This window comes from Pseudaminobacter soli (ex Li et al. 2025), assembly GCF_029892515.1.
Taxonomy (GTDB): domain Bacteria; phylum Pseudomonadota; class Alphaproteobacteria; order Rhizobiales; family Rhizobiaceae; genus Pseudaminobacter; species Pseudaminobacter soli_A.
Genome location: NZ_JARXVF010000002.1, coordinates 744,180 through 798,334 on the forward strand (window position 1 = coordinate 744,180; position 54,155 = coordinate 798,334).

Sequence of the window (54,155 nt, forward strand, 5' to 3'; positions counted from 1 at the left end):
GCGCCGTCGACGAAATCGAGGATGTCGGTGCCGAGGGCCTTGGTCTTGGGGTCGAGCATGCGGTCGAAGGTATAGACGACGTCATCGGACGTCAGTTCCTCGCCATTGTGGAAAAGCACGCCCTTGCGCAGATGGAACGTATAGGTTTTGCCGTCTTCCGAGACATCCCAGCTTTCCGCAAGGCCGGGCACGAGCCTGGATTCGCCGGGGCCGCTCGTTTCGGCCTCGACGAGCCGGTCGAAAACATTCAGCGGCAGCGTATAGAAATCGGTGGTCTTCTGGACGTCGACCGACTTCGGGTCCTCCTGATATGCGATCCGCAGCACATGATCGGCCGCGAGCGTGGGCGAGGCCAGAGCAAGCGTGACCAGCCCCGTCGCCATCAAAAATTTTACTCTATTAAACACGTATCTTTCCCTCCACTTTTTGGTTCTCCAGCCAAATCGGCGCACAGGAACCATCGTTCCGCGCTCCCCCGGCTGTTCCGTTGCTGGACTATCGTCTGATTTACCTTGCGCCGACCGTCATCGGCGTGCAGACCGCCCCGTCTGAGGCCCGTTCAGCCATTCCTTGACCCGCCCGCGCCGGAACCTGCCATGCCCCCGCTTGCTCGAGCTTCAACATCTCGCCGATATCTTGTCTGCGGCGGATCGTCCTGAACAGGCTGCCCTCAACAAGTACCTCGGCCACGAGATCGCGTGAATTGTACGTCGACGCCATCGACGCGCCATATGCGCCGGCGCAATCGAAAGCGAGCAGATCACCCGCGCGTAGTTCGCCTAGCCCTTCGTATGACCCGAACTTGTCGGAGCTTTCGCAGATCGGGCCCACGAGGCTGTAGGCGGGAACCGCCACCGCGGTCCGCGGCTCGTGAAGGGGGAGAACAGGATGGTGCGCGTCATAGAGCGCTGGACGCATCAGATCGTTCATCCCGACGTCCAGGATCCCCATTGTTCCACCAGCTATGTCCTTCAGGTAAAGCAACTCCGTCACCAGCAATCCTGCCCGGCCAACCAGCCATCGGCCCGGCTCCACGGTCAGTTCGCAGCCAAGGTAGCCAACCGTCTCCGCGATGATCTTGGCGTACTCGGCGATGTCCGGACCAACGGTGTCGTCGGAAGCGATCCCAATCCCGCCGCCGAGATCCAGGCGCGGCACGACCAGTCCCCTGCCGCGCATTGACGTCACAAGGTCGGCCATCGCCGAAAAGGCGCGTCGGTACGGCGCCATATCGTGGATTTGCGATCCGATGTGGACCGCGATCCCGAGCGCCTCCAGTTCCGGCATCGCCGCAACCTCGGCATAAAGGTCGGCCACGTCGCCGATCGGGATTCCGAACTTGCTTTCCTTCGTCGCGGTCGTGATCTTGGCGTGCGTCTTCGCGTCGACGTCGGGATTGACACGCAATGCGACGGGCGCGCGCTTGCCAAGGGCGCGGGCGATCTCGGCGACCACCGCTACTTCAGCCGCCGACTCGACGTTGATCTGGTGGATGCCGACGTCGAGCGCGCGGGCGATCTCGGCACGGGTCTTCCCGACACCGGAGAAGATTATCTTCGATGCCGGCACGCCAGCAGCCAGCGCGCGCTCTAGTTCACCGCCAGAAACGATGTCCATCCCGCAACCGAGTTCGGAAAGCAGGCGAAGGACAGCGATGTTGCCGTTGGCCTTGACTGCGAAACAGATCGACACCTCGCTGGGACTGAGGGCGGCCGCAAGGCACTGGTAGGCGGATCGAATGGCATCGGCGGAATAGCAGTAGAACGGTGTCTGCACAGCCGTCGCGACATCGCTCAGAGGCACGTCCTCGACATGCAGGTCGCCAGATCGATATGCAAGCCACTCCCGGTCGTTCCCCTGGCGACTCGCTGTTTCCGCATACTTAGTCATTGGTCCATCACACGTTTATTCGGATCAGCACATCCTGAGGCCCGGATGATTCCAGAGCTTGTGATGCTTGGGAAATATTTGATAAGGCGGTCTTATTCAGATTTGATATGTAATGTGGCGCCTCAGCCAAGCCTTTCCTGGCATTTCCAGATCGCGCGAAACAGCAAGAAAGATACACAACGATGCGGCTCAATCAGCGACAGCTGGAAATTTTCAATGCCATCATGATCAATAAGAGCATGACCGCGGCGGCGGCGGCGCTGGGGACATCGCAGCCGACAATCAGCCGCGAACTACGGGATATGGAGCTGCGGATCGGATTCGAACTCTTCGTGCGTTTCGGCAAACGTCTGACGCCGACAAACCAGGCGCTGCTCCTGCATGAAGTCGTGCGCCGCTCCTTCGTCGGCATGGAGGAAATCAGTCGGGCCGCGTCGGCGATTCGGACGCACAACGCCGCGAACTGCCGGGTCGCGACCATCCCAGCCTATGCAGAGGCCATCCTCCCACGCGTGGCGCAGCGCCTGATGAAACAGCGCCCCGCAGTTCATTTGTCCCTTCATTCACTGGAGGAATTATCGCTGCAGCGCGAAATGGCGACGACAGTGTTCGACCTAGGGCTGACCGAGGGACGGTTCGAGTATCAGGCGGTGATCTCGCAGCGCATCGAGGTTGGCGATCTGGTTTGCGTCTTGCCGATCAGCCATCCACTTTCGCCGAAGAGGATCCTCGAACCGGCGGATTTTGACGGTGTGCCATTCGTTTATTTTTCACAGGGTGACCCGTACAGAAGAAAACTGGATGACATTTTCTTCGAGGCGGGCGTATCGCGCAGCTACGCGGTCGAAACGACGACGGCGGCAAGCGTCTGTTCGATGGTTTCAGCAGGGCTGGGCGTGTCAATCATCAATCCGCTGACCGCTGCGAACTATCTGGGCAAGGGCGTGCTTCTTAGAAGGTTCAGCGTCGCCGTGCCGTATACACTTGCTGTCTGGCGCCCTGCCCGAAAATCTGGCTCAACAGTCGCGGAAAAATTCACATCGGTTCTGCGAGAGGTTGCCGATGAGATGCGGGCGACATTGCGGTCTGCGATGGACAAGGGGTAGGTGACCGTCCCTTCCCATGCTTATCCACGTATCTTCCCGAGAACGGACGAACGGCTTCTGGCCCCAAAGCCGCCATTGACGCCATGATCCGAAGGGCCTAGATGCCACATAACTGCAGAAGGAGATTTATGCGCAGAGGCTTCGATTGAACCGCGTGTAGCGGTATCGCTCGGCATCATGAAGGTGCTGATCCTCTTTGCATGACTTATTTCTGCGGAGTTCTCATGAAGAACCAGAATGTGGTGATCCGGCCCTTTGATGCGGCGACGGACATCGAAAAACTGTCGGGCATCTGGCTCGACGCTTCCCTTGTGGCTCATCCTTTCATCGGCGCGCGGCGGCTCATCGAACAGCGGCAGTTGATTGAGGAGAAATACCTGCCCAATGCCGAGACCTGGGTCGCCTGCCGCATGGGTGAACCTGTTGGCTTCATCAGCTTGCTGGACACGTTCATCGGGGCGATTTTTGTTGCCCCGGACCAGCAAGGGCAGGGAATCGGGCGCAAGCTGATTGCCCACGCAATGGTCCGGAAGGGCGAGCTTTCACTGGAGGTCTACACCCAGAACGAACAGGCCGTCCGGTTCTACACGGCGCTTGGTTTTAACGAGGTGTCGCGCAGGTCGACTGATGATGAAGGCTTTCCGTTCGAGAATGCACATTTGCGATTGAACGGCTGAAGAAGCGACCGGGCAGCGCCATTTCGCTGTCCGGTCACGCACCTGGCTATGGCCGCTTTTCCCCGCCGGGCTGTCCTTGCACAAACGAACAGGAGATGAGGGTTATCCGCGGAAAGGGCTATAGAGGGACATGCCCTCTATAGTGGTGTTTCAAACAGCTTCTCGCTCGTCGGCGATTGACCAGTTGTAGATGCAACGATCTAGTCCAATGGCGATTTCGAGAACTTTGACAGTAAGCTCACGGATGCCTGACTTTCCGGTCATCGGGATGGTCGCCGGAAAGTCCGTCCGACGCGAAATGGACGCGATCTCCATCCACTTGTCACCATTGTCGACTTCCACATCCATGGTAACTTCGGAATAGGACGGAAGCCTATCTGAAGGAACGATACGCGTGGGAAGCCGGGTCACCGCCGCAAGCGTACACCGAACAGGTTCCAACACCGCACTGTGGTAGTCATTCGCGGTGTCAGCGGCAAACGCACATTGGAATTCCATCTGCCAGAATTCCTTCAGGCGTATATGCTTGGTCGCTTGGTCTTGCTCGCGCCGGAATGACTTACCAGCCTGCCAGACACAGAGAGGTAGTCGTACTTTGGCATGCGAAGTTAGCAAGTGGTGCATGTAGACATAGGTTGATGGCGTGGTCTCGGGTCGCAACACAAGCTCGTGGTCGTGATCTGACAAACGCTGCTGCACGAAGACATCTTCGGGTCCATAGGCGTCGGAAATAAGGTTCCGTGGAGTTAGAAGGGGTGCCTCAACGCGACGTATGTCCCAAGCGGAGTTCATCGCTTTCAGAGCCACGGCAACTTCGGCCGCAATGTGGGTGATAGCGCTTTCGCGCAGACGGATTTCGCGCTCGGTCCAGTGGACGAGCCCATTGGCATCGTAAAGGGAAAGCATGCTGCTCTCTTCTGATAAAAGGTGGAGATATGGCTGAAGCTTTACGTCTCCGGCAAGCGGAGACGGCGCACGCCGAGCCCCCGCGTCTAGCCGAAGACGCCCATACCTCGACGGCCAGCAAAACCAACTACGGTGGCCGGGAAAATCAGAGCAGCAATGTTCGCAGTCTGGAACATGATCGCATTCTTACGCAGCCACTATGAAGTTGGCAAGACAGTGCTCCAATTTCGCGATTGTCTGGCTCAGACACGGTTACTCATGACCGCAATGGGCGCGAAGCGGTCAGCTCGGCGGTGAATTCGCCTGCCCTCGTTCGGCTGCGCGCTAAAGGTCCTGTTTCGACCAAGATAGGCCGTTTGTCGTGTGTCCGCTTCAGCCAAAGTTGTTCCAAAAGCGGACCGACAGCTTCCGGCCCGAAGGCGGCATTTCGAGATCGGCTCGATAGACAACTTCCGGCACATCACCGCCCTACTGTATGCACTGGTTCTCGCCAGACGCGCAGCAACTAATCCGCAGTAGCCTCGGCATCGGTATCGAGGATTGATATCGAAGTCGCAGAGCGGCAACCCAATGTCATTTGCGGCGGATGATAGGCTTGGTGTTCTGCGTCCGAATGGCGAAGGCCGAAAAATGGGCAACGTCGGCTTCGCTCGGCTCCTGCCCAGTGAAGCTGCGCAGATAGGCGGCAAGGTGACCGAGCCGAGTCTCCAACTGCTCCTTCACATCGAGCGTGTAGTAACCGATCTGCATGTAATAGAGCACGCGGGCGCGGATGAAGGCGTCCTCTTCGTCGTAGCCATGGCGCAGATACATATCGCGGATGGCGCCGAGCCTCTCGTCGTCGGCGGCATCGATGACGTCGCGCACGTCGGCCGACCGCCGGGCCCATTCGCGCACGGCGAAGTCGAAGCGCGGATCGAACAGGCTTTCGTCGGCCCAGCATTCGAAGACGTTCGCGACTGCGCGCACGATGCTGTCTGCGGGCCTTGCTGCGCGCTCGACGATCGCCTTGGTGTTGGTGTCGCGCCAGTGTTCCAGCAGCCGGTCCAGCAGATCCTGGCGGCTTTCGAAATAGTGATAGAAGCTCGAGCGCGACACGCCGAGCCGCTCGCCCAGCGGGAGGATGCGCACGCTTTCCACGCCATCGGCGATCAGCACTTCCAGCGCAAGATTGATCCAGTCCCAGCGCGTCACCTTGACGTTGCCTGGAGCGAGCTCTTCCTGTGGCATCAACTTGATCATCATTGACGAATGACACAGCGCGCACCTCTTCGCAAGGAGCACTGGACATGTTTGTCCAATCATTGTACAGACATGTCCAATGACTCTATCTGGGGAGGCGGGGTTGAAGTCGCATTACCGAGCCGTCGTGATCGGAGGTGGCGTCGTCGGCGCCTCGGTGCTTTATCACCTCACCAAATTCGGCTGGGCGGACGTCGCGCTGATCGAACGTGCGGAACTCACCGCCGGCTCCACTTGGCACGCCGCAGCCGGCTTCCATGCGCTGAACGCCGACCCGAACGTGGCGGCGCTGCAAGACTACACCATCAACCTCTATCGCGAGATCGAGACCGAGTCCGGCCAGGATGTTGGCCTGCACATGACGGGCGGCGTCAACATCGCCAGCGACCCCAGCCGGTGGGAGTGGCTGAAATCGGCCTGGGCCACTTTCCAATCGGTCGGCATCGAGACGGCACGCCTGGTGACGCCCGAGGAAATCAACGAGATATGCCCGATTGTCGACCTGAAGGGGGTGCTGGGCGGCCTCTACGATTCGAACGAGGGCCATCTCGATCCTTATGGGACGACCCATGCCTATGCGGGAGCCGCGCGCAAGCGCGGCGCCGACGTCATTCTGCGTAATCGCGTGGTCGAGCTGAGGCCGAGACCGGACGGAAGCTGGGATGTCGTCACCGAAAACGGCACGATCGTCGCCGAGCACGTCGTCAACGCGGGCGGTTTGTGGGCGAAGCAGATCGGCCGGATGGTTGGCATCGACCTGCCGGTTACGCCGATGGAACACCATTACGTGGTGACCGACGATATTCCCGAGGTTGCCGCGCTCGATCGCGAGATCGGCGTGTCGGTCGACCTCGACGGGTTCTCTTATTTACGGCAGGAGCGCAGCGGCCTTTTGATCGGCGTCTACGAACAGGACGCACGGCATTGGAACATGGACGGCGCGCCATGGGATTACGGCATCGAGTTGATACCGGAAGACATCGAGCGCATCGCACCAGAACTTGCTCGGGCCTATGAGCGCTATCCCTGCCTGACGAAGGCCGGCATCCGTAAATGGGTCAACGGCGCCTTCACCTTCACGCCGGATGGCAACCCGATCGTTGGGCCGGTGCGTGGCCTCCGCAACTACTGGGTGGCCTGTGGGGTGATGGCCGGCTTCAGCCAGGGCGGCGGCGTCGGCAAGTCGCTCGCCGAATGGATGATCCACGGCGAGCCGCAGGCCGACGTCTTCGGCATGGACATTGCCCGCTACGGCGCCTTCGCCGCCAACCGTGAATATCTCAAGCAGACAACGCACCAATTTTATTCGCGTCGCTTCGTCATGACCTTCCCGAACGAACGCCTGCCGGCAGGCAGACCGCTGAAGCGGCCCGGCGCCTATGAGCGCATGACGGCCGCCGGCTGCCAGTGGATGGGATCGTGGGGGCTGGAGCTGCCCGCTTATTTCGCGCCCGCTGGCTTCGTGGAGACACCGACGCTCAAGCGCTCCAATGCCTTCGACATCGTTGGCGCTGAGGCCCGCGCCGTGCGCCAGACAGCGGGCCTAACCGACACGACCGGCTTCGCGCGTTACGAGGTCACCGGGCCGGGCGCCGCGCGCTGGTTGGATCGGCTTCTAGCTGGCAGGCTGCCGCAACCGGGCCGCGCCCGGCTGGCGCCTATGCTTGGCCATGACGGGCGGCTCAAAGGCGACCTTACCGTCATCAACTGGGGCGACGGCAGCTACTGGCTGATGGGCTCCTATTATCTGCGCGAATTTCACCTGCGCTGGTTCGAGGACCATGCCGCGCCTGACGCGGCCGTGCGCGACATTTCCGACGCGGTGGCCGGATTCCTGGTCACCGGCCCGAAGGCACGCGACATCCTCGCCGCCACCACGCATGGCGACGTTTCCTCCCGGGCGCTGCCCTTCATGGGTTGCACGGAGCTCGACGTCGGCACGGTGCGGGCGAAGGTTGCACGGCTTTCCATCGCTGGCGAACTCGGCTTCGAGATCAATTGCGAGGCGGCCGAACATGCGACCCTGCACGATACGCTGTTGGCCGCCGGCCAGGAAGCGGGGCTCATCCAGGTGGGTTACTACGCACTGAACGCGCTGCGCCTCGAAAAAAGCTTCGGCATTTGGTCGCGCGAGTTCACGCAGGGCTACACGGCCGGCATGACCGGGCTGGACCGCTGGATCGCCTTTGACAAAGGCGACTTCATCGGCCGCAACGCGGCGCTCGAGGAGCGCGAGCGGGGCGGATCAAAGACCGTTCTCGTTACGCTGGAGGTCGACGCGACGGACGCTGACGCCAGCGGCTTCGAGCCGGTTTGGCACGAAGGAAGCCGAGTGGGTTTCATCACGTCCGGCGGCTACGGATACACCGTGGGCAAGAGCCTTGCACTCGCGCTCGTCGAAAAGGAATTCGCGTTGGAAGGCACTGCGCTGTCGGCACACATCGTTGGAGTGGAGCGCCCGGTGAGGGTGATCGCTGCCTCGCCCTACGATCCCCGCGGCCTGGCGATGCGAGCATAGGAGGTGGTCTAATGGTCGTAGGCGTTGAAAGGGAAAGTCGTCGCGGGCGCCGGACCCGCGCCGAGGCCGGTGCAGCGAGTGTGCGTCGGCCCGACTATCGCACTCTGCGCAATCCGTTCCTGCCGCAGCCGGTCTTTTCCGACGATCAGGTCGCGGCGATCCATGATACGGCGCTGCGTGTGCTGGAGGAACTTGGCATCAAGGTATTGCTGCCTGAGGCGCGCGAACTCTACAGGCAGGCCGGCGCCCTCGTGGATGAAGATACGCAGATGGTGCGCATCGGCCGCGAAATCACCACCACCGCGCTTGCCTCCGCTCCAAAATCGATCCTGGCGCTTGCAGGCGACCGTTCGCGGGATATCGCATTGGAATTGGGCACGCTGACCTTCCTGCCCGGATGCGGCGCGCCCAACGTCACCGATCTCGACCGCGGCCGCCGACCCGGCAACCTGGCCGACTTCGAAGACCTGATACGTCTTGTCCAGAGCTTCGATGTTCTGCACCTTCTCGGCCCTTGCATCGAGCCGCAGGACGTCGACAACCACCTACGTCATTACGCGGTGAACCGGGCGCAGCTCACGCTCTCCGACAAGTTCCCCTTCGTCTTCGCGCGCGGCACCCAGCAGGTGGAGGACGGCTTCGAAATGGTGCGCCTTGCGCGCGGCCTGTCGCAGGACGAGTTCCGCGCCGGGGTTCATTGCTACACGGTCATCAACACCAACTCGCCACGCCAGCTCGACATCCCGATGGCGCAGGGCATCATTGACTTCGCCAGGGCCGGGCAGGCCTCGATCATCACGCCCTTCTGTCTGGCCGGCGCCATGGCGCCGATCACGGTTGCGGGCGCACTGACCCTGCAACATGCCGAGGCGCTAGCGGGGATCGCGCTCGCGCAGATCAGCAGGCCCGGCGCGCCTGTGGTCTATGGGAGCTTCTCCTCAAATGTCGACATGAAGTCGGGCGCTCCCGCCTTCGGCACGCCCGAGCACGTCAAGGCGACGTTGGGGGCTGGGCAACTTGCTCGCTTCATCGGCCTGCCCTGGCGCTCCGGCGGCGGCAGTGCGGCCAATATCTCCGACGTGCAAGCCGCGCACGAAACGCAATTTGCGCTGTGGGGCACCGTGCTTGCCGGCGCCACGGTCTGCATCCATGCGGCCGGCTGGCTGGAGGGTGGCCTCAGCATCTCCTTCGAGAAGCTGATCACCGATATCGAGGCGCTGCAGACCGCGGCGGAGCTGTGCGCGCCCACGCCGGGCGATGCTGACGCCATTGGCCTTGACGCCATCGCTGAGGTGCAGCCGGGTGGCCACTTCTTTTCGGCCCAGCACACGATGGAGCGCTACCGCACTGCATTCTACGAGCCGCTGGTGGCCGATCTTTCGAACTTCGGCACATGGACGGAAAACGGCTCGCGCACGGCGACCGAGCGCGCAAACGGTGTCTGGAAACGGGTGTTGGCCGACTTCCAGCCGCCGCCATCTGCCACCGCCTGCACCGAGGTGCTGGACGAGTTCATTGCGCGCCGCACCCGACAGGGCGGCGCCATGCCCGTCTCCTGACGGGGGAACCGGTAAACAAGAACGGGCCAAAATGGCCAATGGGAGGATGAAATGGAATTCTTGACGCGTAATGGCAAGCAAGTTCCCGAAAGCGTGCGGCGCATGGCGACCGAGGCCGGCAAAGGCCGCATGGACCGCCGCGAGTTCCTGGCGCTGGCCAGCGCCTTCGGCCTTTCCACCGCCGCCGCTTACGGCATGATCGGGTTGGCCGCGCCAACGGCAGTGGCCGCGGCGGAGCCGAAGAGGGGCGGAGTGGTCAAGGTGGCCATGCTGGTCAAGGAGATGAAGGACATACGCTGCCTCGACTGGGGTGAGATGGGCAACCTCGCCCGCCAGGTGCTGGAGCCGCTGGTGCGCTACACCAAGGATTTCACCTTCCAACCCATGCTGCTGGAAGGCTGGGACGTGAACGACGACGCCACCGAATATGTGCTGCATCTGCGCAAGGGCGTGAAATGGAACAACGGCGACGACTTCAATGCCGACGACGTCGTCTTTAACCTCGCCCGCTGGTGTGACAAGGCGGCGGAGGGCAACTCGATGGCTGCACGCATGGCCTCGCTCATCGATCCGGCCACCGGCAAGGCCCGCGAGGGTGCGATCGTGAAAGTCGACGACCATATCGTGAAGCTGAAGCTCGCGGCCTCCGACATTTCCATCATTCCCGCCTTCTCCGACTATCCGGCGCTCATCGTGCATCGCGATTTCGAAAAGAACGGCGCGGATTTCGTGAAGCACCCCGTGGGCACTGGCCCCTTCGAGCTTGTCTCCTACGAAACCGCGACGCGCGCGGTCTACAAGCGCCGCGAGAGCGGCGGCGCGTGGTGGGGCGGCGAGGCTTATCTCGATGGTCTCGAGTTCATCGACTACGGCAATGATGCCAATGCGATGATCAGCGCCTTCGAGGCGGGCGAGGTGCAGGCCAACTACGAGACCACCGGCGACTACGTGCCGATCCTCGACGGCATGGGCCTTAGCCGAAACGAGATCCTGACAGCGGGCACGATCACCGCCCGCATGAACGTCGCCAACAAGCCTTACGATGATCAACGGGTGCGTAATGCCGTGCAATTGGCGGTAGACAACGCGACCGTGCTCAAGCTCGGCTACAACGGCCTCGGCGAAGTGGCAGAGAACCACCATGTGTGCAGCATCCATCCGGAATACGCCGCGCTGCCCGCCGTGGGGCGCGACATCAACAAGGCCAAGGCGCTGATGGCGGAGGCCGGCCAGATGGATTTCGAGCATGAGATCATAACCGTGGACGAAGACTGGCAGAAGAACACCGGCGACGCCATCGCCGCCCAGATGCGCGAAGTCGGCTTCAAGGTGAAGCGCACCGTTCTGCCCGGCTCGACCTTCTGGAACGACTGGACGAAATATCCCTTCTCACTCACCGTCTGGTCAATGCGGCCGCTCGCCGTGCAGGTGCTGGCGCTGGCCTACCGCTCGGGCGAGGCGTGGAACGAGTCCGCCTTCTCCAGCAAGGAGTTCGACGAGAAGTTGTCGCTGGCCATGGCCACACCTGATGTCGAGAAGCGCCGCGTCATCATGAAGGATGTCGAAAAGACCCTGCAGGAATCCGGCGTTCTGGTGCAGGCCTATTGGCGCAAGATCTTCAACCACACGGCGCCTGCGGTGAAGAACTACTTTGCCCACCCCATGCAGGAAACGCTGTTCGAGCAGGTGTGGCTCGAAGCTTAGGATGAGGACCTATACATCGGATTGGAATTGTTAGATTCCCTCGCGTCAATTAAAGGATCGTCGGTCAAGAGTCGGATGCGGCATGGACAGCACTCGAGCCGCATCTGCTGATCCACGTCCGCAATGAAGTCGGTCCGGAACAGATCCGCGACAGCAATACCAGTCTCATGCTCCTTCGAGCCCGAAGTTCCTCCCCCAGCGACGGATCTTTCGTAGGAGACCACGATGCCACGCATCGGCGGCATTTCCTCGATCAGGCGTAGGCTCAGCGGAAACCGCTTATAAAGCCACACCGCATGGGCAATGAACTGTGGCGGGAAGCGGTAGCGCTTGTTGCCGACGGACTTCTGACGCTTCGTTTATGTGACAAGCCCCGCGCAGGCAAAGCCGGCTTGCAAAACCGCTCGCCAAAGCCAGCTGCGTCGTCCGATGCTCCGCGCCGGCAAGGTCGGATCTTGGAAGGTCGAGCTTTGTGCTGATCGTCTCAAGCAGCAACGTATCCTCTGCCGCCGCAACAAGTGCGGCGATGGCGAGGAGATCGACCGCGATGCCCGCGAGATGCCGATCACTTGCAGCATCGGCGAAGTGCTTCAGCATCGCACGGATCAGGTCCTTCTTAGTCGCGAAGTGATGGAGCAGCCCGCCCTTACTGACGCCGGCCCGTCGGGCAATGGCATCCAGGGTGACTTTGCCGAAGCCATTTTCCAACGCAACGTATATGGCAGCGTCGAACAGGCGCTCCTTCGGTTCGAGGCGTCGGGCGGAAGACGCAGGCTCCATCGCCGTCCGGCTGGGATCTATCATTCCGCTGGTGCCTGAACTGTTTCGGACGGTTCTGCGCTTGCGTGCGCTTGCGGCTCTCCGCGCCCGAACATCTTCATGATAAAGACGAAGAAGACCGGCACGAAGAAGATGGCAAGGATGGTAGCCGAGATCATGCCGCCCAGCACGCCGGTGCCGATGGCGTTCTGGCTGGCGGCACTTGCACCGGTGGCGATGGCCAACGGTACAACACCCAGACTGAAGGCCAGCGACGTCATGATGATGGGCCGGAAGCGGAGTTTGGCCGCCTCGACCGTCGCATCGATGAGCGACATCCCTTCCTTGCGCAGGTCCTTGGCGAATTCGATGATCAGAATCGCGTTCTTGGCGGAAAGCCCGATGATGGCGATCAGGCCGACCTTGAAGTAGACGTCGTTCGGCATGCCCATGAACATCACAGCGAGCACCGAACCGAGAACGCCCAGCGGCACAACGAGGATCACGGACACCGGTATCGACCAACTCTCGTAGAGCGCCGCCAAAAGCAGGAACACAAACAGAATGCTGAGCACGATCAAGGCGGGTGCCTGCGAGCCGGACTGGATTTCCTGGAGCGATTGCCCTGTCCATTCATACCCGAAGCCGGATGGCAATTCATCCGCCAGGCGCTCCATTTCCTTGATCGCAGCTCCCGATGAGAAGCCGGGAGCTGCCTGGCCGGTGATACGCACCGATGGGTAACCGTTGTAGCCGACGACCTGCGCGGCTCCCTTTTGCCACTCGATAGTGGCGAAGGAGGACAGTGGAACCATTCCGCCGCGGGCGTTTCGCACATTGAGGTTCAGCAGGTCATCGGTCTGCATCCGGCGCCCGACATCGGATTGCACTGTCACACGTTGCATCCTGCCGGCATTCGGGAAATCGTTGACATAGGCAGAGCCCAGATTGGCCGAGATCGTCGAATTGATGTCGGCAAAGGTAACACCGAACGCATTCGCCTTTTCGCGGTCAATCAGGAGATTGACCTGGGCGGCGTCGGGCATGCCTTCGACGCGAACACCGGTGATGACCTTGCTCTTTGCGGCAGCTGCGACGAGTTGGTCGCGTGCGGCAGCAAGCGCTGCCTGCCCTTTGCCCGATCTGTCCTGGAGACGGAAGGTAAAGCCGTTGGATGTACCTAGGCCCTGGATCGGCGGTGGCGACAGCGCGAAGGAGATCGCATCCTTCATCTGAAACAGCTTGCGGTTGGCCCGGTCGCTGATGGCTGCGGCCGAGTTCTGCTTGTCACGTTCACTCCAGTCGTCAAGGGTAACGAATGCCAGACCGGCATTCTGGCCCGCCCCGGAAAAGCTGTATCCGTTGATCACGATCATGCGGTCGACTGCTTCCTCTCCCATGAAAATCGACTCGACATTCTCGGCAATGGCCCGGGTGCGATTGCTGCTGGATTCCGGCGGTCCCTGAATATCAACGATCAGGTAGCCCTGGTCTTCATTGGGCAGGAAGGCCGTCGGGAGTTGAGTAAAGGCCCAGCCAAGACCAACCACCAAAGCCAGGTAGATGACCATGAAGCGGCCCGTCCGCTTGACGACCCATCCAACGCTGGACGTATAGGTCCGGGTCGTCCGATCGAAGTTGCGGTTGAACCAGCCGAAAAAGCCCTTCCTTTCGTGATGACCCGCGCCGATCGGCTTCAGGAAGCTGGCGCATAGCGCGGGTGTCAGCGACAGCGCCAGGAACCCGGAGAACAAGATCGACACGACCATCGTCAGGCTGAACTGCCGGTAGATGACGCCAACGGCGCCCGGGAAGAACGCCATGGGCACAAAAACGGCGGTCAGAACCAACGTGATGCCGATGATAGCGCCGGAGATCTGCTTCATGGCCTTGCCCGTCGCTTCCTTCGGCGACAAGCCTTCTTCTGCCATGATGCGCTCGACATTCTCGACCACCACGATGGCATCGTCGACAAGGATGCCGATCGCCAGCACCATCGCGAACATCGTCAGGACGTTGATCGAGAACCCGGTAGCCATCATGACGGCGCAGGTGCCTAGAAGCGCTACCGGAACGACCAGTGTCGGGATGACCGTGTAGCGGAAGTTCTGCAGGAACAGGAACATCACGGCGAAAACGAGCACCATCGCTTCAAAAAGCGTATGGATGACCTTTTCGATCGACACCTTGACAAACGGCGACGTGTCGTAGGGGATGGCGTATTCCAGGCCTTCGGGGAAAAAGCGGGACAGTTTCTCCATCTGCGCGCGGACGGCTTCGGATGTCGCCAATGCGTTGCCCGTGGGCGACAGCTGCACCGCGACCGCGGCGCTGGGCTGGCCATTCAGCCTGGTGGAGAAGTTGTAGTTTTCCGCGCCGACCTCGATGCGCGCCACGTCCGACAGTCGGACCGACGAGCCATCGGGATTGGCGCGCAGCACGATCGATCCGAATTCTTCGGCGGATGTAAGCTGTCCCTTCACCAGCACGGTGGCCGAGATCTGCTGTGTGATCGGGTTGGGATCCCCACCGATGCGGCCGGCTGCAACCTGCGCGTTCTGCGACCGGATCGCATTGTTGATATCGTCCGCTGTGAGTTTCAGGCCGACCATCTTGTCAGGATCGATCCAGATGCGCATGGCGCGAGGCGTCGCGAACAGCTGTGCGCGGCCAACACCGTCGATACGCCGGATTTCACTGAGCACGTTGCGGTTCAGATAGTCGCCGAGACCGACGACATCGAGCGAGCCGTCCGTCGACGTGAGCGCTACCATCATCAGGAAGCCGCTTCTGGCCTCCTCAACCCGGATGCCGACCTGCTTAACGACCTGTGGCAGGCGCGGCTCGACGCGTCGGACTGCGTTCTGCACGTCGAGGGAAGCCTGCCCGCTGTCGGTTCCAGGGGCAAAGGTCGCCGTGATGGTGGCCATGCCGAAGGAATCGGACGTCGATTCGAAATAAAGGAGCCCCGCGACGCCGTTGAGCTCTTCCTCGATGGGCCTGGTAACGCTTTGATAGATGTCTTCGGGTGAAGCACCGGCATAGGTCGCGTTGATGGAGACCTGCGGTGGGGCCACGTTCGGATATTGAGCGACTGGCAGGAACGGAATGGCGATGACGCCGGCGAGCATGACGAAAATCGCCACGACCCACGCGAAAATGGGCCGGTCAATGAAAAACTGGGGCATTATGATATTCCTTAGCCGGCCTTGGGCTTGCTTCCGGGACCCACAAAATCGCTGCCGGTCGCTGACGAGGCATCCTTCGGCTTCCACGTTTGGGCAGCTACCGCAGCACCTGGCCTGACCTTCTGGAAGCCTTCAACTATGACCTTGTCGCCTGCCTTGAGGCCGTCCTCCACCGTCCAACGGTCGCCAACCGCGCGACCGACCCGAACCGTCCGGAGCTCGGCCAGGTTCTTGTCGTTGACCACATAGACTTGTGCACGCCCGCCCACGTCACGCTGGATCGCCTGCTGCGGGATCGCGATGGCATTTTCCTGGATGCCCTGCTCGATAAGCACGCGGACAAACATGCCAGGCAGCAGGTTCCCATCAGGATTGGGGAACTCGCCGCGAAGCGTCACCTGTCCGGTGGTCGCGTCTACCGCCGCTTCAAGGAACAGGAGTTTGCCGGGGTGCTCATACGCACTGCCGTCATCCAGTCGAAGCATCACCCGGGCCCCGCCCGCCTCGGCATTCGTCAATGCGCCGTTTTCGAGTGCCCGCCTAAGCTGGAGAATCTCGTTCGCAGACTGAGTGAAATCGGCATAGACCGGATCGATCTGCTGTATGGTGGCAAGGCTTTCGGGACCATTAGCACTAACGAGCGCGCCCTCCGTGACATTGGCACGGCCGATGCGCCCGGAGATGGGCGCCTTGATCTCAGCGTAGTCCAGATTGAGTTGCGCCGTCGCAAGGCCTGCGGTCGCAATCGCCACATCGGCGTCCGCCTGCGCGAGTGCTGCAACCGCGTTGTCGAGTTGCTGGCCGCTGGAAACGTTGCGTTCGCGTAGTTCTCTCTGGCGCTCGGCCTGTTGGCGCGCCTGAAGCTGGACGGCTTGCGCGCGCTGCAGCGTCGCCTCCGCGCTCGCTACCTGCGCGCGAAACAAGGCCGGGTCGATACGGTAGAGCACGTCTCCTTCCTTCACCAGGCTCCCCTGTTCGAATACGCGTTCGAGCACGATGCCCGAGACGCGCGGTCGCACCTCGGCGATGCGTATCGGGGCAATGCGCCCCGGCAGCTCGTCCAGAATGGGAAGGGCTTCCGGAACCACCTCGATGGTGCTCACTGCCGATGGCGGGGGAGCGGCTGGAGGTGCCTTTGCGGATTCTTTGGAATCGCATCCAGAAATGAGAGCGAAAAGAGCGATAGCCACTGTAAGCTTCAGTGGCAAAACGGGCATACGCATAAGTAAATCCGGGAAAAATTGAGGATTGCCGGAACGGCTATCGATGAGGTGGCCTGGCGGCTGTGGGTGATGATCAACCGCCAGTCGGCGCGCCGGTGGCTTCGGAGTGGAAATGCTCTGCATCGACCAGCCAGCGGATGTCGCGCAGAATGTCTGCGCGTTCAGCATCCGACCAGGGATGCAGGTTGTGCAGTTCGAGTCTCTTGAGACCCTCGAGAGCCAGAAACGCGAGAATGGCACCGCGAGGATTTTCCGCCGTTTCCGTGACCGAGGCGATCATCCGCGTATAGACCGCTTCGATGATACCTCGCGCTTCGGCATCCTGGGCAAGAGCAGCGACCATATTGACCGCAACGGCGCGGACATGGTCGCGATGTCGTTCGGCTGCGGCTGAAATAAGACCGTTTATCGCGGCGCTCGGAGCCGAACCAAGCGGCGCTGTCAACGCCAGGATCCGGGCCTCTTCGCTTTCCATACGCCGCCGGATGACGGCGTTGATGAGTTGTTGCTTGGATTTGTAGTCGTAGATCACGCTGGCTTTGCTGATCCCGGCCTCGACCCCGACTGCATCAAGTGTCAGATGCGCGGCGCCGTCGCGGACAACCACGCGCTCGGCCGCATCTAGAATGTCGCTCTGCTCAATTACCCTTGGACGGGCCATACCTTAACGCCTGCTCTGCCTATAATTAATTTCCGACTGGTTGGTTATTGTAGTTGCAGCGCAGCAAGAAGTTCAATTCACCAAATCGTGTGCCGTGTTCCGACTAGGCCTTCTTCGCTGTAACCCCCGGTCTCGAGTAGGTTTTCGTTCAAGGGAAAATCGGCTCGAAGTCCAACCTGTCAGAGATAGCTCACAAGCTGGTGATTGCATTGCTCGCCTTATGCCTGATGGTGCTGCCCGTCGCGGCACGGCAGCCTGCGGGCAATCTCGCCAACGCCACAGTCATGACCGAGGGCGGTCAGAAGGCTGTAGGCGTCGGTGCCGCCCGCGCCAACGCGCTCAGCGACGCGCTTGCGGATCGCGTCGCTGTCCGGGAGCAGATTGTCGAGGACGTTGATGACGGGCGCGCCGATATAGCGGTCTTCGCGCAAAGGGAGCGAGAGCGACACCGGGAAGGTGTTTTCCCAGCCGAGCCAGTCCTTTGCGTACTGGAAGTCGATCGCGCCGGTGGATGCGCGGCGCAGAACGCCGACGAGGCGGCCGTTCAGAAAAACGTTGAGGGGCACATGTGCCCGGCGACGCGCCATCAGAACAGGTCCTCAATGTCGCCAGCGCTCGCCTTGCTGCGGACGCGGACGACGAGTTCCAGGTCAAGGGCCGATAGCGCCGCCATCAGCGTACGCAGTTGTACTGCGGGCTCCCCGGCCTCAAGGCGGGAGACGGTGCCTTGGCGCAAATGGATATGGTCGCCAAGGGCGCCTTGTGTCAGGCCGGCGTTCTTGCGGGCGCGGCGTAGGATGGCCCCGAGCTGTTTTTCGTTGCGGGCGATCTGGTCAGTCATGGGAGCCTCCATGACCAATATACGCGTTCGCGTATAACGCGTCGATATACGCGTTCGCGCATGAAACTGAGAAATACGAGGATGCGTATAAAGCAATCGTATACGTGATCGCGTATCAAAACTAGGTGTCGACAGGGTGGTGGAGTCACCTCAATCGACTGGCGGAGCTGCATTCATGAGGTCGTGATTTCGCCTCAGGCCGCCATGGCGGGGGCAAGAAGTTCGTGATGTCCGGCATCTGTCAGCTTATTGAGATGGAGATGGAAGAGGTTTGCGAGACTGGCGCTTCATGGCCCATCTGGAGCAAGCGGCCGCCGAAGGCGCAGCTGGCCCGCTTTGCACCTGTCGATTTTGGATTTTACGTATTCTGACAGTACTTTAGGAGCCGTTGATCGTAGTGTTTGGCGCACTTGATCGCAGTCTAGGCTGACATAGCGTGCTGTAGCGTAATGTTTGGTTGTGGGGGCTCGCAACCACCGATGCCGACATTCGTTACAGACAACCGTTTGATGTGTGGCAGCTGCTAGTTTGCGCTCGAATGCAGAGCACCAATCAGGCGAGAATCTGGTCAGAATCCGATTTTTGCGGGGATTGGTGCCCGATTCCGAACAGTTACGGAACCGAAAGCTTCGGATCGGTCGTGGCCGGAGAATCCACCGGCAACGCCGAGCTTGAGTGCCGGGCAAGATTGGACAGACCGATCAAGCAAGCTGGGGTGCGGGCACCGCCTGCGATTCATAAAGTTCAACCTTGATCAGTTCTTGATGCTCAAGATCCCATAAATGGCAGATCGCAGAGCTGGAGAACTGGTGGCGAACTTGGCCATGTGCCACCAGTTGCTTTCCATTGCGTCCCAACGGATAGTCGATGACGATAGTGAATGGGGATCAGATCTGTTCCCCATGAACTGGGGTGCCAATTCTATCCAGCGCCACAAGGGATGCCGGTCCGCCCAAATAGGTTGTTTGCGTGGCGTGAGCCTCAACAGCTGGGCGGCTTCGCAAAGCCGAATACCCCTGGCGATGATCCGGGGTTTGCGACTATCCCACGGATAAGAGCCGTCACCCTGCCATCAATCAGGGTTTGGGAACGACTGTGGCGAGCTTGCGGAACGGCGACAGGATTTCCAGCTTGCTGGCGACGCCGAACGGCACCCGCACGATCGAGCCCGGCTTGATCCTGACCGGCTCGAAATCGCCCTGGGTGTAGAGCGCATCACCCTCGCAGACGACAAAGGTTTCCTCGAGTTGGCGGCCCGGATAGCTGTAGACGCCGGGCTCTGCCTTCCAGACAGCCACGATGGTGCCGTTCTCGCCCTCGTCCTTCCAGATTGGCCGGCGCCAGGAACCGGCATCACGGCCTTCGGCCGGCATGCCAGGGATGAGGTCGATGTCGTCGGAAATGTCGTAGATCGGCAGGGTCATGCTGTTTCTCCTGTGGTGTTGAAGGCAAGGTTCGGGCGGCGCGTCGCGAATGTTCTGGCCAGACCTCAGGCGTGGGGCGGCAAATCCGCGCCGGCAAGCCTAGTGCGGATCCAGTCGGCCACGCGGTAGTAGCGCAGCGTCAGCGGCGGGCCGAAGTTCATGTAGAACGGGGCGGCCGTCAGCGGCTCGAGCTTGAGCGACAGGTCCTTTTCCGGCACGCCCCGCGCCCATTCGGACAGGATGCCGCCGAGCATGCTGCCGGTGGGCACGCCGCGCCCGGACAGGCCGGTGAGCGCCACAACGCCCGGCGCCAGGCCATAGAGGCGAGGCACCGTGCGGTACTGCATGTCGAGCTCGCCGTACCAGAAATATTCCCAGCGGATTTCCTGGCGGATCTGCGGATGCAGCCACTTCAGCCGGTCGCTCATGAGCCGGTGCGTGTAGTCCATGTTGCGTCCGCGCCGGCCCATGGGGAACATGGAGGCGACGATGCGGCCCTCGGCATTGTACTTATAGACATAGATATCGCCGCGCCCGTCATGGATCGTGGTGTTTTTGGGCAGGACCGTGCGGCGCTCGTCTTCCGTCAGCGGCTGGGTGGCGGCCACGAACACCTTGTGGATCTTGAACGTCTGGTCGAGCTTCGGCCAGCCGCCGACCGTGTAAGCTCCAGTCGCGAAGATCACCTTGTCGGCAACCACCGCGCCCTTGTCGGTCGCCACGGCCCAGGCGCCGCCTTCCGGCTTGCACGACACGACCGGGGACCTGGTGTGCACCGTGCCACCTTCCTGCATTACGGCGCGGGCGAGGCCGCGGGCATAGCCGAGCGGGTTGAGGTGGCCGGCCTCGGCGTGGAACCAGCCGCCATGGAAGCGCGGGCTGCCGGCGATCTTCTCCACCTCGTCGCGGTCGAGCAGCCGCGTCTTCGCACCGACCGCATTGTAGGCGCGGACCTTTTCTTCAAGGCCGCGCAGGGCGTTCTTGTGGGGTGCGGCCTGGACATAGCCGTTCTGCTGCCATTCGCACTGGATCTGGTAGCGTTGGATCATGTCGCCGACACGGTCGTTGGCGCGGGTCTGGCGAGCAATCAGCCGCTCGGCCCACGGCTCGCCCAGCATGCGGCGCAGTTCCGGCAGGCTGTAATGGGTGAAGGTGGGCGTGCAGTGGCCGGCATTGCGCCCCGAGCCGCCATAGCCAATCTCCTCGCGCTCCAGCAGCACCACGCGCGTGCCGTCGCGGGCAAGCTCGAGCGCCGTGGTCAGCCCGGTGTAGCCGCCGCCCACGATGCAGACATCGGCGCGCACCCGGCCCTCGAGCGGGGTGGTTTCCGGGGCGGGTGCGGCGGTCGCGTACCATAGAGAGACCTCGAAGGGAGAGAATTTCGTCATGGCCCCCTCCCCTTCAGTTGAGATCGCTTCGGGCGTCGAGCGCGTCGCGCAGGCCGTCGCCGATGAAGTTGAAGCTGGTGACCGCCACGGTGATGGCGATGCCGGGCACGATGGCGAGCCACGGGGCGCTGTCGAGATATTGTTGCGCGCCGTTCAGCATGTTGCCCCAGCTCGGCAGCGGCGGCTGGATGCCGTAGCCGAGGAAGCTGACATAAGCCTCAAGGAGAATGGCGCGGGCGACCGTCAGGGTGGCGGCCACGATGATCGGGCCCATGGCGTTGGGCAGCAGTTCGCGGAACATGATCCAGCGGTTGGTCAGGCCCAGCATGCGCGCCGCCAGCACGAAATCCCGCTCGCGCAGTGACCGAACCTCGGCTTCGACCAAACGGGCGATCTCCATCCAGCTCGTCACCGCAATGATGACGGTGATCATGAACGGGCTCGGCTTGATGAAGGCAGCGAGCGCCAAAAGCAGGAAGATGCTGGGGAAGGACAGGAAGGCGTCGACGAAGCGCATCAGCACCGCGCCGACGCGACCGCCATAGTAGCCCGCCGTGACGCCGATGACCGTGCCGATGACGGTGCTGAGCAGCATGGCAAAGAAACCGACCAGGAGCGAGATGCGGCCGGCGTTGAACAATCGTGCGGCGATGTCGCGGCCGAGCGGGTCGGTGCCGAAGATATGGTAGCCGGTGAATGGCGGGGCGAAGCGGGCCCTCAGGTCGATATAGAGCTCGTCATAGGGCAAAAGATGGGGCCCGAACACGCAGGCCAAAGTGAGCAGCAGGATCATCGCCACGCCGAGCATGGCGAGCCGGTGGCGGGCGAAGCGCCGGACCGTGCGGCTGCGCCACCAGCGGGCGGGCGAGGCGGAAGCAAGCGTTGCTGAGGTCATGGCGTTTTCCTAACCGAGCCGGATTCGAGGATCGACGAAAGCGACGAGGAGGTCGGCAATCAGGCTGCCGATCAGCACGAGGATGGCGGAGAACATCAAAAGCCCCATCACCACCGGGTAGTCGTTGTAGCCGAGGCTATCGAGGAACAGGCGCCCCATGCCCGGCCAGGTGAAGACGGTTTCGGTGACCAGCGCGCCGCCGAGGATGGTGGGAAGTTGCAGGCCCGCAAGCGTGATCATGGGCAGCAGCGCATTGCCCATCACGTGCTTCAAGAGCACGCGCTTTGGGCTCAGCCCTTTGGCCTTGGCGGTGCGGACGAAATCCTGGTTGATCACGTCCAGTGTAGCGGTGCGCATGTAGCGGCTCCACACCGCGACATTGACGAGCGCCAGCACCACGCTCGGCATGATGAGGTGGAGCGCGTAGTCGCTGAACGAGCCGTTGCCGATCGTGTACATGTTGCCGGCCGGGAGCCATTTCAGCTTCAGCGAGAAGACGTAGATCGCCACTAGCCCGAACCAGAAGGTGGGGATGGAGAGCGCCACCATGGCGCCCACCGTGGCGCCATAGTCGAAGACCGAATAGCGGCGCGTCGCGCCCTTAACGCCGACCCAGGTGCCGATGAGGATGGAGATCAGCGTGGAGGAGCCCATGAGAAGAAGCGTGGCCGGCAGATGCCCGCCGATGATCTCCAGCACCGGGCGGCTGTCGCGATAGGATTTGCCCCAGTCGCCCTGCAGCAGGTGCCACATCCAGTCGAGATACTGGATCGGCAGCGGGCGGTTGAGGCCCATCTGCTCGGAGATGCGGTCGAGCGCCTCCTTGGTCATGCCGGGCGTCAGCGTGTATTGGGACAATGGCCCGCCGGGCGCGAGGTTGAGCACGGCAAAGCCGATCATCGACACCAGAATAAGCAGCACCAGGCTTTGCCAAAGACGGCTCAGGAGATAGCGCAGCATCGGATCCTCCGCTTGTTGCCGGTCGTCGAGCAGTCCCGGTGAGATCGGAATCTGACCGGGACATGCTCCAGCTGAACGGGGTTGCGGCTTGCCCCTCCCCTATCCGCGACGGATCGCGGGCGAGAAACTGGGCAAGGCTCGCGCTCAGCCCCAGTGCCAGGTGTTGATGTTCCAAGTATCGATGCGGTTGTTGATGTTGGGCAACACGCCTTCGATGCCGTTCTTGCGGCCGCGCACGGTGGCGTACTGGAACGTCGGCAGGAACGGCAGGTCGGCGCGCATTATCTCCTGGATCCTGAAGTAGATTGCCTTGCGCTCCTCCGGCACGAAGAGGTTGCCGGCATCCTTCAGCAACTGGTCGACCTCGGGGTTGGCGTATTGCCAGGTGTTCTGGCCGTTGCCGCCCTTGGCAGCGCTCGAGGTGGACATGAAGTAGTCCGACGTGTCCGGATCGGGACCGGTGAGGAAGTTCAGGCCGACGACGACAGAATCGAACTGCGACATCATCCAGTATTCGCCCCACATCACCGCCGGCGGCAGGTTGGAAATGGTCATCTCCACGCCGATATCCTTGAAGGACTGCTGCATGAACTGCTGCACCTGCTCGCGGATGTGGTTGCCCGCGGTAGTGGAGTTGGAGAACGACAGGCGCACGCCGTCCTTGACGCGGATGCCGTCGGAGCCCGGGGTCCAGCCGGCGTCGTCGAGTATCTTCTTCGCCTTCTCCAGATCGTATTCATGCTTGGGCAGGTCCGGGTTGTAGTAGAAGGACTGCTGCGGCATGTAGCTTTCGGTCGGCGTCGGCAGGCCGTAGTAGAGCGCGTCGATGATCGCCTGCTTGTCGATGGCGTGGTAGAGCGCCTGGCGCACGGCAAGGTCCCTGAACTGCGGACGCTCCATGTTGAAGGCGACGGATTCGATCGTGGCGTTAGGCACCACCGTCACAACCTTGCCGTCCAGGGCCTTGGCCTCCTCATAGTGATCCGGCGTGATCCACTGTAGACCGACGACGTCGATGTCGCCGGTCTTGAACTGCGTGTACATGACGGTCATGTCCGGAATGTATTTGTAGATGACCCGCTCCAGATAGGGCCCCTCGCCGTAGTAGTCAGTGTTGGCGACGAGCTCGATGTGGTCGCCCGCCACGCGGCTGCCCCACCTGAAAGCGCCAGTGCCGATGGGCGCGTTGTTATAGGGCGCGGCGTTCTTATCGGCCTCGACGCCCAGGAGGTGCTTGGGCACGATGAAGGTCGAAGCCAGGATGGACGGGTAGGGCGCGAAGGGCTTTTCCATCCGCCAGGTGATCTCGGTGGGCGAGACCACGGTGAGGTCGCGCACGTGCTCATGGCCGGTACGGCGCCAGCTGCGGAAATCCGGATCGACCATCAGCTCGAGCGTGAACTTGACGTCCTCGGCGGTGAAGGGCGTGCCGTCATGCCACTTCACGTCGTCACGCAGCTTGACCTTCCAGTTCAGGCCGTCGGCCGAGATGCCACCATTCTCGACGGTCGGGACTTCCGTCGCGAGCGCGGGTGTGAACTTGCCTTCCGGATCGACGTTGAACAGCGGATCAAAGACGGCGTGATGGACGGCCTCGTCGACCTCGATGTGCAGGAGGTGCGGATTGAATACGGTCGGCTCCTGCGAGAAGCCCACGATCATCTGGCCGGTCGGCTTGTCGGGCACGGCAGCGAAGGCACGGTCGCGGCCGAGAAGACCGGGAATGACCAGGCCAGAGGCGCCGGCAAAGGCCAGCATGGAAAGGGCCTGGCGGCGCGTGGGGTTGAAGATGGCGTTGGGCTTGTTGTCAGTCATGTCTCTTCCCTTGAAGTCGCGGTTGATCATGCTTTCCAATCTAGGCCTGCCTCTTGCTGGGCAGTTCCCTGTGCGAGCAACGGACGCGCCGGCGCTCAAAACCCGCTGATCAGTTCGATTTTGGAGCCGTCCGAGAAGCGGGTAAAACGGAAGGCCTTCGGGTCGACGAGCGGCGTGCGCCCGGTGACGATGTCGGCCATCAGCCGGCCGGCGGCCGGTCCGATGCCGAAGCCGTGGCCGGAGAAGCCGGTGGCGATGTGGAAGCCGTGGATGCTGTCGATTGCCGAAATGACCGGCACGGCGTCGGGCGTCACGTCGATATAGCCGGCCCAGCGCTGCGCCACTTGCGCATTTTCGAACACCGGAAAGGCCTTCTTCAGATTCGCGAAGGCGATGTCGGACAGTTTCTTGGCCGGCTTCGGATCGAGCACGCGGCAATATTCGAAGGGGCTGGCCTCGTCCAGCGACCAGCGCCTGGGGATGCGTGCCTCGTCGAAGAAGCGGCCGCCGAGGCGGAAGTTGAGCGAGCGCCATTCCTTGCGGAAGGCCGGCAGGAAGTCGAACGCATAGCGGAAGGAGTTCGGCACGATGTCGACCACGTTTTCATGGCCGGAGGCAATGGTGTAGCCGCCGTCCTGGCGCTTGCGCACGGCAAAGCCGTTCGACCACATGGCCTGCTCGGGACCGCCTTCGAGCGGCTTGGTGCGCATGACCGAGTTCATGACCTTGAGCTGCGGCAGGTTGATGCCGTGCCTGCCCGACAACAGGCTGGACCAGGCGCCGCCCGCCAGCACCACGGCCTTGCTGGCGATGGAGCCGCGCTCGGTGACGACGCCGGAGACGGCGCCGCCGGTCGTCTCGATGCCGCGCACAGCGCATTCGGTGAGGATCGAGGCCCCCTTTTCGCGCGCCGCCTCGGCGATAGCCGGTGCGACCTTCTGCGGCTCGGCGCGGCCGTCGGCGGCGGTATAGAGCGCGCCCTTGAGCTTCATGTTCGACCCGGGGAACATGTTGTTGAACTCGGCGCCGCTCAGCATGCGCGAGTCAAGCTGGTAGCCGTCGAGATTGCGGTTCCAGCGCTCGTGGTTGGCGTATTCCTCGTCGGTGGCGCAGGTGAAGATGATGCCGGCGCGCTTGTAGCCGGTGTCTCGGCCGATGCGCTGGTCGAGCGTACTCCAGATGCGCAGCGCCTCCGCCATCAGCGGTACTTCGCGCGGATCGCGGCGCGAGATGCGCACCCAGCCCCAGTTGCGGCTCGACTGCTCTTGGCCGATGCCGCCCTTCTCGCACAGCGCCACACGCAGCTTCTGCTCAGCCAGTTCCAGCGCGGTCGAGGTGCCGATGATGCCGCCGCCGATGACGACGACGTCTACTTCCTTCGGCAGTTCGGCATCCCCGTGGACGGGAACGACATAGGGTCCGGGCATGTCAGAAAAACTCCTCCAGCTGACAATTGACCGCAAATTCGGCGACGCTGGCCTCGTTGGGCAGGTCGAGCAGCATTGAAACGATGCGGGCGAGATCCCGCGGGTCGGTCATGAGATCTTCGGGCCGGTCAGTGATGGACCGGGCCATGTCAGTCGCCACAAAGCCGGGGCAGACGGCGGTAGCCCGCACGCCGAGATCGAAGCCGGCATGGCGGATCGCATGGGCCAGCGCCACGGCCGCGAATTTGGACACGGAGTAGAGGCCCGACCGCGCCGACTTCACCCGCTTGCCCGAGAGCGAGGCGAGGATGACTACGCGCCCCCTGCCCGTTTGCACCAGCGGCTCCCAGGCGGCCTTGGCCAGCCGGCGCGGCGCCTTGACGTTGATGTCGAGCAGCGCGTCGATGTCTTGGTCGTCGGCCTCGATGACCGTCTTGGGGATCATGAGGCCGGCATTGGCCACGATAGCGTCGATGCGGCCGAAGGCGGCGAGTGCTGCTTCCACCCAGCGGGCTTCCGCCTCAGCGTCGCTCGCATCGTAGGCGTGGAGATGAACCTGGCGCTCGCCGGCCCATGCCGGCAATTCGGGCTTGCGCATGCCGAGCGACAGTCGCCAGCCCTGCCGGGCAAGCTCTGCGGCGATCGCCGCGCCGATGCCCCTGCTGGCGCCCGAGATGAGCGCGACGCGCCCGCTGCCGGTGTTGGTTTGCGCTTGGATCATCAGGAGAGCCCCGCTACGTGGCGATAGGCGCGCCGCAGGATGTCCATCAGCGCCTTCTGGTCGTCTTCAGGAATGAAGTGGAAAAATTCTCTGGACTGGGTGGTCACGAGCACGCGCACCCGCTCGGCGAGCTTGGCGCCCTTCGGCGTTATGTAAAGTTCCTGTGCGCGGCTGTCCTCGACCGACACTTCCCGCGTCAGCAGGCCGTGCTCCACCATCTGGTCGACGAGGCGGCCCATGGCCGAGCGGTCCTTCAGGGCGAGCTGCGCGATCACCGACGGGCGGATGCCCGGGTGACTGTCGACCAGAAGCAACGTGGTGATCTTGCCCGTGCCGCGTGCCACGTCGAGGCCTTCCAGGCGCTCGTCGAGATCGCGCGAGACGGCCATGTTGACGGTGCGGATGTAAAAGCTCAGCGTGTCTTTGAGAACGTCGAGATCGACGTCTGCCACCGAAGTCGGCGGCTTTTGACCAGCACTACCCACTGCAGCCCCTCCCCTCAAAAGAGCCAGCAAAATCCGTGCCTTGCATGGACCGCACGCAAGGGCAAACGGGGCGTTTCGCGATGATTTCTCGTTAGTCGCGAAATCATGAAACGCTAGATAGTGGACATATGCAACTATTTTTTCGAGTAGTACGGGGAAAATCTTTTCGCCCAAATGAAAACGCCTGCCCGTTTGCACGGGCAGGCGAACTGGAAGCTCCTGTCTGGCGGAAGTTGCGCCTCAGGCGGCGGGTTCCCACTCGCTGCCGGGGATGGCCGAGACCAGGCGCTGCGTGTAGTCGTGGGTCGGGGCGCGGAAGATCTTCGACGGCGGCCCGTATTCGACGATGCTGCCCTTGTACATCACCGCGACCTCATCGCAGATCTGGCTCGCCACGCGCAGGTCATGCGTGATGAAGATCATGGCGACCTTCATGACCCTCTGTATGCGGCCCAGCAGTTCGAGGATCTGCGCCTGGATGGAGACGTCGAGCGCTGACACCGCCTCGTCGGCGACGAGCAGCTCGGGGTCGAACATCAGCGCGCGGGCGATGCCGATGCGCTGGCGCTGGCCGCCGGAGAATTCGTGCGGGAAGCGGTCATAGGCGCCCTCGTCCAGGCCGACAAGCTTCAGCAGATCGAGCGCCTTGGCCTTGGCCTGGCTGATGGGCACGCCATGCGCCACCGGCCCGACGGTGAGCACACGGCCGATCGTGTGGCGCGGATTGAGCGAAGCGAAGGGGTCCTGGAAGATCATCTGGATCGAGGGCCGCAGCGGGCGGAAGGCCTCGTCCGACATCGGCACGATGTCGCGTCCGTCGAAGACGATTTTGCCGCCATCAGCATCCATCAGCTTCAAGAGCACCCGGCCGAGCGAAGATTTGCCCGACCCGCTCTCGCCGACAACGCCGAGCGTGCGACCCTTGCGGAGCGTGAAGCTGATATCGTTCACGGCGTGCACGGTGCGGCCCCTGGAGAAGAAGCCGCCGACGGCCCGGTAGGTCTTGTTGAGGTTCTGCACCTCCAGCACAACCGGCGTGTCATCCTCGGCCTCGCGGTCGGCGCTGCGCATGCGCGGCACGGCGGCAATCAGCCGTTGCGTGTAGGGATGGCACGGCCGGTTCAGCACCTCTGCCGCGGGCCCTTGCTCCACCAGCTTGCCCTTTTCCATCACGATCACACGGTCGGCGATCTCGGCCACCACGCCGAAGTCGTGGGTGATGAACATCACGCTCATGTTCTTGCGGCGCTGGATCTTGCGGATGAGCTCCAAGATCTGCGCCTGGGTGGTGACGTCGAGGGCGGTGGTTGGCTCGTCCGCGATCAGCACGTCGGGGTCGAGCGCCAGTGCCATGGCGATCATGACGCGCTGGCGCTGCCCGCCCGACAGGCGGAATGGATACTGGTACTGCAACAGGCCGGGGTCGGGCAGCCCGACCTCGTTAAGGAGTTCGAGAACCTTGGCGCGACGGCTTTCGGGCGTGTCCACACCATGCGCCTCCATGACCTCGACGATCTGGTCGCCGATCGTCATCAGCGGATTGAGCGCCGAGAGCGGGTCCTGGAAGATGATCGACACAGCGCGGCCACGCAAGGCGCGCAGCTTGTCCTCGGGCGTGTTCACTAGGTCCATGCCCTTGAACTGGATGCTTCCGGCCGTGACCTTGATGACGGGGGAGAGCAGCCCCATGATCGCATTGGCGGTGACCGATTTGCCCGAGCCGGATTCGCCGATGATGCAGAGGATTTCGCCGGCCTTGAGGTCGAAGGAGATGTCACGCACAGCATGAACGCGCTCCATCCCCGTGGGGAGACTGACGGTCAGTTCGCGCACGGAAAGCACGACTTCCCCGGATGAATTCGTCGTGGCTGTGGTCGCAGATGACATTGAAATCCCCTCAGTGGCGATGCATTTCGCTTCTTTGCTTCGGCAGTCTGTTTCAAATCGATCGCCTTAGCAACCAGCTCTGTTCCGCTACATCGGACCTCTGCAGGCACGGCTTCCGCGGAATACCGGAGTCGCCACAAACATTCGCGCAATCCGGCATGTGCCAAAAGGACGGGGTCACAGAAATCCTACGCTCACCGGAGGGCACACAGGGCATTTCCTCCTTGAAAATAACATACAGTACTGTACGCTTTTGCTTCGATAAAGGAATGCCGGTGTCGTCCAGGCAGCCAACACAGAGGGGGAATCGGAGTGGCACCACGTAAGATAATAATCGACACCGACCCCGGTCAGGACGATGCCTTCGCCATCCTCTTCGCACTCGGCTCAAAGGAACTGGAAGTAGTCGCGCTCACAACGGTCGCCGGCAATGTCCCGCTGACGCTGACCTCGCGCAATGCGCTGCAGATCGCCGAGCTCGCCGGGCGCACTGATGTTCCGGTCTATGCCGGCTGCGCCCGGCCAATGGTTAAACAACTCAAGACTGCCGAATATGTACATGGGCCTACCGGCATCGACGGCTGTGTGTTGCCCGAGCCATCGGTGTCGTTGCAGGACAAGCACGCCGTTAACTTCCTTGTCGATACGCTGATGGCCGCACCCGCGGGCGAGATCACCGTCTGCACGCTGGGACCCATGACCAATCTTGGCATGGCGATGGTGATGGAGCCACGCATTGTCCCACGCATCCGCGAAGTGGTGCTGATGGGCGGCGGCTTCTTCGAGGGCGGCAATACCACCCCCGCCGCGGAGTTCAACATCTGGGTCGATCCGCACGCGGCAAGCGTTGTGTTCGAATCCGGCGCGCCGATTACGATGGCCGGTATCGACTGCACCTACACCGCCCAGATGACGCCAGAGTGGCTGCATCAGTTGCGTGCACTCGGAACTCGCTCGGCCATTGAAGCCGCCAACATGGCTGACTTCTATCGCAAGTACGGCTCGCACAAATTCCCGACCGAAGCCCGCCCGATCCACGACGCCTGCGTCACCGGCTATTTACTCGCGCCACATCTCTACGAGCAGAAGCAGTGCAACGTCACCATCGAGCTGATGTCGCCTGAGACCATCGGCATGACCGTCGTCGACTGGTGGCAAGTCACCGGCCGACGCAAGAACTGCAACGTGCTTCGGCGCATCAATGCGGACGGCTTCTTCGCGCTGATGCTCGAGCGCTTCGGCAACCTCCCCTGAGAGAACATAGACATGTCAAAGAGCGCAGCCTCTGCCAATCCGAAGCCGGCAAGACGCCGGGCCGCCAAGGTCGAGGCGCGCAAGACGCTGTCACGGGAAGACTGGATCGCCGCGGCAACGGCTACGCTAGAGAGGAAAGGCATCGCCAACGTAAAGATCGATCGCCTTTCCAAGCAGTTGAAGGTCACACGTGGCAGCTTCTACTTCCATTTCACGAACTTGAAGGACCTACTCAACAGCCTCCGTGAAGAGTGGAGGCTACGCAACTGCAAGCCGTTTCAGGACTTACGGGACACTGATGTGACCGACGGCCCAGCCTTCTTCGATGCCGTCACCGGAGTCTGGATAAGGGAAGATCCATTCAGCCCTCGGCTCGATCTGGCAATCCGCGACTGGGCGCGAAGCTCCAACAGAATTGCTCGCGAAGTAACCGAGCAGGATGACTTCCGCATGTCGCTGCTCATCAGGGCATTCGAGGCAATGAACTACGACCCCGACGAGAGCTTGATCCGCGCCCGCGTCACCTACTTCCAGCAGATTGGCTACTACGCCACCTACTTCAAAGAACCGCCGGCGGAGCGAAAGCGCTTCCGGCCGCTCTACACCAAGATTCTTGCCGGTTCCGTCGACCGTTGACGGTGCCTCGCCTTTTACGAGCAAAGTTTGAGGAACGAAATGACATTGCCAGTCCCCTATCTTGCCGCCCGCACGCTGACCGTGGTGAAGCCGATCGACACATCAGGTGCAAAACGCATCGTCAATCTGGGGCTCAACGAAAGCTGGCTCGGCACCGCACCAGGGGCAATCGAAGCAATCCGCGCATCGGCTGCAGACGTCCACCGTTATTCCGACCCCGGCTGCAAAGTGATGCGCGCGGCGATCGGCAAACAGTTCCGGCTCGATCCTGCCCGCATCGTTTGCGGCAACGGCTCTGAGGAGTTGCTCGATGCCGTCGGCCGCGTCTATGCGCGTGCCGGCGACGAGATCCTGTTCCCAGCCTATTCCTTCCTGCAATTCAACATCGTCGCCTACCGCATCGGTGCCAAGGCGGTCGAGGTACCGCTGGGTGCGAACTTCGCCGTCGACATCGATATGTTGCTGGCGGCGGTCACGCCCGCCACGCGTGTCGTCTTCCTCGCCAACCCCAACAATCCCACTGGCGTTGCCGTGCCGATGGACGAAGTGGCACGGCTGGCGCGCGAGTTGCCGTCGCACATCGTTCTAGTACTGGATGCGGCCTATGCCGAATATGTCGATCCGGCCGAGTCGGAGGCAACCTTCGAAATCGCCGACAGGCACCCGAATGTCGTGGTGACACGTACCTTCTCCAAGGCTTACGGCCTCGCCGCAGCACGCGCCGGCTGGGCCTATGCTCATCCGGAAGTGGCGACCGCACTCAACAATGTGCGCGGCATCGGCAATGTGAACGGCATGGCGCAGGCCGCTGCAACGGTGGCGATCGCCGCGCAGGGCTTTGTCAAAGAAATTCGCGAGCGGACGGCCGAAGGGCGCGACTATCTGCACGGCAGGCTGCGCGCGCTCGGCTTCGAGCTTTCGCCTAGCGTCGCCAATTTTGCCTTTGCCCGCTTGCCTGGCGCGCCCGCTGGCTGGGCCCAAGACACTGTGGCGCGGCTGGCCAAGCAGGGCTTTATTTTCCGCTCCAACGAGGACTACGGCCTCCCGGACTGGCTGCGCATCACCGTCGCCGATCAGGCCGACCTCGACGAAATGCTTCAATTGCTAGCGATCGAAGTTGAAGCAGTAACGGGCGAGAAGCTTGCAGCTGGCGGCTGAGCCGCCGGCCACGGGCTCCCAATACAAACAGGAAAAGTCCGGCGGTGCCGGGCTTTTACCGTTTGGCCGCCAACTGGCTCTCACAGTACGCGCGACAAGAACTCTCGCGTGCGCGGCGATTGCGGATTGGCGATCATTTCCCTCGGTTCGCCGCGCTCCTCGACCACGCCACGATCCATGAAGATCAGTTGATCCCCCACCTCGCGCGCGAAACCGATCTCATGCGTCACCACCACCATGGTCATGCCGCTTTCAGCGAGATCGCGCATGACCAGCAGCACCTCGCCGACCAGTTCAGGGTCGAGTGCCGAGGTCGGCTCGTCAAACAACAGCACCTTCGGGTTCATTGCCAGCGCCCGTGCAATCGCGACCCGCTGCTGCTGACCACCAGAAAGCTGGCGCGGATAGTAGCCCGCCTTGTCAGCTAGTCCCACACGCTCCAGAAGCGCATGAGCCTTGTCCTTGGCCTCGTTACGCGACAAGCCCTTCACCATAATCGGGGCCTCGATCAGGTTCTCTAGCGCCGTCATGTGCGAGAACAGGTTGAATGACTGGAACACCATGCCGATATTGGCGCGGCGCTTGCACAGGAGGCTGTTTTTGACCTCGTAAAGCTTGCCGTTGCGCAAATCGTAGCCGACGAACTCACCATCAACCAGAAGTACGCCGCCGCTCACCTCCTCGAGATGATTGATGCAGCGCAGAAAGGTGCTCTTACCTGAGCCCGACGGACCGATAATACAGGCCACGGAGCCGGCCGGTACGTTAAGGTCGATACCTTTCAATACCTCCAGAGCCCCGAACGATTTGCGTACGCCGCTGGCGAACACCATCGAATTCTGGGGAACACTGAAGCGAGCCTGGTTTTCTTTCTTCGATGTCATGCCGGCTGTGCCACCCTTCCAATTTTGAAGGCGCGCCTCAGGATGCCGCCTGCCGCACTCGCCTGCTGCTTGTCGCTCCTGCCGTAATACTGCTCGATATAGTGCTGGCAGATCGACAGTATGGTGACGACAAACAGATACCAGAAGGCGACCACGATCAGCAGCGGGATGGTCTCGAAGGTGCGCGCATAGATGCTTTGTGCGGCATAGAGAAGGTCGTTGACCGCGATGATGGTGACGAGCGATGTCGTCTTGAGCAGATTGATGGTCTCGTTTCCGGTCGGCGGCACGATGAAGCGCATGGCCTGCGGCAGGGTGATGCGGCGCAGAATCAACCGGTGGTTCATACCAAGGCTGCCCGCCGCCTCGGTCTGGCCGTTGGGAACCGACTTGATGCCGGCGCGCACGATCTCGGCCATGTAGCCGGCCTCATGAAGAGACAGGGCGATGACAGCAGCGACGAAGGGCGTCATGAAATCGTTGGTCTTGATCGAAAAGACCGTGCCAACCAAGGGCAGCGTCAGCGAGAACTCGCGCACGATGAGCGACAGGTTGAACCAGAAGATCAGCTGGATCAGCGCCGGCGCGCCGCGGAAGAACCAGATATAGGCGCTGGCAAAGGCGTTGAGGATGCGGCTGGGCGAAAGCCGCATGACGGCGACGACGGTGCCGATGATGATAGCCAGCACCATGATAGTTACGGTCAAGGCTAGCGTCTGGCCAAGTCCGCGAATGATCGATGGATGGAACAAATATTTGCCGACAGTCGGCCAATCGAAGGCCGGATTGGTTGCCAGCGCCTTTGCTATCAGCAGCAGTACAGCCAACGCAGCAGCCGTGCCGATCCAGAGGCCGTAGTGGCGCACTGGCACGACAGTCAGCGCCTCGTTCGGAGCTTGCGTTTCGGCCCGGTTCATTCGGCCGTCCTCCAGAACAAAGATACGAAAATGCCGGCGAGGGAGAAAAAGGCCCCTCGCCGGGTCGGGTGAATTATTTGCGGATCTTGTCGGCGCTGTCGACGACGTAGGCTTCCTCAATCATCGCACTGGTCATCCCATACTTGGCCATGACGGTCTTGTAGGTACCGTTTTTGATCAGCTCTTCGAGCGCCGCACGCAGCATCTCGGCCGTTTCGGTATCGCCCTTTGGAACAGCAATGCCGAGCGGCGCCACGTCGTATAGGCCCGGCACGACCACCATCTGTCCCTTGCTGGTGACCTCGAAATAGCCGGAAGCGGTAGCGTCATCGAGCCGCGCATCGATGCGGTCGGAAAGCGCTGCCTGGATGATGTCCTTGCCTTCCGGGAAGATACTTTTGGTGATCTCCGGCAGGCCCTTTTCCTTGCACTCTTGGCTGAGGCGATCGGCGATGAAGTCCGAAACCGCACCGCCGATGACGCCCACGCGCTTGCCGCAGAGGTTGTTTTCGCCCTGAAATTGCGGCGCCTTGTCGGCCGTTGTCGAGGCGACGATGCCCGACTTGATGAACATGACGAAGTCAACCTGCTTCAGGCGCTCGTCGGTGGCCGCGAAGGTTTCCCAGGCCACCTTGAAACGTCCTGCAGCCAGTCCGGGCACCATTGACGGGAAGGGAATGCGCGTCACCTCGAGTTCGGCACCAAGCAGCTTTGCCGCTTCTTCGGCCAATTCGATGTTAATGCCGACTTGTTTGCCGCTCTCGTCGATGAACTCGAAGGGTGCGTATTCGAGCGTATTGGCGATGATGAGCTTGCCCGTGTCCTTGACGTCGGGCGCCTTGGGCAACTCGGCGGCGCCGAGCGCGCCGGTCGCGCTGAAAAATGCGGCGGCGGCAAGCATCCCGCCACGCAGGGACGAAAGATATCGTTGCATGTGAACCCTCCTCATTGTGCTGACGGTGGCGGCCTCGAGCGTGGTCCGGCCACCGAAACTGCGTTCCCCTAGTCCGCATTTCGCGGTGTTGTTGTCGTTTGCAGTCTCATCAGAAGTCTAATCTGATATTGAAATGTATTTTTACGCTCTCGCCTTTGTCAAGCAAACCGCAGTGACGGCTGCAGCTATTTTCGATGGGTCTCCTACCGGCCTCCTCAAAACCTCAGCGACCTCAATCCCACCGTGCGGTCGATGATCAGGATCGCGGCAAAAGTCAGAAAGATGCTGAGCGAAGCGATTGCTGCGGCTGTCGGGTCGAAATTGAAGCGCAGATAGTCGAACAACTCCAGTGGCAGCGTGTTGCTGCCCAGCGATTTCAGCAGCAGCGAGATGTTGAAGATGTCGAACGAGATCACAAAAGCGAACAGGCAGCCAGTGATGATGCCCGGTTTGATTGCCGGCAACGTCACGCGCCGGAACCTCATCCACGCTCCTGCACCGAGGCTGCGCGCGGCTTCCTCCTGCGAGCGATCGAAGTTGAACAGCGCCGACGATACGTTGAGGAAAACATAGGGGAAGGTGACGACGATGTGGCCGATCTGGATGCCGATCGAATAGTCGGTCCCAATTCCGATTTCATAGAAGTAAAACAGCAGCGCAATCGCCGTCAGGATTTCCGGAACCAGCAGCGGACTGGTCATGATGAGCCTGATGCGGTCTCGATTGCTTCCAGCATGGCGGGCGACATAAATGGCCGCCATCGTGCCGATGACACCATTGACGATCATGGAGATCGTGGCGATCCGAAACGAATAGGACGTAGCCTCGAGGAAGCGCGTGTTGGAAAACAGCGCCGCAAACCAGCGCAGCGAGAAACCTTCGAGAGGGAAGGCGAGGAACTCACCCGAATTGAAGGAAAGCAATACCACCAGCACGATCGGGAACATCAAGAAGATGTATATTGCCGCGACCAGCACGGCGAACAGCCGATCCCAGATCGTCTTTTCGACACCGGTTGCGTCCCTCATGGCAACCTCCGCATGGCGCGCGCCGTCAACTTGAGATAGAGGCCGACGAAGATGACCGCCACCGCGGCCATGATGATGGCGAGTGCTGCACCCGCCGGCCAACGGAAGTTGTCGACCAGATATTGGACGACCAGCACCGACATAGTGCGCCCGCCCGTGCCACCGAGCATGGCCGGGGTGACATAGGCGCTGATCGACAGCACAAAGACCAGAATGGTGCCGGCCTGGATGCCGGGCAGGCTGAGCGGCAGCGTCACTTTGAGGAAAGTGCGCATGCGCGAGGCGCCCAGCGAACGCGACGCCATGGCGAGATCAGGGCTGATCGCCTGCAGGTTTCCGAGCAGCGGCAGGATGACGAAAGGCAAGAACACATGTGTCAGCGCAATCGTCACGCCCACCGGATTGTTCATGAGCTGCAATGGGAAGTTGATGAGCCCAAGCGCCATCAGTGCCTTGTTGGCGACGCCGTTGTTAGACAGGATGATCATCCAGGCGAATGTGCGTACCACGAGGCCGACCAGAAGCGGCGACAGCACGAAGATGTACAGCAGGCTGGTCCAGCGCGAGCGCGAATTGGCAAGGTGGTAGGCGACCGGATAGCCGAGCAGCAGGGTGACGATGGTTACGATCGCGCCCATCAACAGCGTGCGGCCAAGGATGCCCCAGATATAGAAGTCGCCCAGCGCTGTGGTGTAGTGCGCGAGCGTAAAACCTTCGCCATAGACTGCGCGGGTCGAGGCTTCGCGCAGGCTCATCGTGATGATGGTGAGATAGGGCAGCGCGAAGAAGCCTATCAGCAGCACCAGGGCCGGCAGCACCATCCAGACAGGACCGACCTTGCCGATGCCGATCGTCGGTGTTTCGATGCGGGGAGCAGCTTCGGTTGCGCTCATGACGCCAACAGCCATGCGTCGCGCGGTGCAAAGCGCAGCGCCACCTCTTCCCCCACCGCCATCGGATTGCGCCCGCTCACATCCACGACCATCTCGTCCCCGCTTGCCAGACGGACTTTCAACTGTGTGCCGTTGCCCTGATAGGTGGCGCTGACCACCGAACCGCCCAGCACGTTCTCGTCTGAGGTCGATGTGTTGGCGGCCTCGCCATGCCGGCGGGTCCGGATGTTCTCTGGACGGATCATGACACGCACATCCGTACCATTGACCAGTCCTCCGGGGCCATGCGTGCCGATGGTCCCACAGAGTGTCTCGATCTTATAGCTGTCAGGGCCAAGAGCTTCGGACACCTTGCCGACAATGGTATTGGAGCGGCCGATGAAGCCCGCAACGGTCTGCGAGGCCGGGCGCTCATATATGTCGCGCGGAGTGCCGAACTGCGAGATCACACCCGAGTTCATCACCACGATCTTGTCGGACATGACTATCGCCTCCGACTGGTCGTGGGTGACATAAATGCTAGTGATGCCGACGCGCTGCTGGAGATCGCGTATGAAGAAGCGCATCTCGTCGCGCAGCGTGGCGTCTAGATTGGCCAGCGGTTCGTCTAGAAGGAGCACGGACGGCTCGATGACCAGCGCGCGCGCCAGCGCCACGCGCTGCTGCTGTCCGCCGGAGAGCTCACGCGGGAAACGTGCCTCGTAGCCCTGCAGCCTCACCATGGAAAGCACCTCGGTGATGCGCCGCTTGCGTTCGGCAGGCACAACCTTACGTACTTCCAATCCAAAGCTTAGGTTTTCGGCCACCGTCATGTGCGGAAACAGCGCATATGACTGGAACACCATACCGATGTCGCGGTGTTCGGGCAGCGCGCGGGTCACGTCGCGCTCGCCGAAGAGAATGCGTCCGCTATCGGGCCGCTCGAAGCCGGCGATGCAGCGCAACGTGGTGGTCTTGCCGCAGCCGCTTGGCCCGAGCAGAGACACGAATTCGCCTTGGGCAATGGAAACCGAAATATCCTTCAGGATGTGCAGGTTGCCATACCGCTTGTTGATGCGGTCGATGGTCAGTGCGGTCATCCGGCCTCCTCGCCAATCTGTCTTCCGCCGGGAGCAGTATCTCCCAACAAGGCATCACAAGGCTGTACCCCTCAGGCCATTTCTCGGTTCCAGCGGTCGGCTATGTCGGCTGCGTTGTCGACATAGCTGTTCCAGTTGTAGCTCTTGATCTCGGCCATACGCTCGCCGACGATGGGCGTGCGTTTCTGCATGTCGACATCCACTGCGGACGCCTTATTGCTGGGCGAGGTGTAGAATGCTTTCGCCATGTCCTGCTGGACCTGCGGATCGAGCACATAGTTGAGATAGGCGTGCGCGGCATCCTTCTCCGCGCCGGTTTTGACCAGGTTGAAGGATTGTTCGAAGGCAAGCACGCCTTCCTTCGGCGCAACGATCGCGATCGGTGCGCCCTTGTCCTGCAGCACCATCGCCTCGGTCCAGTCGACCGGCGCAATTACGCAGTCGCCACGCATCAGCGCAGTCGACAGCTCGCCACTCCACGAGGCCTGCATAAAGGGCAGCAGTTCCTTGATTTTGGCAAAAGCCGCATCGAAATCGTCCGGCCCCGAACCGAACAGTTCGCCCACCAGGCGTAGGAACAGCACCGCGCCGGTGTTGCCGATCTGATAGAGGCCTGTCCTGCCCTTGAACTCCGGATTTTCCCACAGATCGTGCCAGGAGGTGGGCGCTGTCTTGACCATGTCGGTGCGGTAGGCAAGGCCGATCGGCGAAACGATGGCGCGGATCCCGTTTGCGTCCTTGTTGACGAATTGCGGAAACACATTTTGCGCATTCGGTAGTTTGGCGAGATCGAAGGGCTCGAAGAAGCCCTCAGCGCGCAACATGGCGGCGATGTTTTCATTGCCCATGAAGATGCTATAAGGTGATCGGTCGCCGCCGGCTCGGATCTTGGCCACGAAATCCTTGCCCAGCCCGACATCGAGCTGCGGCTGGATACCGGTGGCCGAGGTCAGTCCGGGCAGCAGCTTGTCCTGCCAAAACTTCGCCCACAGCCCGCCATAGGTGGGCACAACGAGCGAAGATTGCGCTGCAGCCAGGCGCGGCAGGGTCATTGAGGCGAAGACAGCCGTCGCAGCGACGGCGAATTCACGCCTTGTCAGCTTCATCGAAAACATCTCCCATGTTCCCACTGCAATTTCTTGTTGTTAGGCTGCGTCGCAGATAACCGCAGCTGACTTAGGGGAAGGCTTGCATCTTTTGCCCAATTGGTCAACAATTTAGATATTGTAATATTTAAATATTAGTGCGGAACGCGGCGAGGGAGAAGGACGCGCATGGAGGAGGCCAAATCGGAGATTCAGGCAACCAAGAGCCTGGCACACCAGATCGCGACCGCGCTGCAACAGGAAATCATCCAGGGCGCGCTGAGCGTCGAGTCACGTCTGCCGTCCGAGGCTGAGATCGCCAAGCGCTTCAGCGTGTCTCAGCCGACCGTGCGCGAGGCTCTGAAGATCCTCGCCGCCAAGAAGCTGGTGCGCTCCAAACGCGGCCCCAATGGCGGCGTCTTCGTCAATGCACCGTCGCTGACCGCAACCAGCCAGATGCTGCAGGAGATGACGACCTGGTTCGTCGGTCTGGGCGTGTTCGATCTCAATGAAATCGTCGAGGCGCGCCTGTTGCTGGGTCGCACCTGCGTGCAGCTAGCCGCCGAGCGCGCTACGCCGGAAGACCTGGCATCCATAGAGGCGACGCTGGAAGCCTTCGAGCGCAGCGACATTTCCGACGAGGAATTTTGCCGGCTAGATGTCGCCTTTCACCATGCCATCGCGCAGGCCACCGGCAACAACGAATTGCGCTTCATCATGCTGGTGGTGAACGATTCGCTCATCCCCGCCACCAACATGATCTCCTTCCGCTTCCGCGAGCGCGGCCGCGTGGTGGCGCTGCATGCCGACATCCTCGAAGCGCTGCGCATACGAGACTCTGCGGCGGCCACTTCAGCTTTCGAGGAACTCATCGCCTATCAATCGAGCGTCTACGAAAAGGCGCTGTCGGCTCGCGAGGCCGCCAAGCGGCAGGAAAGCCTGTGACGCAGCTTGTCGCCGATGAACTGATCCTGCTCGAAGAGCGGCGTGGCGACGGCAATCCGGTCTATCGCAGTTCGGTTGCCCTGCCCGGCGGCCTGCCCGACATTTTTGCACGGCTGCGCCATTGGGCAGACATGCACCCGGACAGGGTCCTACTGTCCGAGCCATGGCAAGGCGGACGGCGCAGCGTCTCCTATGCCGAGGCGCTGTCCCGCGCCCGAGTGCTGCGGCAGCAGCTCGCCGAGCACCACGGCCTGCGCAAGGGCGATTGCTTGGCTGCGCTTGCGCCAGCCGGCGTCGATGCGCTTCTGCTGAAGCTCGCCTGCCTTGCCGGCGGATTTGTCCACGCGGCGCTGCCGCCGTTTCCGTTTCGGAATGGCGCGCATGGCGAAGGCACAAAGCCATTTCTCGACGCAGCCAAGCCCAGCCTGATCGTCACGCCAGAAAATCACCCGGCGATTGCCGGGATGGGCGCTGTATCGACTACCGATCTGATGGCAACGTTGCCCGACGAAGATGCAGGCGAGACGGAAGACGCCGATGCCTTGCCCGACGACTGGGCGGCGATTTTCTTCACATCCGGCAGCACCGGCACACCGAAGGGCGTTCCAATCACCCGCGGCATGATTTCTTCCAACCAGGGTGCCATTGCCGCCATGTGGCCCTTTCTCGCGCAGGAACCGCCTGTTCTGGTCGATTGGCTGCCCTGGCACCACGTCTTCGGCGGCCTCGACAACATCTTCAAGATGATCTGGAATGGCGGCACCCTGCATGTCGATGCGGCGCCGAGCACCGCCAGCATGGAAGCCACTGTTCGGCTTTTGGAAGAAGTTTCCCCCACCATGCATATCGCCGTGCCGCTGGGACTGCGCCTGCTGCTCGACCAACTGGAAAACGATAGGTGCGGCACCGAAGCCTTCACACGCAAGCTGCGTGCCATCTTCTTCGCCGGCGCCGGCATCGATGCGGATCTCTGGCGCCGGCTGGCTGCCTTCAGCGACGCCCATGGCGCGTTCCAAATCCTGTCCGGCTACGGCGCGACGGAAGCGGCGTCGACCATCTGCCTTTCCCCCGCACCCTTGGAGCAGCCGGGCGAGCTTGGGCATCCCCTGCCTGGCCACCTTATCGCTCTGGTGGACGCCGACGGCCGCAGCGAGCTACGTGTTTCCGGCCCAAACATCGCGCCCTGCTACCTTATCGGCGAACGCCGAGTCGACCTGCCGATGGACGAGTACGGCTTTTATCGCACCGGAGACGCGGCCGTGCTGCGCAACCGTTCCGACGAGGTTCCTGTATTTGCCTTTGACGGTCGGCTCGCGGAAGACTTCAAACTGTCGAGCGGGATAAAAGTGCGCGCCGGGCCGCTGCGTGCCGGGCTTTTGGCGCATTGCGCGCCGCTGGTGGACGATATCGTGATCGGCGGCGAAAACCGCGACCGGCTGGTGGCGCTCGTCTTTGTATCGGGAGCCGGCAAATCAGAGGAAAATCTTCTGGGAGTGCTGGCCGCACGATTCGGCAGTTGGAACGCCGCCAATGCCGGAGGCTCGACCGCCATCGCCCGCTTCAAGCTGGCCGGAGTGCCAGCCGATCGCAGCCGCGGCGAACTCTCCGAGAAGGGCCAGATCGTGCAGTCGCGCTATCTGCGCAACCACCCCGAGATTTTCGAGGCACTGCAGGCGGGAGAAGGCCAGGCGCCTCGCGGCGCCTGACCCCCCGTTCAGTCGAGGTCGCGAAACGGCTTTTCGCGGATGGCGAGAAATTCCTTCAGCGAGTGCTCTTTCAGCAGCCGCATCCAGTGGCGGCCCTCTTCGGAGGCGTGCAGGATGGCGGTCGTCTCGCGATTGTAGGTCCACGAGCTGTCCAGCCCGGCAGTCTGCTGCTGGTGATTGAGCGCGGCCTTGGCGAACTTGATCGCGGCTCCCGGCATACGCGCACATTTGCGGGCGAGCTTTTCGGCTTCGGTCTTGAGCTGGTCGCGCGACACCGCCTTGTTGACGAGATGGATGCGCTCGGCCTCGCGGCCATCGATCAGGTCGCCGGTGTACATCAGGCGGCGCGCATGGATCATCGGCACCGTCCAGGGCAGCATCAGGGTTGGCGGCGCGGAAACGTGGCGCACCTCCGGCTCGCCTAGCATCGCGTCCTCGGCGGCAATGGACATGTCGCAGCACATCATCAGCTCGAGCCCGCCGGCCAGCGCATAGCCGTTGACGGCCGCGATGATCGGGATCGGCGCTTCCCGAATGAACTGCATGCGACGCATGTTGGCGCCGATGTCCTCACGCCAGGCCTCTGCATCCATCTCGAAATCCTCGCCGCCGAGATCGAAGCCGGCGGTGAAGGCACGGCCAGCGCCAGTAATAATCACGGCGCGCACATCCGGCGCCTTGACCGCGCGCGCAATCGCTGCCTCCAGTGCGTCACCAAGCTCCTGGTTCATGGCATTCATCTTGTCGGGCCGGTTGAGAGTCAGAGTGACAAAGGCATCCTGCGCGTCTTTCTCCCAGAGTACGGTGTCGCTCACGGTGTTTCCTCCCTTAAGCAGGGATACGCTCACGTTCGCTCGCGTGCCTGCTCTACCTGTTTGATTTTACTGCATTTACGCAACGGCTGGCGTTTCCACCTGCCAGCACAGTGCTCTAGGCGATCTCGATGACGACGCGGCCGCGCACTGCGCCCTTCAGTATGCTGTCGGCGAGTGCGGGCAGGTCGCGCATCTTGTGCACTTCGGTCATCGCCGCGAGCTTTTCACGGTCGAGATGGTCGGCCAGCGTCCGCCAGGCCTTCTCGCGCTTTGCCATCGGCGCAAAGACGGAATCGACGCCGATCAGACCCACGCTGCGCAGAATGTGCGGCATCACCGTGCCTGGCAGGTTGGCGCCACCGGCCAGGCCGCAAGCGGCCACCGCGCCGCCATAAGCGGTCTGCGCCAGCACGTTGGCGAGCGTGGTCGAGCCAACGGAATCCACCGCACCGCTCCAGCGCTCTTTCTGCAGCGGCTTGACCTCGCCCGAAAGCTCGGCACGGTCGATGAAGGAGGTGGCGCCCAGCCCGCGCAGATAGTCATGCGTTTCGGCACGGCCGGTCGAGGCCACCACCGTATATCCTTTGGACGAAAGCAGGCTGACGGCGGTCGAACCGACGCCGCCAGCGGCACCCGTCACCAGCACCTCGCCCTTGCCGGGCTGGATGGCACCCCAGTTTTCGAGCGCATCCACGCAAAGTGCTGCCGTGTAACCGGCGGTGCCGATCGCCATGGCTTCCTGCATGGTGAAGGCATCGGGCAGGCGCATCAACCATTCCGGCTTCAGCCGCTGGAAGCGCGCGTAGCCGCCCCATTCGGTCTCCGACATGCCCCAGCCATTGGCAACCACACGGTCGCCGGGCTTCCAGGCTGGCGACCGCGATTCAACCACGGTGCCGGCAATGTCAATGCCGGCAACCATCGGCAAGCGCCGGGCAATACGGCCCTTGCCGGAAACGGCAAGACCATCCTTATAGTTCAGGCTCGAATAGGCGACCTCGACCAACACGTCACGATCCGGCAGGTCGGACATAGAAATCTCCCGGAACCCGGCCTTCGGCTTGCCATCGACGTCTTCCAGCATCAGCGCCGTAAAGGTTTCGCTCATTCATTTCTCCAACTGGGCATCTCGTGGTGGAAAGTATGGCTCAGCCGCGCTTAGTGCGGGTGGCCTCGCGTTCGGCGCGTCGCTTCAAGCTGGTGGCGTAGCTGTCGCGGACATAATTGAGTAGTTCGGAAAGCACGGTCATGGCGCCTGCTGCGTCGCGCGCTTCGATGGCGCCGGCCAGCCGCTCATGGAAGCCCGCCACTGTGCCGCGCTCACGCACTTGCGAGACGATCATGTTAGTGATCGGCATGAAGGCCTCGACCACTGTGTACATCATAAGGCTAAGCGGCCCATTGGCCGCGGCTTTCACCAGCGCACGATGGAAACGCACGTCAGAGGCGCAGAAATCCTCATCGCTGAGCGAACTGGAACGCTGCAGCACGATCTCTGCGCGCATCGCTTCAAGATCGGCATCGCTGCGACGCACACAGGCCAGCCGGCAGCAGATCGCCTCCGTTTCCAGGCGCGCATCAATGATCTCGTTAATATCGAAAGCGCCAACGCCGACAAGCAACGTAGCAGCCCCGGTGATCGCCGAGGACAATCCTTCGGGGTCCGGGCGCTTCACGAAAGTGCCGCCGGTCGGCCCGCGCTGCGAGCGGATCAGGTTCTGCGCGGCAAGCCGCTTCAACGCCTCGCGCACGGTGGGGCGGGATATGCCGAAGCTTTTCGCCAGCTCTTCTTCGGTGGGCAGGCGTTCGTCGATTTTCAGCCGGCCGTCCAAAATGGCCGCACGGATCTTGTCGGCGACCTGCTTGGCGACGCCGGTGCGCACGACATCCTGATATTCGATCGGCATTCGTCCTCCGTCGGCTCGTCGCTCGCCCGTGACTACTGACATCTAAACAATATAGGTTTGACAAATATTGCAAGCGAAATAAGCTGCCCCTCCGACAGCACCCGGAAAGCATCTTGCCGGGTCACCCGGATGCCATGGCAAAACCGACAGAACAGCTTATCTCGCAGCTTCAATCGCGACTCGACAGGGCGGCGATCCTCGTCGGCGAGGCGATCGACCCCCGTTACGGCGACGACCTTTCCGGAAAACCCGGCGAGCGACCCGAAGTGGTCTTGCGCCCTCGCTACACCAGCGACGTTGCCGAAATCCTCAAGGCATGTAATGCCGCATGCCAGCCCCTGGTGATCCAAGGTGGCCGCACCGGGCTTTCTGGCGGCGCGCGCGTGCTGGCCGGCGAGGTCGTACTGTCGCTCGAACGGATGACGTCGCTTGGAGAGGTCGAGACGACAGCAAGCACCATCATTGCCGAGGCCGGCGTGCCTCTGCAGGCAGCACAAGAGAAGGCAGACGCGGCAGGCTTTGTCTTCGGCGTCGACATCGGCGCGCGCGGTACGGCCACCATAGGCGGCAACATCTCCACCAATGCCGGCGGCATCCGCGTACTACGCTACGGCAATTTTCGCACGCAGGTTCTGGGCGTCGAGGCGGTGCTCGCCGACGGCAGCGTCGTGTCCTCGCTCAAGGGCCTCGCCAAGGACAACACCGGCTACGATCTTTCCCACCTTTTCATCGGTAGCGAAGGTACGCTGGGCGTGGTGACGCGGGCCTGCCTTCGGTTGCACCCCAAGCCGATCTCGCAGGCCGTGGCCTTCTGCGCGTTGCCCTCGCTTGAAAAGGCGATGGCGCTGCTGCAATTCTTGCGTGCCCGGCTCGGCACTCTTCTCTCAGGCTTCGAGATCATTTTCGATCCGCTGATGAGCGAGATGACAGAGGCGCTCGGCTTGCAGGCGCCAGTACCGCTGACAACCCCTGTCTACGTGCTGACCGACATACAGGGCATGTCACCCGAAACCGACGAGACCGTCTTTGCCGAAGCGCTCGGCCAGGCGATCGAGGACGGAATGGTGTCGGACGCGGTGGTTTCGCAGTCGGAGCGCGAGTTCCAGGCGTTGTGGGCGCTACGCGACGACTGCAACACCTATCTCTTCGGGCTGGGCCCGATGCTCAGCCTCGACGTCAGTCTGCCGCTCCCACGTATGGGTGAATTCCTCGCACGAGCCCGCACCACGCAAAACAGCGTCGATGCTACTGCGCGCGACTACATCTTCGGTCATCTCGGCGACGGCAACCTGCACTACTGCGTGGTGACCGAAAGGCCTGATGCTGTCGCTGAGGCGGTGTTCGGCTGCGTTGCCCAAGCCGGCGGCTCGATTTCGGCCGAGCATTGCATCGGCCTCAACAAGAAAAGCTATCTGCATCTGTCACGCAGCGACGCCGAAATCACGGCCATGCGGCGCATGAAGGCCGCACTCGATCCCAACAACATCCTCAATCCCGGCCGCATCTTCGACATGTCGGCCTAGCAACGCCCTGGGAGGAGGGACCATGACCGTAGCAAAGCCCCACGAGGCGGGCAGCACCGCATCCCTGCCGGTGGCCATGCCCTCTGCGCTCGACGAACGCTACACGTTGGAGCGCGGGCGCATCCTGGTTTCAGGCACGCAGGCCTTGGTGCGTCTGGCCATGGTGCAACGCCAGCGCGATCTTGCCGCCGGGCTGAACACGGCAGGCTACGTATCCGGCTATCGCGGTTCGCCGCTGGCCGGCTTCGACCGCGAAATGGCCAGCGCAAAAAAATATCTCAAGGCCAACCACATAGTCTTCCAACCTGGCCTCAACGAGGACATGGCGGCAACCGCGGTGTGGGGAACCCAGCAGGCCGGCATGTTTCCCGGTTCGCGCTACGATGGCGTCTTCTCCATGTGGTACGGCAAGGGGCCGGGCGTCGATCGCAGCATGGACGTTATCCGCCACGCCAATGCCGTGGGCACGGGCAAGCATGGCGGCGTGCTGCTTCTTGTCGGCGACGATCACGGCGCGGTGTCCTCCACCCTGCCCCATCAGAGCGAGCACAACCTGATTTCGGCCATGGTGCCGCTTTTGTCACCCGCCGGTGTCGGCGAGTATATCGACTACGGCCTGTTCGGCTGGGCGCTCAGCCGCTATTCCGGCGCCTGGGTCGGCTTCAAGTGCCAAACCGAGATCGTCGAGTGCTCTGCAACGGTAGACCTCAACCCTGAACGGCTGACCATCTTCACCCCCGACCTTGCCCTGCCGGCCGACGGCCTCTCCATGCGCTGGCCGGATATTTCTCACGCCATGGAACGGCGCCTCGAAACCAAGTTGCAGGCCGTCCAGGCCTTCGCCCGAGCCAACCGCTTCGACCGCGAAGTATGGGCATCGCCGCCCGCCCGGCTCGGCATCGTGTCCACCGGCAAGTCCTGGCTCGACTTGATGGGCGCCCTGTCCCTGCTCGGCATCGACGAGGCGTCCGCAAAGAAGCTCGGCATAAAGGTCTACAAGGTCGGCATGGTCTGGCCGTTGGAGCCGGAAGGATTGCGTAGCTTCGCCGAAGGGCTGGAAGAACTTCTGGTGGTGGAGGAAAAGCGCCCCGTTATCGAGGAGCAGATCAAGGCGCAGCTCTTCAACATGCCGGCCGACCGCCGACCGCAAGTAAGTGGCAAGACCGACACGCGCGGCGCCCCGCTCCTGTCTTCGCTTGGCGAACTCGGCCCTCTCTCGATTGCCCGCGCCATCCTCGCGTGGGTTGGCGGCAAGGCCCCGGAGTTGAAAGCGCGCGCGCCCCAGATTTCCGCTCTGGGCGCCGCAACGACCCCCGTCGAACCCGGCCTGCTGAAGCGCGAACCCTATTTCTGCTCGGGCTGCCCACACAGCACCTCAACCGTTCTGCCGAACGGCAGCCGCGCCTCGACCGGCATCGGTTGTCATATGATGGTGGTGGGCATGGAGCGCGACACCGCCACCTTCACACAGATGGGCGGCGAGGGCGGCTCATGGATCGGGCTGTCGCCGTTCACCGACGAGAAGCACATCTTCGTCAACATGGGCGATGGCACCTATTTCCACTCGGGGCTGCTTGCCATCCGCGCGGCGATCGCGGCCAAGGTCAACGCCACCTACAAGATCCTCTTTAACGACGCGGTCGCCATGACCGGCGGCCAGCGTCATGACGGGGAATTGTCGGTGCCGCTGATCGTCGGTCAGGTGCTGGCGGAAGGTGCAAGTCGGGTGGTGGTCGTGTCGGAAAGGCCGGAGCTGCTAGCTGGCCAGTTTTCACGCGAAGTGGAAGTCCACCATCGTGATCAGCTCGACCGGGTCCAGCGCGAGTTGCGCGAGGTTGGGGGCGTCAGTGTTCTGATCTACGACCAAGTCTGCGCGGCCGAAAAGCGCCGCCGCCGCAAGCGCGGCACCTTTCCGGTCTCGCCCAAGCGGGCCTTCATCAACGAGCTGGTTTGCGAGGGCTGCGGCGATTGCTCCGCCGTTTCCAACTGCATCTCCGTTGAGCCGCGAGAGACCGAACTTGGCCGCAAGCGCGCCATCAATCAGTCGAGTTGCAACACCGACCTTTCTTGCATCAAGGGTTTTTGCCCGAGCTTCCTGACTATCGAGGGCGGAAGACTGCGCAAACCTAAGGCCACGGCGGGAGCGGGCGCGGATGCGGAGCTCGCGGAACCGATACTTCCCACCCTCGGCGAGCAGCCCTACAGCATACTTCTGACAGGTATCGGGGGCACGGGCGTCATTACGGTCAGTGCGATCCTATCGCAGGCCGCCCATATCGACGGCCTCTCGCTGGTGACGCTCGACCAGACGGGTCTTGCGCAGAAGAATGGCGCCGTGGTTTCGCACATTCGCCTTTGCCGAACCCCGGAACGCATCAATGCCGCGCGCATCGGCGTGGGCGAGGCCGATCTCGTGCTCGGCTTCGACCTCGTTGTTGCCGCCTCGCAGTCGGCAATCGCCACCTTTGCGAAAGAACGCACCAAGGCGGTGGTCGATGACCATTTCGCGCCCACCGCGTCCTTTGTTAAGGACACCACGATTGACTTCCGCGAGGAAGCGACGCTGCGCCAGCTGCACAACGCGGCCGACGAAGGTGCCGTCGTAACCCTGCCGGCCATGAAGCTGGCAACGGCTCTCTTTGGGGATGCCATTGCGGCCAACATGTTCCTGCTCGGCCACGCATGGCAAAAAGGTTTGGTGCCGGTCAGTCACGCGGCGATCGATAAGGCGATAGATTTGAACGGCGCGGGCGTCGCCATGAACCGAGCGGCCTTCGCCTGGGGCCGCCGCTCAGCGGTCGACTTGGACTTCGTATGCCGGCAGGCGCGCATCATGGCAGCGCCGCCCAAGGAGACGAAGACGCTAGCCGAAATCGTTGAGCACCGGGCGGATTTCCTAACCGCCTATCAGGATGCGGCCTATGCCGCGCGCTATCGCGCGCTGGTCGAAAAGGCGCGGCAGGCCGAAATGCGCGTCGCACCCGGTCAAGAGAACTTGGCAACGGCCGTCGCCAAGGCCGCCTTCAAGCTGATGTCCTATAAGGACGAATATGAGGTGGCGCGGCTGCATCTCGATCCAGCGATGCGCCGACGGCTCGCCGAGCAGTTCGAGGGTGGCTACAGGATAAAATACAATCTTGCGCCCCCCATGCTGGCCCGCATTGATACGCGCACCGGCCATCCGGCCAAAATTGCGCTGGGGCGTTGGATCGAGCCTGCCTTCTGGTTGCTCACCAAGCTAAAAGGGCTGCGCGGCACGCGCTTCGATCCATTCGGTCATACCGACGAACGCAAGATGGAGCGACGCCTGATCGAGGACTATTTTGGTCTTGTGGACGAGCTCATCTCGAGGCTGACGTGGGCAAATCTTACCGTCGCGACAGAGCTTGCGGGCCTGCCGCAAGAAATTCGCGGCTACGGCCACGTGAAGCTCGCATCGATCGAGCGGCATGAAGAACTGAAATCCACCATGCTGAAAAAACTCTCATAATTGTCAACCGGCGCCACCATCGTGCACTATGGACAGCAACGGCACGTGCGCAAGAAGCGCGCGATCGTGCTGAGCGAGCTGGAGTAGCGGGGCTTGCCAACCGGCTGTTGGTGAAGTGCTCCCCATTTTGGGACCGGCGGGAGCTGGAGTGAGTGCGCGTCATTCTCCCCCTACCCGCCTGAAGCTGATGCAGGCACGTTCCTGACCTTCGCCAGCCCATCGGAGAGAAAGGCTGGCGCTTTCATGGCCGGGTGATGCAGCTGCTTTTCGGTCTGGAGAATGCAGCCGCCAGAGTTGTAGCCGACCGCTCTGCACCTGGTGATTTTGATTCTCTCAGGGTGACTAAGCAGCCATTGATCGTAGTGCTTTCGCGCGCTGGACCGCAGTTTTGGCTGATATATCGTGCTCTAGCGTAGTGTTTGGTTGCGGGGGCTCGCAACTACCGATACCGACATTTACTCCAGATAGCAGTTTGAACGAAAACCGGAGCAGCAAACGTCTGCCACTGAACCTCTAGCCCTTCGTCCGCGACGACCACATCATCTCTCTCGAGGACGAGAGCGAGGGTGGATACCATACAGTTGATATTGGTGAAACGATCAGACTTACAGGCAGCTCATTGGAAATATCGATAACTTCGGTGCACTGAAGCTTATGTCGAGGGCGTTGCGATAGGCTGCATGGACTTGATAACGTCCTTCGCCAATCCAGCCAGTTGTCTCGACCGTGGCAAACCAAAGCTCGTCCTTGCGGCAAGAACAGATGATTAGATGGGCCAGCATGGAACCATGCCGCAAGCGCGGCCCATCAAAGCAGCACTTTACTACATCAGCGCGGCTCACAGCGGAAAAGTCTCCGGTCACCCATACATGGGCCAGGTCAATCCACACGAACCTTCGTGTGAGGATCCTTGGCTTCCCCAAACTTTTATCGTGTTGCATCTCACTCGCGCACTTGCGCTTGGAAGATTCAGAAAACCAAGTAGGAACACTATGAAGCGTAAGCCCACAATCGCCGTAATCATGGATGAAAACACCAGTGACGATGGCAGCCGATACGATACCTCAAAGAGCTACTTCACTGCAGTAAGCCGTGCCGGGGCTCTCCCATTCGGTATCCCCTACGTACCTGAGCTGGTCGATCAAGTGGTCGGGGAATTCGATGGGTTCTTGAGCGTCGGTGGGCGTATAAACTTTCCTAAGGATTGGTACATCGAAGGTGACCGGTCAAAATATCCGCCATCTGACCGTCTTTCTGTCGAGCTGGCGCTGATGGAGGGGTTTCTTGCACGCAACAAACCCGTACTCGGTATCTGCAATGGCATGCAAATGCTCGCATGCCTAAACGGCTGCCGGATGGTTTCTGATGTGCATTCCTCGTGGCCAGGTGCGATCGACCATGATCGGGGCAATCTACTCCACGACGTCCACATCCAAGCTGGCACAAGGATGGCTGGCATTTTTAACGCTGAGACATTCGGCGTAAACACCTTTCATCGGGAGGCAATCGTAGAGACATCCAGCAATGTGATTGTTACCGCCCGCGGGTCAGATGGAGTTGTCGAAGCGATCGAAGTACCTTCGCAATCGTTTGCCATGGGGCTACAGTGGCATCCGGAACTACTCGACGCCGAGGCTCACCCCGGCTCTCGTATCTTTGACGCATTCGTGGAAGCAGCAAGCCTGCGGCCGTAGCGTCGCCGTGCAGGAGCGACTATCATCGTCGGGCCGGCCGCGGTTGTTGTTGAGAAAGCTTGCGATCGGTCCCAGCGCTTTGCTCGGATAGCTATCCTTGTTCGGTACGCAGCCATTCGACGAACTCTATGGCAATCGGCTGGCTGTTGTTCCAACGGCGGCCCGTTCGATCGTCTTGCGCCTCACTGCCCGCACGCTCATCAATTGGGTCGAGCGTCAAACTGGGGGCAACCCGCCAAACAAAAACACTCCCGGCGGGGTCCGCGCGGGAGTGTTGTCATTTGGTTGCGGGGGCTCGCAACCACCGATACCGACATTTGCTTCAGATAGCAGTTTAATCCTGGATAGCTCCGAGTTTTGGTCGGCAATGGGTAGTCCTTAGCCGAATTGACCCGCAGCAGATTCTCACAAGGAGCGCCGTGCATGTCAGCTTGGTGCCTAATGTCGGCCATAGAGGCTAACTTTGCCTGCCCCCGGAAGCGGACATCGCAAGTGACAATGCGTGGTCGCCAGGAGCACTCTCGGTGCCGAGCCCGGGTAGACTGTCGCCCGCCTCGAAAGCGGGTTCCCAGCAAATTCCCATCTGCTGAGGGGAGACAGGGGCTGGACATGAGCCAATGCCAGTTGAAAGGCACAGCGCGTGATGGATGCCGTTGAAAGGAGATCGTTATAGGCGGGATAGCATTCGCGCCCTGGTGCAGTTCAGCGAGGTCGCTGACAATGAGTTCGCATCATGGGCTTCTCACCCTAGAGCTTCACGAGCGAGCGAATGCGAGCAAGGGGCCGTAGTCGCCCGCGTCAGCGGCCTTGAGCGCCGCGATATACTCTTTCCGGGTTACCGACAGATCGACGAGATTGATCTGGCCCCAAGTGAAGCGTGGTTGACCAAGTTCGGCCGCGAGCAGGTCACCGATCATGCGTGAGAAGCGGCCGTTCCCGTTGGGATATGGGTGAATCGCAACAACTCGGTGGCTGAAACGGACGGCGATTTCATCCGGCGGAAACGTGGAGTGCTCGGCCCAATATTTCGCGTCGTCGATCGCCTGATAATATTCGACCGGGATGCGATAAGCGTCGATGCCGATGTTTCGCGCCGTCTTGCGATACGTGCCCGCCCAGTTCCAGACATCGCCATACATCTGTTTGTGTAGCTCGTTCAGAAAGCCTTGGTCGAGCACGTTGCGCTTTCTCCGCCCGACCCAGCGAACGGCGTCGGCGATGTTGGCGAGTTCCGCTTCGTTCAACTCGTCGCGCGTCGTGATATAGGATGGAATGAGTTGCTCGCGCTCCTCAGCTTCGAGCGGCGTGTTCCCGTCATCGTCATCCTCATAAAGCGGATCGCTCATTCCTTGTCCCACAGCTTTCGCGAGAAATGCGCGAGGTAGTCGGCGACGATGCGATGCTTTTGCCCCTCAAGGTCTTCCGTGCTCACCGCCTGGTTTTCGAGGCGCATCGTATGATTTAGATGCGCCAGTTCGTTCCTCACTTTGCGCTCGGCCTGATCATAGAGAATGTTGTCGAGTGGCTTGGTCGGGACAAAGGCATAGACGAGCTGACAGTCGAGCGCTTCGGCCGTCTCGCGCAAGGTCTTGAGCGTGATCGCGCCCGTGGTTTCTGCCTTCTCGATAGCGGTCACGCGGGATGGGGCCACGCCCATGCGCTCGGCGAGCTGGCGCGTTGTCATGCCCAGAGACTCACGAATGGCTTTCGTCCAGCCGCGCGAGGGCGTTATAATGCGCTCGACCCGTAGGGGAGAAAGCCGCTTATCGAGGTTCTTTCTGGCAAGTACGGATTGCTTGTTGCTCATATATATGTGTCCATTTCTGGATAAGTTTAACATATATATGTGAGCAAAACAATTATCTCCGCTCACACTTGTATGAGCGATTATATAAGATTTGCTCATATATGCATGAGCAAGAGGCGGCTGACCCGGATAAGGGAGAAAGCGTTCCCCTGCGACCGATCCATAGTCTCGGCCGCCCCCTTGTCTGGGGAGACATCGCCGGCAAAAGCAGGAGTGCTTTTGAGCGCTCCAATGCTCAACAATCCCGAGCACGCGAGTGTTGATCGATAGCGTTTCAATGTCTTTTCCAAGGGAAATCGTCCGTGGAGCCCAATACCCGCTGATCGCAGGGGATTCTTGGAACGGTGCGCCTTTGCGGAGAGCACCGGGCTTGCGAGCCAGAACAGGTAAATAGTGCCAGGGATCATAGATCGTCTCGCCCCAAAACCGGGCCAATGCACCGCAACCGTGGCCCCGTCCTGCTTGACGACGATCCGATCAGCATAGGAATGGACCTCGACAGGGCGACCCACGGCCGTCGACAGGTGGCGCAGGAATTCCGGCGAGCGGCGAGGTGCGCCATCGAGCAGCTAGACGCGCCGATCCTCCGAGGATCTCATGGCTCGCCATAAGGGCCCCTACTCATTTCGCTACTTCGATATGGGCACAGCGAATTACAGAATTACACCAACAAGGGACCCATCAAATCAGGGGGCCTCGTTTGTGCTAGCGTTGTGCTCGGGGTAAAAACGACTTCGGCCTCCACTTGGGAGGCCGACAAGATCTTGATATTCCAGTAACTTTTTTGGTTGCGGGGGTTGGATTTGAACCAACGACCTTCAGGTTATGAGCCTGACGAGCTACCGGGCTGCTCCACCCCGCGTCAAGGATTGTGCAGGCTTGCCTGCGAGTTCAAAAGCAAAGGGCCGCGGTCGATTGTGTCGATGCGGCCCGCGGGTCCCGTTTTTGCGGGCCTAGTTCGTTTTGGAGAAGATTTAGACATGCATTTGGCAGACCTGGCAGCGACTTACTCTCCCGCGTCTTGAGACAAAGTACCATCAGCGCTGGAGCGTTTCACGGCCGAGTTCGGAATGGGATCGGGTGCAGCCGCTCCGCCATAACCACCAGGTCGGCAAAGTGCATGT

43 protein-coding genes, 1 tRNA gene, 1 rRNA gene and 3 pseudogenes (1 of these 48 only partly in view) are annotated in these 54,155 nt (G+C 61.5%); 13 read left to right on the forward strand and 35 right to left on the reverse strand.

Annotated features, from left to right (window positions below):
- Both M2281_RS14235 and lysA read right to left on the reverse strand, forming a co-directional pair.
- Window positions 1-407, reverse strand: partial view of an ABC transporter substrate-binding protein gene (locus M2281_RS14235; protein WP_280821789.1) — the beginning only. 1,180 nt of this gene lie to the left of the window's left edge; only the first 407 of its 1,587 coding nucleotides appear in the window; its start codon is at window positions 405-407; its stop codon lies off the left edge, out of view.
- A gap of 100 nt (window positions 408-507) precedes the next feature.
- Window positions 508-1,890 carry a diaminopimelate decarboxylase gene (gene lysA / locus M2281_RS14240; protein ID WP_280821790.1) on the reverse strand — a complete coding sequence of 461 codons (1,383 nt, stop codon included), beginning with the start codon at window positions 1,888-1,890 and terminating at the stop codon, window positions 508-510.
- 182 nt (window positions 1,891-2,072) lie between these two features.
- Between lysA and M2281_RS14245 the strand changes: the two genes are divergently transcribed.
- On the forward strand, window positions 2,073-2,996 hold the full coding sequence (locus tag M2281_RS14245; protein WP_280821791.1) for a LysR family transcriptional regulator: 924 nt from the start codon (window positions 2,073-2,075) through the stop codon (window positions 2,994-2,996).
- 224 nt (window positions 2,997-3,220) lie between these two features.
- Complete coding sequence (locus M2281_RS14250) at window positions 3,221-3,673, forward strand: GNAT family N-acetyltransferase (protein WP_280821792.1); 453 nt, start codon at window positions 3,221-3,223, stop codon at window positions 3,671-3,673.
- Between the two features lie 150 nt (window positions 3,674-3,823).
- Here M2281_RS14250 and M2281_RS14255 read toward each other — a convergent pair whose 3' ends face one another.
- The gene (locus tag M2281_RS14255) at window positions 3,824-4,579 is read right to left on the reverse strand and encodes an aminoacyl--tRNA ligase-related protein (RefSeq protein ID WP_280821793.1); all 756 of its coding nucleotides are present in this window, start codon (window positions 4,577-4,579) and stop codon (window positions 3,824-3,826) included.
- Between the two features lie 573 nt (window positions 4,580-5,152).
- A complete protein-coding gene (locus M2281_RS14260; protein WP_425537731.1) occupies window positions 5,153-5,821 on the reverse strand; it encodes a TetR/AcrR family transcriptional regulator in 669 nt (222 codons plus the stop codon).
- A gap of 103 nt (window positions 5,822-5,924) precedes the next feature.
- On the opposite strand from M2281_RS14260, the gene M2281_RS14265 reads away from it, so the two are divergent.
- From M2281_RS14265 to M2281_RS14275, 3 genes are read left to right on the forward strand one after another with little or no spacing between them, the layout of a single operon-like run.
- Complete coding sequence (locus tag M2281_RS14265; RefSeq protein WP_280821795.1) at window positions 5,925-8,339, forward strand: GcvT family protein; 2,415 nt, start codon at window positions 5,925-5,927, stop codon at window positions 8,337-8,339.
- Between the two features lie 11 nt (window positions 8,340-8,350).
- Window positions 8,351-9,898, forward strand: a complete 1,548-nt coding sequence (locus tag M2281_RS14270) for a trimethylamine methyltransferase family protein (protein ID WP_280821796.1) — start codon at window positions 8,351-8,353, stop codon at window positions 9,896-9,898.
- Between the two features lie 51 nt (window positions 9,899-9,949).
- Window positions 9,950-11,602 carry an ABC transporter substrate-binding protein gene (locus M2281_RS14275; protein ID WP_280821797.1) on the forward strand — a complete coding sequence of 551 codons (1,653 nt, stop codon included), beginning with the start codon at window positions 9,950-9,952 and terminating at the stop codon, window positions 11,600-11,602.
- Between the two features lie 180 nt (window positions 11,603-11,782).
- On the opposite strand, the pseudogene M2281_RS14280 reads toward M2281_RS14275, so the two are convergent.
- The 16 genes and pseudogenes from M2281_RS14280 to M2281_RS14355 form a co-directional block, all read right to left on the reverse strand.
- Window positions 11,783-11,907, reverse strand: a pseudogene (locus tag M2281_RS14280) (IS6 family transposase); the annotation flags it as partial.
- Window positions 11,882-12,406, reverse strand: a complete 525-nt coding sequence (locus M2281_RS14285) for a TetR/AcrR family transcriptional regulator (RefSeq protein WP_280821798.1) — start codon at window positions 12,404-12,406, stop codon at window positions 11,882-11,884. The gene M2281_RS14285 and the pseudogene M2281_RS14280, both read right to left, overlap by 26 nt.
- Window positions 12,403-15,549, reverse strand: a complete 3,147-nt coding sequence (locus tag M2281_RS14290) for an efflux RND transporter permease subunit (protein ID WP_280821799.1) — start codon at window positions 15,547-15,549, stop codon at window positions 12,403-12,405. The genes M2281_RS14285 and M2281_RS14290 overlap by 4 nt, the downstream gene beginning before the upstream one ends.
- 11 nt (window positions 15,550-15,560) lie before the next feature.
- Window positions 15,561-16,772 (reverse strand): efflux RND transporter periplasmic adaptor subunit, encoded by a 1,212-nt coding sequence (locus M2281_RS14295; RefSeq protein WP_280821878.1) that lies wholly within the window; start codon window positions 16,770-16,772, stop codon window positions 15,561-15,563.
- A gap of 73 nt (window positions 16,773-16,845) precedes the next feature.
- Window positions 16,846-17,433, reverse strand: coding sequence for a TetR/AcrR family transcriptional regulator (locus M2281_RS14300; protein WP_280821800.1), 588 nt, complete (start codon window positions 17,431-17,433; stop codon window positions 16,846-16,848).
- Between the two features lie 278 nt (window positions 17,434-17,711).
- Window positions 17,712-18,020 (reverse strand): annotated as a pseudogene (locus M2281_RS14305) (HipA N-terminal domain-containing protein); the annotation flags it as partial.
- The gene (locus M2281_RS14310) at window positions 18,020-18,274 is read right to left on the reverse strand and encodes a helix-turn-helix domain-containing protein (RefSeq protein WP_280821801.1); all 255 of its coding nucleotides are present in this window, start codon (window positions 18,272-18,274) and stop codon (window positions 18,020-18,022) included. The gene M2281_RS14310 and the pseudogene M2281_RS14305, both read right to left, overlap by 1 nt.
- 1,076 nt (window positions 18,275-19,350) lie before the next feature.
- On the reverse strand, window positions 19,351-19,698 hold the full coding sequence (locus tag M2281_RS14315) for a cupin domain-containing protein (protein ID WP_280821802.1): 348 nt from the start codon (window positions 19,696-19,698) through the stop codon (window positions 19,351-19,353).
- A gap of 65 nt (window positions 19,699-19,763) precedes the next feature.
- Complete coding sequence (locus tag M2281_RS14320) at window positions 19,764-21,086, reverse strand: NAD(P)/FAD-dependent oxidoreductase (protein ID WP_280821803.1); 1,323 nt, start codon at window positions 21,084-21,086, stop codon at window positions 19,764-19,766.
- Between the two features lie 13 nt (window positions 21,087-21,099).
- Window positions 21,100-21,981 carry an ABC transporter permease gene (locus M2281_RS14325; protein ID WP_280821804.1) on the reverse strand — a complete coding sequence of 294 codons (882 nt, stop codon included), beginning with the start codon at window positions 21,979-21,981 and terminating at the stop codon, window positions 21,100-21,102.
- 9 nt (window positions 21,982-21,990) lie between these two features.
- Window positions 21,991-22,941 (reverse strand): ABC transporter permease, encoded by a 951-nt coding sequence (locus M2281_RS14330; RefSeq protein WP_280821805.1) that lies wholly within the window; start codon window positions 22,939-22,941, stop codon window positions 21,991-21,993.
- A 144-nt stretch (window positions 22,942-23,085) separates the two neighbouring features.
- On the reverse strand, window positions 23,086-24,756 hold the full coding sequence (locus M2281_RS14335) for a peptide ABC transporter substrate-binding protein (RefSeq protein ID WP_280821806.1): 1,671 nt from the start codon (window positions 24,754-24,756) through the stop codon (window positions 23,086-23,088).
- A gap of 95 nt (window positions 24,757-24,851) precedes the next feature.
- The gene (locus M2281_RS14340; RefSeq protein WP_280821807.1) at window positions 24,852-26,183 is read right to left on the reverse strand and encodes an NAD(P)/FAD-dependent oxidoreductase; all 1,332 of its coding nucleotides are present in this window, start codon (window positions 26,181-26,183) and stop codon (window positions 24,852-24,854) included.
- 1 nt (window position 26,184) lies between these two features.
- Window positions 26,185-26,904, reverse strand: a complete 720-nt coding sequence (locus M2281_RS14345; RefSeq protein WP_280821808.1) for an SDR family NAD(P)-dependent oxidoreductase — start codon at window positions 26,902-26,904, stop codon at window positions 26,185-26,187.
- Window positions 26,904-27,389 (reverse strand): MarR family winged helix-turn-helix transcriptional regulator, encoded by a 486-nt coding sequence (locus tag M2281_RS14350; protein WP_280821809.1) that lies wholly within the window; start codon window positions 27,387-27,389, stop codon window positions 26,904-26,906. The genes M2281_RS14345 and M2281_RS14350 overlap by 1 nt, the downstream gene beginning before the upstream one ends.
- A gap of 240 nt (window positions 27,390-27,629) precedes the next feature.
- Complete coding sequence (locus M2281_RS14355; protein WP_280821810.1) at window positions 27,630-29,276, reverse strand: ABC transporter ATP-binding protein; 1,647 nt, start codon at window positions 29,274-29,276, stop codon at window positions 27,630-27,632.
- A 312-nt stretch (window positions 29,277-29,588) separates the two neighbouring features.
- On the opposite strand from M2281_RS14355, the gene M2281_RS14360 reads away from it, so the two are divergent.
- From M2281_RS14360 to M2281_RS14370, 3 genes are read left to right on the forward strand one after another with little or no spacing between them, the layout of a single operon-like run.
- On the forward strand, window positions 29,589-30,530 hold the full coding sequence (locus M2281_RS14360; RefSeq protein WP_280821811.1) for a nucleoside hydrolase: 942 nt from the start codon (window positions 29,589-29,591) through the stop codon (window positions 30,528-30,530).
- Between the two features lie 12 nt (window positions 30,531-30,542).
- Window positions 30,543-31,166 (forward strand): TetR/AcrR family transcriptional regulator, encoded by a 624-nt coding sequence (locus M2281_RS14365; RefSeq protein WP_280821812.1) that lies wholly within the window; start codon window positions 30,543-30,545, stop codon window positions 31,164-31,166.
- Window positions 31,167-31,205: 39 nt separating this feature from the next.
- On the forward strand, window positions 31,206-32,324 hold the full coding sequence (locus M2281_RS14370) for a pyridoxal phosphate-dependent aminotransferase (RefSeq protein ID WP_280821814.1): 1,119 nt from the start codon (window positions 31,206-31,208) through the stop codon (window positions 32,322-32,324).
- Window positions 32,325-32,404: 80 nt separating this feature from the next.
- Here the strand turns inward: M2281_RS14370 and M2281_RS14375 are convergent, their stop codons facing one another.
- The 7 genes from M2281_RS14375 to M2281_RS14405 all read right to left on the reverse strand — a co-directional run bounded on the left by M2281_RS14375 (window position 32,405) and on the right by M2281_RS14405 (window position 39,165).
- The gene (locus tag M2281_RS14375) at window positions 32,405-33,157 is read right to left on the reverse strand and encodes an amino acid ABC transporter ATP-binding protein (RefSeq protein ID WP_425537732.1); all 753 of its coding nucleotides are present in this window, start codon (window positions 33,155-33,157) and stop codon (window positions 32,405-32,407) included.
- Between the two features lie 47 nt (window positions 33,158-33,204).
- Window positions 33,205-34,125: an amino acid ABC transporter permease gene (locus M2281_RS14380; protein WP_280821816.1), complete on the reverse strand. Its 921-nt coding sequence runs from the start codon at window positions 34,123-34,125 to the stop codon at window positions 33,205-33,207.
- A 73-nt stretch (window positions 34,126-34,198) separates the two neighbouring features.
- A complete protein-coding gene (locus tag M2281_RS14385) occupies window positions 34,199-35,059 on the reverse strand; it encodes an ABC transporter substrate-binding protein (protein WP_280821817.1) in 861 nt (286 codons plus the stop codon).
- Between the two features lie 215 nt (window positions 35,060-35,274).
- Entirely contained in the window at window positions 35,275-36,087 is an 813-nt protein-coding gene (locus M2281_RS14390; protein ID WP_280821818.1) for an ABC transporter permease, read from the reverse strand.
- Window positions 36,084-36,980 carry an ABC transporter permease gene (locus M2281_RS14395; RefSeq protein ID WP_280821819.1) on the reverse strand — a complete coding sequence of 299 codons (897 nt, stop codon included), beginning with the start codon at window positions 36,978-36,980 and terminating at the stop codon, window positions 36,084-36,086. Before M2281_RS14395 ends, M2281_RS14390 begins: the two co-directional genes overlap by 4 nt.
- Window positions 36,977-38,059 carry an ABC transporter ATP-binding protein gene (locus M2281_RS14400; protein ID WP_280821820.1) on the reverse strand — a complete coding sequence of 361 codons (1,083 nt, stop codon included), beginning with the start codon at window positions 38,057-38,059 and terminating at the stop codon, window positions 36,977-36,979. Before M2281_RS14400 ends, M2281_RS14395 begins: the two co-directional genes overlap by 4 nt.
- A gap of 71 nt (window positions 38,060-38,130) precedes the next feature.
- Window positions 38,131-39,165, reverse strand: a complete 1,035-nt coding sequence (locus M2281_RS14405) for an ABC transporter substrate-binding protein (RefSeq protein ID WP_280821821.1) — start codon at window positions 39,163-39,165, stop codon at window positions 38,131-38,133.
- Window positions 39,166-39,333: 168 nt separating this feature from the next.
- Between M2281_RS14405 and M2281_RS14410 the strand changes: the two genes are divergently transcribed.
- Together M2281_RS14410 and M2281_RS14415 are read left to right on the forward strand one after the other, a co-directional pair.
- Complete coding sequence (locus M2281_RS14410; RefSeq protein WP_280821822.1) at window positions 39,334-40,089, forward strand: FadR/GntR family transcriptional regulator; 756 nt, start codon at window positions 39,334-39,336, stop codon at window positions 40,087-40,089.
- Window positions 40,086-41,795, forward strand: coding sequence for an AMP-binding protein (locus M2281_RS14415; RefSeq protein WP_280821823.1), 1,710 nt, complete (start codon window positions 40,086-40,088; stop codon window positions 41,793-41,795). The genes M2281_RS14410 and M2281_RS14415 overlap by 4 nt, the downstream gene beginning before the upstream one ends.
- An 8-nt stretch (window positions 41,796-41,803) precedes the next feature.
- Here M2281_RS14415 and M2281_RS14420 read toward each other — a convergent pair whose 3' ends face one another.
- The 3 genes from M2281_RS14420 to M2281_RS14430 all read right to left on the reverse strand — a co-directional run bounded on the left by M2281_RS14420 (window position 41,804) and on the right by M2281_RS14430 (window position 44,517).
- Window positions 41,804-42,610 (reverse strand): enoyl-CoA hydratase/isomerase family protein, encoded by an 807-nt coding sequence (locus tag M2281_RS14420; protein ID WP_280821824.1) that lies wholly within the window; start codon window positions 42,608-42,610, stop codon window positions 41,804-41,806.
- A gap of 115 nt (window positions 42,611-42,725) precedes the next feature.
- Window positions 42,726-43,718 carry an MDR family oxidoreductase gene (locus tag M2281_RS14425; RefSeq protein ID WP_280821825.1) on the reverse strand — a complete coding sequence of 331 codons (993 nt, stop codon included), beginning with the start codon at window positions 43,716-43,718 and terminating at the stop codon, window positions 42,726-42,728.
- A 40-nt stretch (window positions 43,719-43,758) separates the two neighbouring features.
- Window positions 43,759-44,517 (reverse strand): FadR/GntR family transcriptional regulator, encoded by a 759-nt coding sequence (locus M2281_RS14430; RefSeq protein ID WP_280821826.1) that lies wholly within the window; start codon window positions 44,515-44,517, stop codon window positions 43,759-43,761.
- Between the two features lie 134 nt (window positions 44,518-44,651).
- Here M2281_RS14430 and M2281_RS14435 point away from each other — a divergent pair, with 134 nt between their 5' ends.
- The 3 genes from M2281_RS14435 (at window position 44,652) to M2281_RS14445 (ending at window position 51,224) form a co-directional block, all read left to right on the forward strand.
- A complete protein-coding gene (locus tag M2281_RS14435; protein ID WP_280821827.1) occupies window positions 44,652-46,040 on the forward strand; it encodes an FAD-binding oxidoreductase in 1,389 nt (462 codons plus the stop codon).
- Between the two features lie 22 nt (window positions 46,041-46,062).
- Entirely contained in the window at window positions 46,063-49,530 is a 3,468-nt protein-coding gene (locus tag M2281_RS14440) for an indolepyruvate ferredoxin oxidoreductase family protein (RefSeq protein WP_425537725.1), read from the forward strand.
- A gap of 992 nt (window positions 49,531-50,522) precedes the next feature.
- Window positions 50,523-51,224: a gamma-glutamyl-gamma-aminobutyrate hydrolase family protein gene (locus M2281_RS14445; protein ID WP_280821828.1), complete on the forward strand. Its 702-nt coding sequence runs from the start codon at window positions 50,523-50,525 to the stop codon at window positions 51,222-51,224.
- Window positions 51,225-51,979: 755 nt separating this feature from the next.
- Here the strand turns inward: M2281_RS14445 and M2281_RS14450 are convergent.
- From M2281_RS14450 to rrf, 5 genes and pseudogenes are all read right to left on the reverse strand, one after another.
- Entirely contained in the window at window positions 51,980-52,570 is a 591-nt protein-coding gene (locus tag M2281_RS14450) for a mobile mystery protein B (protein WP_280821829.1), read from the reverse strand.
- Window positions 52,567-53,130, reverse strand: a complete 564-nt coding sequence (locus M2281_RS14455) for a mobile mystery protein A (RefSeq protein WP_342394258.1) — start codon at window positions 53,128-53,130, stop codon at window positions 52,567-52,569. Before M2281_RS14455 ends, M2281_RS14450 begins: the two co-directional genes overlap by 4 nt.
- Window positions 53,131-53,364: 234 nt before the next feature.
- Window positions 53,365-53,525 (reverse strand): annotated as a pseudogene (locus M2281_RS14460) (IS21 family transposase); the annotation flags it as partial.
- A 291-nt stretch (window positions 53,526-53,816) separates the two neighbouring features.
- Window positions 53,817-53,893 (reverse strand) — tRNA-Met (locus tag M2281_RS14465).
- A 131-nt stretch (window positions 53,894-54,024) separates the two neighbouring features.
- Window positions 54,025-54,139: ribosomal RNA gene (gene rrf, locus M2281_RS14470) — 5S ribosomal RNA — on the reverse strand.
- Window positions 54,140-54,155 lie beyond the last annotated feature (16 nt).

Excerpts from the sequence above, each read along its gene's own strand:
- lysA (WP_280821790.1), bottom strand. The coding sequence starts at position 1,890 with ATGACTAAGTATGCGGAAACAGCGAGTCGCCAGGGGAACGACCGGGAG.
- M2281_RS14245 (WP_280821791.1), top strand. The coding sequence starts at position 2,073 with ATGCGGCTCAATCAGCGACAGCTGGAAATTTTCAATGCCATCATGATC.
- M2281_RS14250 (WP_280821792.1), top strand. The coding sequence starts at position 3,221 with ATGAAGAACCAGAATGTGGTGATCCGGCCCTTTGATGCGGCGACGGAC.
- M2281_RS14255 (WP_280821793.1), bottom strand. The coding sequence starts at position 4,579 with ATGCTTTCCCTTTACGATGCCAATGGGCTCGTCCACTGGACCGAGCGC.
- M2281_RS14260 (WP_425537731.1), bottom strand. The coding sequence starts at position 5,821 with ATGATCAAGTTGATGCCACAGGAAGAGCTCGCTCCAGGCAACGTCAAG.
- M2281_RS14270 (WP_280821796.1), top strand. The coding sequence starts at position 8,351 with ATGGTCGTAGGCGTTGAAAGGGAAAGTCGTCGCGGGCGCCGGACCCGC.
- M2281_RS14275 (WP_280821797.1), top strand. The coding sequence starts at position 9,950 with ATGGAATTCTTGACGCGTAATGGCAAGCAAGTTCCCGAAAGCGTGCGG.
- M2281_RS14285 (WP_280821798.1), bottom strand. The coding sequence starts at position 12,406 with ATGATAGATCCCAGCCGGACGGCGATGGAGCCTGCGTCTTCCGCCCGA.
- M2281_RS14290 (WP_280821799.1), bottom strand. The coding sequence starts at position 15,549 with ATGCCCCAGTTTTTCATTGACCGGCCCATTTTCGCGTGGGTCGTGGCG.
- M2281_RS14295 (WP_280821878.1), bottom strand. The coding sequence starts at position 16,772 with ATGCGTATGCCCGTTTTGCCACTGAAGCTTACAGTGGCTATCGCTCTT.
- M2281_RS14300 (WP_280821800.1), bottom strand. The coding sequence starts at position 17,433 with ATGGCCCGTCCAAGGGTAATTGAGCAGAGCGACATTCTAGATGCGGCC.
- M2281_RS14310 (WP_280821801.1), bottom strand. The coding sequence starts at position 18,274 with ATGACTGACCAGATCGCCCGCAACGAAAAACAGCTCGGGGCCATCCTA.
- M2281_RS14315 (WP_280821802.1), bottom strand. The coding sequence starts at position 19,698 with ATGACCCTGCCGATCTACGACATTTCCGACGACATCGACCTCATCCCT.
- M2281_RS14320 (WP_280821803.1), bottom strand. The coding sequence starts at position 21,086 with ATGACGAAATTCTCTCCCTTCGAGGTCTCTCTATGGTACGCGACCGCC.
- M2281_RS14325 (WP_280821804.1), bottom strand. The coding sequence starts at position 21,981 with ATGACCTCAGCAACGCTTGCTTCCGCCTCGCCCGCCCGCTGGTGGCGC.
- M2281_RS14330 (WP_280821805.1), bottom strand. The coding sequence starts at position 22,941 with ATGCTGCGCTATCTCCTGAGCCGTCTTTGGCAAAGCCTGGTGCTGCTT.
- M2281_RS14335 (WP_280821806.1), bottom strand. The coding sequence starts at position 24,756 with ATGACTGACAACAAGCCCAACGCCATCTTCAACCCCACGCGCCGCCAG.
- M2281_RS14340 (WP_280821807.1), bottom strand. The coding sequence starts at position 26,183 with ATGCCCGGACCCTATGTCGTTCCCGTCCACGGGGATGCCGAACTGCCG.
- M2281_RS14345 (WP_280821808.1), bottom strand. The coding sequence starts at position 26,904 with ATGATCCAAGCGCAAACCAACACCGGCAGCGGGCGCGTCGCGCTCATC.
- M2281_RS14355 (WP_280821810.1), bottom strand. The coding sequence starts at position 29,276 with ATGTCATCTGCGACCACAGCCACGACGAATTCATCCGGGGAAGTCGTG.
- M2281_RS14365 (WP_280821812.1), top strand. The coding sequence starts at position 30,543 with ATGTCAAAGAGCGCAGCCTCTGCCAATCCGAAGCCGGCAAGACGCCGG.
- M2281_RS14370 (WP_280821814.1), top strand. The coding sequence starts at position 31,206 with ATGACATTGCCAGTCCCCTATCTTGCCGCCCGCACGCTGACCGTGGTG.
- M2281_RS14375 (WP_425537732.1), bottom strand. The coding sequence starts at position 33,157 with ATGGTGTTCGCCAGCGGCGTACGCAAATCGTTCGGGGCTCTGGAGGTA.
- M2281_RS14380 (WP_280821816.1), bottom strand. The coding sequence starts at position 34,125 with ATGAACCGGGCCGAAACGCAAGCTCCGAACGAGGCGCTGACTGTCGTG.
- M2281_RS14385 (WP_280821817.1), bottom strand. The coding sequence starts at position 35,059 with ATGCAACGATATCTTTCGTCCCTGCGTGGCGGGATGCTTGCCGCCGCC.
- M2281_RS14390 (WP_280821818.1), bottom strand. The coding sequence starts at position 36,087 with ATGAGGGACGCAACCGGTGTCGAAAAGACGATCTGGGATCGGCTGTTC.
- M2281_RS14395 (WP_280821819.1), bottom strand. The coding sequence starts at position 36,980 with ATGAGCGCAACCGAAGCTGCTCCCCGCATCGAAACACCGACGATCGGC.
- M2281_RS14400 (WP_280821820.1), bottom strand. The coding sequence starts at position 38,059 with ATGACCGCACTGACCATCGACCGCATCAACAAGCGGTATGGCAACCTG.
- M2281_RS14405 (WP_280821821.1), bottom strand. The coding sequence starts at position 39,165 with ATGAAGCTGACAAGGCGTGAATTCGCCGTCGCTGCGACGGCTGTCTTC.
- M2281_RS14410 (WP_280821822.1), top strand. The coding sequence starts at position 39,334 with ATGGAGGAGGCCAAATCGGAGATTCAGGCAACCAAGAGCCTGGCACAC.
- M2281_RS14425 (WP_280821825.1), bottom strand. The coding sequence starts at position 43,718 with ATGAGCGAAACCTTTACGGCGCTGATGCTGGAAGACGTCGATGGCAAG.
- M2281_RS14430 (WP_280821826.1), bottom strand. The coding sequence starts at position 44,517 with ATGCCGATCGAATATCAGGATGTCGTGCGCACCGGCGTCGCCAAGCAG.
- M2281_RS14435 (WP_280821827.1), top strand. The coding sequence starts at position 44,652 with ATGGCAAAACCGACAGAACAGCTTATCTCGCAGCTTCAATCGCGACTC.
- M2281_RS14440 (WP_425537725.1), top strand. The coding sequence starts at position 46,063 with ATGACCGTAGCAAAGCCCCACGAGGCGGGCAGCACCGCATCCCTGCCG.
- M2281_RS14445 (WP_280821828.1), top strand. The coding sequence starts at position 50,523 with ATGAAGCGTAAGCCCACAATCGCCGTAATCATGGATGAAAACACCAGT.
- M2281_RS14450 (WP_280821829.1), bottom strand. The coding sequence starts at position 52,570 with ATGAGCGATCCGCTTTATGAGGATGACGATGACGGGAACACGCCGCTC.
- M2281_RS14455 (WP_342394258.1), bottom strand. The coding sequence starts at position 53,130 with ATGAGCAAATCTTATATAATCGCTCATACAAGTGTGAGCGGAGATAAT.